This window comes from Pseudoalteromonas citrea (assembly GCF_000238375.3).
GTDB lineage: Bacteria > Pseudomonadota > Gammaproteobacteria > Enterobacterales > Alteromonadaceae > Pseudoalteromonas > Pseudoalteromonas citrea.
Genome location: NZ_AHBZ03000025.1, coordinates 1 through 57,671 on the forward strand (window position 1 = coordinate 1; position 57,671 = coordinate 57,671).

The window sequence follows — 57,671 nt, forward strand, 5'->3', positions numbered from 1 at the left end:
AAAAGGGTTAGAGAAAGCTTAGAATAAAAACCCTATGGACCCTGAAACCAGTTCAGGGAGACGAAAGGTTATACCGAGGGGTCATACAGAAGGATCTATTGAACTCACACCTTTGTCCTCCTGACGCAGGTCAGGATCCAAAACACTCATGCTTGTTGGCTTTTATTATTCTGATATTTTTTAGTGTGCTCCCTGTTTTCTTCCTGACGAAGGTCAGGAGTTATCAGCAATAAACTCCTTAATAAAACACTGCTTCACTAAAATATTTGTATAGCCCTATTTCGCTGAATCATTTGAGCGTTTCCTTATTTCAACATCCTAATCTACTACGTGGGCTTGTCATTAAACCAGTATATTGGGACGATATAAGTGTGCTTCTCAGAGATATTCACGTTATGATATTTTTTAATCTTACTGAAAGGGGTTGGTGTGTCTTACTACATGTTGTTTTTGCTTTTCACCTTCGCTTTATTTGGGGTTTCGGCAACTTATTTTGCGCGTTTTATATATTATTATTGGGTAAAGAGAGAGGTGAGGCCGGTATACATCTGGCGAGCAGGTGGGTGCGCCCTACTAATTGTTCTATTATCATTTGTAGGGCAGTTTTTCGTATAATTATTTGATAGTAAAAGCTTTGCATTGGTTATCAATACAGAGCGCTTGAATAGGCAAAACTTGCTTACAAACATCAACTTGAGTTTGTTGTTGGTTGAGAATTTTTTCTTTCATTGTAACTTGTTCAGCGAGCTTTTCTACCTGTTCTTCATCTACACTTTTAGTTGAGTATACGAGATATTTGCTAGGCCCCCCACATGCCGCGCGTTCGCCCACGCTGAGTACTTTACATTGAAAACTTGCATTACAGGATGTGTCTTCAATTAATTCAGACAAACTTTGAGTCGGTACATTATTGGATGATGTGAGCATGGGTGTACTGATACAGCCACCCAGTAATAAAATAGTAATTGAGCAAATAATGGCTCTCATCATGACTCCTTAGTATGTGGCTTGTGCATTACCCTGTATTTTAACACATTTATTTTCAACACATTGTGTACTGGGCTGTGTTAAATGCTGACAAATGCTAACCATACGGTTTTTAGCATTATACTGGCTTTCTAATACAGTAATAGAGTCAGCTAACTTTTTAACGGTTTGTACATCGGCTGATCGCGTTGAAAAGGTTACGTAGCTGCTTGGTCCACCACACGCACGGCTTCCCACAGCAATTACTTGACACTGCATGCTGGTGTCACATCCTTTGTCCTTGGTCATGTCTTTAAGCTTGTTTCTGGCTGCACTTAGCGTGTTTTTTGGTGCTTGCGGGATAACGTCTACAGGGTTGTGATATTTTGCTTGGATATCAACTTTGACAGGTGCTTGGGTATCAACTTTGACAGGTGCTTGGGTATCAACTTTGACAGGTGCTTGGGTCGCATCTTGTGTAGATAGGGAAGCGCTAGGAGCGCACCCTGCGATCATGATTGGCAGTAGTGCAGAGATAAATAATTGATGCATAGATGAAACGTCCTGAGTTGTTTTTTAACCCAGTGTGCCCGTGTTTGAGCGATGATACAAGCCCATTGGCTCAGCTACCAGCTGAGCCAATGGCTGCTCATGGTTATAAGCCACCTTGGGTGAGTTTATTTGGGTCGAGTAATTGCGTCAGTTCTTCAATTGATAGCTCAGTATGCTCACTGGCTACATCGATAATTGGGCGGCCTTCTTTGTATGCAAGTTTAGCGATTTGTGCGGCTTTTTCATATCCGATCACCGGATTAAGTGCTGTGACCAATATTGGGTTTTTGGCGAGTGCTTTTTGAATGTTTTGTTCAGATACGTTAAAGCTGGCAATGGCTTTATCTGCTAATAATCGACTGACATTGGATAAAATTTCGATGCTTTCTAAAATGTTGTGAGCAATAACAGGTAGCATAACGTTCAGTTCAAAGTTACCAGATTGGCCAGCGACGGTGATCGTTGCATCATTACCGATGACTTGCGCACTGACCATGGCCGTTGCTTCTGGTATCACAGGGTTTACTTTACCCGGCATAATAGAAGACCCTGGTTGCAGCGCTTCAAGCTCAATTTCACCAAGACCAGCCAAGGGACCAGAATTCATCCAGCGTAAATCATTGGCGATTTTCATATTGGCGACGGCTAATGTTTTAAGCTGGCCTGATAAAGTAACAATGGCATCTTGCGAGCCTATGGTATAGAAAAAGTTTTGGCTTGCTGAAAACCTGATCCCCACGTTGCTGCTTAAGAATTGATTAAATAGATTAGCAAATTTAGGGTCAGCATTCACACCAGTACCTACAGCTGTGCCACCCTGTGCAAGCTCAAAGACTTTTTCAACACTGTGTAAGATACCTTGATATGCACTATCAATTTGGTGTTGCCACCCACTGAGACTTTGTGCAAATGTCACCGGCATAGCATCCATTAGGTGAGTTCTACCCGTCTTAACATGATGGCCGACGCTCGCTGACTTTTGTTCGATCGTGTGTGATAAATGTTTTAACGCGGGTAGCAAGTCATAAATGACGGCGATGGCACTGCTCACGTGAATGGCTGTCGGGATAACGTCATTGGAGCTTTGACCCATATTGACGTGATCATTAGGGTGAACTTGCAGACCACTTTGTGCAGAAGCCAGTGTGGCAATGACTTCGTTCGCATTCATGTTTGAGCTGGTACCTGAACCTGTTTGGAATACATCGACAGGGAAATGCTCAAGATGCTCGCCATCAATAATACTTTGTGCAGCACTAATGATTGCTTTGGCAATATTAGCATCTAAATGGCCGAGTTCAGCATTTGCTTCTGCTGCGGCTTGCTTGATATATGCCAATGAACGAATGAATGCCTCAGGCATCGTAAGTTTACTTACAGTGAAGTTGTTCACAGCCCTTTGTGTTTGTGCTTGGTATAATGCTGTTTCAGGTACGTCAAGTGTACCCATGCTATCGGAAGCTTGGCGAAAGGTGGTCATTGGGACTCCTATGAATACGGGTTAAAGGCATGGCTAATGACGCGCGCTTCATACTCTATTTTTAGGAAGCGTGCTTTGCCATGCGGCATTGATTTATAAAAACGTTTCAAGGCTAATAAAGGTTTGTATAACTGATCTTGGCATTGCTGGCGCAACGCATTATGTACTAGCGGGTCTGCGATATTATGCAGCAACTCATCAAAGGTGCGTTTGAGGTAAAACTCTTGTAATAAAGTACATTTATTGCATCCATACCATTTTGCAAGCGTAATGCCAGCATCAATAAATTGAGCAACAACCATGGGAGCTTCTAGCTGCGGACGTTTACAATTTGTCGCGAGTTTTGGTGAGTAAGCACTGACAGCATGATGGGGATGCATAGCAAAACCCTTTTAGTGTAACGATAACTATTATCATTACACTAAAAGGGTTTCTGCGCAATAGCTGCGTGTTGATAGGCATATTTAAATGGCCTTATATGGGTTAGTTATACCCTAATATAAATGTGAAGGCGGTGGTGGGTGCATCTTCTTGTTCTGTCGGCGTGAGCATATCTTGCACTTCTTTACGGTACTCTTCACTAGTTGTGAATAAATTGTCTTCATGAGTGCCTACTAATGCGGTTTCGGTTATTGGCATGTGGGTAATCGTTGAAATAAACATAATGTGTGTCCTGTCGTTTTCTGTTAATAATACATAGTAGATAAAGCAGTGACCGTGCCAATAATAAATAGTTATATAAAACAAGTTCTTATGATTTTTGTGAAGTATGAGCTTGCAATTTGCGAAACAGATTGCATCAATATAAAGCAGTAATGGATTAAATAGGTGCAATGATGATAGTAGATAAACCATTTTCTCAAGCGTGTGAGAATAACAAGGGGCCAATATTAAAGGTGCTGGCTCCCTTGCTACGGGATTATGATCAAGTATTGGAAATCGGTTCTGGTACAGGTCAGCATGGCGTGTATTTTGCGCAAGCTTTGCCTCACGTGCAATGGTTGGCGAGTGATCGTAGTATTAACCATGCAGGGATATTAAGCTGGCAACAAGATGCACAGTTAGAAAACTTGCACCCTCCCATGTTGCTGGACTTAAATGATGCATGGCCAATCGAAAGCGTGCCGGTGATATATAGTGCCAATACATTACATATTGTGAGTAAGGCATTAGTAGAGCGCTTTTTTGCTGGCGTCAAAAAGCACCTAAGAAAAAATGGCCTACTGGTGATCTATGGGCCATTTAATTATGCAGGGCAATTCACCAGTGACAGCAATGCTGCGTTTCATCAGCATTTACAGCAGCGAGATCCGCTGAGTGGGATCCGAGATAGTGAATGGATCAGTGAGTTAGCCCGTCAAAGCGAGCTAAGCTTGCAAGCCGATCACGCAATGCCAGCTAATAACCGACTACTTATTTTTAAACGGTAGTTGCGCCATACATTGTTCAGCATACTGAGCTATATGAATGCGCTCTCTGGCAATAAAGTCGGTGATTGCGTTGGCAAACATCGGATCTGCAATTTGGTGTGCTGAATATGTGGTGACGGGTTCAAACCCCCTCGCTAATTTATGCTCACCTTGCGCGCCGGCATCAAATCGTGCGATCTGATTTTTGATAGCAAAATCAATCCCTCGGTAATAGCACAACTCAAAATGTAAATGTTGGTATTCGGCCAGAGATCCCCAATATCGTCCATAAAGTGTATCGTCGTTGCTCAAATAGAGACTGGCGGCGACGAGGGTATCAGTATCATAGGCGATGCATAAATGTATGCTTTTTTGCATGGTACGCTGTATTTCGTCAAAGAATGCCCAATTAAGATACCCATGGTGACCGGAGCGTTTTAAGTAGGTTTGTTGATAGCAGCTAAAAAACCCGCGCATATGTTCGGTTGTGATCTCATCACCACTTAACCAAATGATACTGAGCGCAGTGGCTGATACTTGGCTACGCTCTTTTTTAATCATTTTTCGTTTGCGTGCGGTCATGGTTGCCAAAAAGTCATCAAAGCAGCGAAAGCTTTTATTTTGCCAATGAAATTGTACAGCATGGCGAACCATCATAGAGTCACTAAAGTGTTCAGCTTGAGTGAGAAAATTAATGTGGGTGCTCGACCATTGCTTACTTAGCATCTCTTGTTGTAATACATGTTGGATATAAGCTGAAAGTTCTGCTGTAAGCGCTTTTGTCAGGATGCGTGTGCCAGTGATGGGGGTGAAAGGGACACCTGATAACCACTTTGGGTAATACGCTAAACGATGGGCTTCATAGGCTTCTGCCCAAGACCAATCAAAGACATATTCGCCATATGAATGAGATTTGATATAGCCTGGTAGTATGGCTATTAAGGTGTCGTGTTGATAAATCGCTAAATGATGAGGCTGCCACCCAGTATCTGTGCTGGCACAAAGACTGTTTTCCAATGCCACCAACCACTCGTATTGGCAAAACAAATTCTGTTGTGCAAGCATGTTCCATTGGTTTTTCCCAATGGTGGTAATTTGACTAATAAATTGATAACTAAACATAATTATAAGCAGTCACAGTGGTTAATTGGCCTTCATTGATATCGTCCTCTATCGTACGCGAGATAGCTTTTAAGTCCAAGAGAACGCATGGGTATGATCAACAATAGAGTGCTAAGCAAGCAGCCAGTTTGTCGCGTTCTAGTGGTTTTGCAAGGTGTTGATTAAACCCTACAGCCAGTGCGTGCGCTTTATCTTGGGGCATCACGTCGGCTGTGAGTGCAATTATGGGTAAGGTTTCGGCATCTTTGTATTGGCGGATCAATGTTGTCGCTTGATAGCCATCCATTACAGGCATCTGACAATCCATCAAAACTAAATCATATTTATCTAGCTCCACAGCATTAACAGCTTGTTGGCCGTTTTCAACAATGGTATGCGTTATGTGAAATGAATCAAGCATCGCCTTAATTACTAACTTATTAACGGCATTGTCCTCAGCGACCAAAATGTGTAGCTGCTTTAATTTCTCGGTATCAATAGTTAATTTTGGTTCCGCTGGAGCGCGGGCTGTATGGCACTGAATTTCAAGTATAAAGCAGCTGCCATTGTGCAATTGACTTTTCAGGGTAAGAGAACCGTGCATGAGTTCAGCGAGCTCTTTGGCAATGGTTAGCCCGAGACCTGTCCCTCCAAACTCTCGCGATGTGGAACTATCAGCTTGGCTGAATGCACTAAAAATAGTGTTATGTTGCGACTCATCAATGCCAATACCGGTATCTGTAATACTGAATCTAAGTTGTACATATGGTGTGGCTTCGTTGACTTCTAATTTTACAGTCACCCCACCATTTTGTGTAAACTTAACTGCATTACTGCAGAGGTTGAGTAGGATTTGCTCAATACGCATCTCATCCCCTTGCAACCAATACTCACTTTGCAAGTCGTGATTGATCTCCCATAAGATCCCTTTGCTACTGGCTGATGCGGAAAACATTGCATCGAGTCGCTTTAATAAAGTGTGCAACTCAAACGTATGGCAGTCCAGTTGTAAACGGTTAGACTCGATTTTAGCAATGTCTAATATGTCATTGACGAGGTTTAAAAGGGTTTTGGAAGCGGTACCAATACGATTGATATAGGTGTGTAGTTGTGTTGTATTTTGATTGTCAGCAGCCAGCGATGCAAACCCTATCACTGCATTGAGTGGGGTGCGTATTTCATGACTCATATTAGCTAAGAAACGACTTTTTGCTTGGTTGGCCTTATCTGATACTTGTTTTGCTTTTGCCAGTGAGCGAGTGCGCTTTGCGACTAATTCATTTAACGCATGATGTTGGTAGTTAAAGAGTAAAACGATAAAAACAATCAGCGCTGTGATAGTAAGCTGCAATATAAGTAAAAGTAATGTTTGTAGCTTGTTTTGATGGGTCGTGTGGATCTCTTTTACTGCAAGCTTCATCTGCCACTTTTGGCCTGAGATGTATAGAGGAACTGTCCAGCGTGCACTGTGATGGGTATTTGTGTGCTCAAAGTTTTGGTAAAAGGGTGTGTCATTCTTATCATCGTAAAATGCAATATCAAAGCGTTGTGCATTTGCTTGCTTGAGCACCTCCCCTAATAATGTATCGACCTGAATGACGCCGGTAGCATAACCGAGTAAGGTTTGCGCTTGACGCCCTGTATCTTGATAAACCGGAGACGCAAGTAAATAAGCGGGAGACGGTCTTGTTTCTTGCACAAGAAATATAATACGACTGGCTTGAGGTTGTAATGAGGTAAGCGCATTATTTAAAGCCGCTTGGCGCTCTTTTGTGGCATATACGTTGAGCCCAAGCGCGCCTAAATTGCTTGGCTGCGGAGAGATATACTTAACCACAACCATTGGGTCATTGGGTGTAAGCGGCTTGCCTTTTATATTGACTTGCGGGCCATAGAGATCTTCAAATTTTTTATTTAACGTAGTGGCTTTTGATTGCTCAATGTAAACATTCCATGAGAGTGCTCGAATAAAAGTATATTCAGCCCTGATAGTATTGCTGAATCCCATAAAGTCATGATGCGTAAAAGCAGGAGTTGATTGTAGTTGGTTTGCTAAGCTTTGGATGGCAAGCATGCTACGGTTTACATACCGGTAGATAATATGCTCGATAATTTTCACTTCTCTCTCTGCAGCAATGTTGGCATTTTTACTGTTATTTTGATTGTACAAGTAGGTGGTCATTGCCACTGAGCAAAATAGTACGGTACATGTTGCTAGTGTCCCCACCGCGTTATGGTTGGGCACCGGGTTTTTCAGAAGCGGATTGATCAAAATAAGGCAGATGGGTGAAAAGATAAGTACGCCAAGAGAATCCCCCAACCACCAAGCTAGCATGTTTTGCCAATGGTTAGAAAAACTATAATCAGGGTGATAAAAGCTCAGTGATAATACGCCAATATTGGCAGAAATCAGGTTGACAGAAATACCTAAAATTAAAACGAAATACAGTATATGTTTACGGCTCATTAAATAGAGCGGGTGGCCCAACCAGTTTCGCAAAATATACCCGCCTAACATAGCTTGAAAAACGGCCCCAGCGCCAATGATCAGTGTTTGGCATACCGTGATAAATGATAGCGTATGTAGCTGCCACCCATAGGCTGTGCTCCAATTAAACGTAAATGACGCGAGTAATAAACCAGGAATGAAGCGCCATCCCCAAATATATGTTGCGACTAAAGCAGCACCAGCAGGCAGCCATATAGGCAAGACTTGGTCTTGAAAGGCAAATGCAGTGAGGGCTTTACCTGAGGTAAAGTAGCCAATCACAAATAGGAGATAGCACAGCCAATTTTGCCAGTGATGCTTAAACGTTAGAGTCATAAAGTATACAAGTTGATGATAGCACTCATGAAGTATAGCTTCGTTCCTGACGGAAGGCACGGATGCAAGCAGATGTTTTTAGGCAGCTTTTAATGTAATTGCATGAATAAAACAGACTCTTAACGATGCTGTCTAAGACTTATTGTGAGAGAAAAAGGGTTGAGGTGAAAAATAGGCATAAAAAAACCGTTCAAAAAGAACGGTTTTTTTATAAGAAATGGCGGAGAAGGAGGGATTCGAACCCTCGATAGGGCTACAAACCCTATACTCCCTTAGCAGGGGAGCGCCTTCAGCCACTCGGCCACCTCTCCGGCGCAAAACTTTAAAATATGGCGGAGAGATAGGGATTTGAACCCTAGAAGGGCTACAAACCCTTGCCGGTTTTCAAGACCGGTGCTTTCGACCACTCAGCCATCTCTCCAGAGCCAACGATAATACTTAGCGAATGTGCTGCTGTAAACCACTTTTGAACTGTTTGGACAAAAATTAAACGTTTTTTGGGGTTTTATTTCAAAAAACAAGAAAAATGTCGTAAATTTATAGGGTTGGAGTAGGTTATTTAATCAGTGCTTAGTATTTTCTGGTCGCAGTATCCTGCTTTAAGAAAGTTATTTATAACGTGAAACAGCACTTAGGGCATACAGCTTGCCAATGCGGTTAAAAAAAGCCATCCAATCAAAAGGTATTTTTGTTGGTGCGGTGGTTTCTGGGTTAGTGTACGCAGTAGCAGAATTAAGCATAGTCAGTTCCTATTAAATCAGTGGTTATTTACAAAACAAGGCTATTTTGCGCGCATGTAGTTTAAATTTAAAGCAATAAAAATTACATGTTTTGACCTAATAAAACTAATGTATATTTATTTGTTGTGGTGGTTGTTTGTTGTGTTTTTGTGGTTTTATTCATTGCTCTGTGTGGTGCTTTTTTATTTTAAATTAGCTATATCAAATGTTTGTGGTATTTTTGTCGATGTTGCTTAGTTTTGTTTTGACTAATTATTCATATTAATTAATTTTATTATTTTTGGTGTTTTATGCTGGTGGTTGTTAAACCGTGTAGTTCTAAGAGTAGCCAATCACATGTGAAGTGGTTAAAAGTACAATTTGCGAAGAAAAATATTGCGAATGAGTGGTTTTTTACCTCAGGTAGGTTTGCAGAAGATGTGGCTCAGATACGCAACCAATGCGTTGGGCAAGCGACTGTTGTGGTCATCGGAGGAGACGGTACGTTGCATTTGGTGATTAATGCAACGATTGGGCAACCATGTAACTTAGCTTTGCTACCAGCAGGTACAGGCAATGACTTTGCGCGTCAGTTTAAGTTGTCGATAACACAGTGGCGAGATTCAGTGTTTAAAGGTACTGAACAAGCCATTGATGTGGGCGTGGTCAATGGACGGTATTTTATAAATATGCTGGGCATAGGTTTTAGTGCGCATGTGGTGAAAACAATGCAAACTCAGCAAAAACGGGGGCAGTTTAGCTATATTTGGGCTGGGTTATTAAATCTATTTAATTACCGTAATGTGCGTCTTGCAACGTCGAGCACACCGTTAAGATCAATGATGATGCTGCTTATCGCCAATGGGCAATACTTTGCTGCGGGCTTAAAGTGCGCACCAACGGCGCAGTATCAGAGCGGTGAACTCGTCAGTATGCACTTTTATGGTGAGTCGTTGCTAGCAAGGTTGAAAATATTTACTTATATGTTGTTTGCTCAGCACATACGTCTATCGAGTGTAGCGAAAACTGGGGGTACGCACTTTATGATACATACCGATGGCTTAGATATTGAGGCCGATGGCGAGATCATAGGTCAAACACCCGCAAAAGTTAGCTGTTGCCCTGGTGCAATACGCTTAAAACAGCCTGCTAATTGTCGTGTTGATATGCACGAAGTAGGTGAAAAATAAATGCCGCCATGTGCTGGCGGCATTTGAGCGAGAGCTTATTAAGTTCTCACTGGGGAAGCGGCTAAATGGGCTTTTAGCTTGTCAAAAGGAGTTAATACAATGGCATTGCCAAGCAAGACCAAACTGAACCCGACAAAGGTGTTGGCTTGCCATGTAAAACCTTCAAAGTAAGTACTCAAAAGTACGGCGACTAAAGGAAATAGTACGATGATGTAACTGGCTCGTTCAGGGCCAATATTTTTTAATAAAGAGAAGTAGCTGGCGAACGCGATAACGGTGCCGAACACAGCTAAATAGATCAGTGAGCTCCAATATTGCCAAGACGCATTGATGACGAATGTTTCTCCATTTAGGAGCGCGAAGACAGCGAGTAATACACTGCTATATAACATGCCCCAAGCATTGCCTTGCAATACACCTATACCTTTATTGGAATTACGAACACTTACCATATTGCCAAATGACGCGATCAGGGTACCCAATAGGGCAAGTCCTAGGCCGGCGATTGCACCGTTGCTCAGGTCAAACTGACTTAAATCATGCCAAAACAGGGCGACAATCCCAGCGACTCCGAATAGCGCGCCGCTATAAATTCTTTTTGCGATAGGCTTCCCAAAAAATAGCCGTGTATTGATGATATTAAATATGAGCAATAGTGAAAACGCGATAGAGGCCATTGCTGAATTTAAATATCCTTGTGCGTAATACAGCATTAAGTAGTTTAAGCCAAAATTACCCATGGCAAGTAAAATGAAAAAACCATGCGTTTTGAGATCAAAGTACATGGGCATACGTTTAAATAATACATACCCCCACATGCATAGAGCGGCTAGAGAAAAGCGCAAGCATAGAGAGACGATCTCATTGACAGTACCTAGCTGAAACTCAATGGCTAACCATGTAGAACCCCAAATTAATACTGTCATGATATAGAGCAACATGCTTTTCATTGTAATGTCCTTGAAGTTTGTAAGTGTAAACTAACTTTTAATTGAGAGCGGAAGATGTATTATTGTAGGTATTTATTCTGTATATGCTATATACAGAATAAATGAAAATTGACCTATACAGATGAATGCATTATGAGTTTTGTTATTTCGAAGCAGCACAAATCGTTTTTGTATGAACAAGTGATCACTCTTATCGATGATATGGTGTGTCAGGACATAATATGCCCGGGTGATAAACTGCCTTCGTTACGAGCAATGGCGGGTAAGCTCAATGTCAGTATTCCGACTGTGAAGCAAGCTTATCAAGTATTAGAAGCGCAAGGGAAAGTGCGAGCGCAAGAGAAATCGGGCTATTTTTTGCAGGCTGTTAATGCCAGTAACTCAATGCCTAAACGAGTCAAATTACCAAGCCAGCCGATTGTGGTAAACAAACAGCAGCTTATTGAACAAGTATATGATGCCATTCATCAGCCGAGCATTACGCCATTTGGCATTGCTAACCCAGTTATGGTTGCCAGCACAGAAAAAATACTGGCCAAGCTGATGCGACGAGTGATGCACAGTATGGGCGACAATATGCTGAGTTATGGTGCTATGGATGGACTAGACCGATTAAAGAAGCAGATAGTACACCGCTATTTGGACTTAGGGTTAGTGGTGAATACTGAAGAATTAGTGATCACAAATGGAGCACAAGAAGCGCTAGCAATTGCATTGCAGTGTGTTACTGAGGTGGGCGATGTAGTCGCTATTGAATCCCCTTGTTACTTTGGTATTGTGGAGTTGGTAGAAAGCCTCGGGCTGAAAGTGATTGAAATTCCAGTGTGTCCAGATGATGGTGTCTGGCTCTGTGACCTTGGCGAAGCATTACTCAAGCATGATATTAAAGCGTGTGTTTTTTCTACAAGTATAAATAACCCGTTAGGCTCGTTTATGCCAGATATACGCCGCAAGGCACTGGTGGAATTACTAGAGCAGCATCAGGTAACGCTTATCGAGGATGATGTATATGGAGACTTACACTTTACAGAACGTCGTGGTAAACCGGCTCAATGTTATACTTCAACGGGTAACGTCATCACCTGTGCGTCTTTTTCGAAAACTGCTGCACCAAGCTATCGTGTTGGCTGGATGGTCGCTGGTCCTTATATTGCTAAAGCGCGACGTTTGAAGCGTGCATTAAGTTGTTCTAGCTCATTGATGAATCAATTGGTACTTGCTGATTATTTGGCCAGTGGAGAATATGACCGCCATTTGAAGCTCATGCGCAAACGTTTATTGTTTAATAAAACACAGATGGTCACGGCATTACGTCGTTACTTTCCAAGCTCCGTTCGGCTGAGTGATCCGCAAGGGGGCTGTGTTATCTGGATTGATTTAGGTAGTGAGTATAGTGGGTCAAAACTGTTTCAATTGGCGATTGAGGAGGGGATCAGTATCACACCAGGCGTATTATTTAGTGCGGGTACGCAATATGAGTCATGCATTCGAATGAGCTATGGGTTAGTGTGGAATAACGATGTGGAGCAGGCGGTTGCTTTATTGGGCCAGCTTTTATCCAATGCAAAAAAATAGCCAGTGCTATACTGGCTATTTCGGTTGGGAGATAATTTTTTGATAGTAACAGAGCGCTAATTTAACTTTGTGTTAAATAAGGCGTAGCCTGAAAATTCAGGAATCGTTTGGCTCAGTTGTTGTTCTGTTTGGGCAATAGTCGCAAATTGCCCACATAATTGATCCGCTTGCGATTCAATAGCACGAGCTTGCATTTCTACTTTTTCTTCTATGGCTTGCCCTATATCTTTCATACGCTGTTCAAAACTACTCATGTCGCCGTTAGAGCTGGTCATTTCTGAGCCAATAGCCATTAATATACTGCCAATAGACTCCATCATAGCGCCTTGAACGGCGGATTCTATTTGCGCTTCAAACTGCTGGTCGAAGTTGCTGCCAAATTGGTCAAATGTTTGTTTACCCATCACAAAGGCACCGTCTTGGTAGAACGTATCATTAATTTCAATATGTAGTTCGTCGAGCACGACGCCGATAGAGTTAAGGCTACTTAACTCAAACGCGTTGCTTACTTCATTGAGTGCGACGCCAGCAATTTTTACACCTTCTAGCGCAATGTTGGCCACTTTGGGTAACTGCACTCTGAGTGAATCTGCATAGTCACGCATTGCATCTTGTTGTGTTGATGTGAGTGAGATCACTTCGCCATCTTTGGATACGTTACCTGAATCATTAATTGTCCATTGGCTTTGTTGTGCTGTGGTGATCTGCAACTGTTCTGGTGTGATCATCACATCGTTTTTAAATTCAACTTGGCATTCATCAGAATTAAATTGCAATGAGTGGTTACTGGTTGCAAATGCGCTTGAGCTTGTAATAAGTGCACTGAGGATAAGTAATTTTTTCATGGCTAAGCCTTTTTTATTTGCTGGGTTAGTATTTACCTATCAAGATAAATGCCAGTTTTATTCCCTTTATTTATCAGAGTTTTACGGTTTTATCTTGTGATATCAATAAAACTTAAATGGTAAAAAAAGCGAAAATTTGGTGAAGTTGACCATCTAAAGTTATAGATAAAAATTTTTTATGAAAACGATAAGAAACTCTCATTTTTCAGAATGACAATTACACGCTAAACAGTAAGAGGTGAACAGTCGTAAGTCACTTTACGAAAGTGCATGTACTGTTTTTGTAACGTGATTGGAGCAGGTTGTGGGTAAGACATATTCATACGATGGGCTTGATGATGATTTCACAAGTAATGAGTTTGATGAGTTAGAACGAAATCAGCATGATAAGCAAAAACGTAAAGTGAAGCGCAAGATTGAAGATTATCTTGAGCAAAAGCGCCTACGTAAAGACGTAGGTGATAGCGACTTTGATTACTTAGATTGAAGGGCGTACTAGTTGGCGATAAATTCAAAGGTAATAAAGCAGTGATGCTTTTTACCTTTGAGCGTTAGCGAGAACTTTTTCAATGTCTGAATTTAGCTTTTCTGGTTTCGTTATAGGTGAATAGCGTTTAATTGGCTGACCCATTCGATTGATTAAAAACTTGCTAAAGTTCCATTTGATCCGCTGTCCAAGTAGTCCCGGCAATTGGGCTTTTAAATAACTGTAGAGAGGATGGGTGTGTTCCCCGTTCACGTCGATTTTTTCCATCATGGTAAAATCAACACCGTAGTTAACCAAGCAGCCCTGCTGAATTTGCTCTGGGCTACCGGGTTCTTGTTTCCCGAATTGATTACAGGGAAAGCCAATGATCACTAGCCCTTGCGCTGCATATTGTTGATGGAGTGTTTGCAGCCCTTCATATTGTGGAGTTAAACCGCATTCGCTGGCTGTATTGACAATTAGCACTGCTTTGCCTTGTAAAGACGAAAAGTCGAATGGCTGGCCTTGTAAAGTAGTGGCAGTAAATTGATAAAAAGTATCCATAAAACACTCTCTTTTGTATTGTGTTATTATCAAACTACTCTAGCATACCCTTAATTAAAGTGTTCGAGTAAAAACTCAATCAATAAGCGTACTCGATATGGCATGAGATCTTTGCGTGGGTAAACCAACCAAGTAGCATTATCTTGAACTTGAAACTCTGGCAATAAGTAAACGAGTCGATTACTAGAGATAGACTCGGCAACAATATCTTGCGCTAAATGTGCAATGCCTAATCCCTGTTTGCACGCACTGAGAATTGCGTGTGGATTATTGCTACGCCAATTACCGGCTACTTTAACCTCTTCAACTTGCTGAGCAATATTAAACCGCCAGCGATTATTGATAGCAACTAAACAATTATGATTAACTAATTCATAGGGGTGGATGGGCTTGGAGGCGCTTTTTATATATTCTGGGCTTGCAACAAGGCTCATAGGGCGGTGACATAGTTTACGCGCGATGAGGTTTGAATCTTGTAGTCTGCCAAAACGAATGGCCAAGTCAAATCCCTCTTCCACTAAGTCAATATTGCGATTGTTAAAATCAAATTCAATGCTGACTTCGGGGTAGCGTTTTAAAAACTCGGCAACCACAGGGGCGATACTATTAGCAACAAAGTCACCGGCACCGCTGATACGAATTAACCCCTTCGGCTGTCTTTGAACGCCTTGAATATGATTCGTTGCATCGACTAATTCTTGCTGTATAACTTTGAGTTTCACGGCATATTCTCGACCACTATCTGTCAGATTTTGCGAACGCGTGGTGCGATGAATTAGTATGGTACCAAGGCGCTGTTCTAATTGCTGGATCTGCCGACTGACATGGGATGTTGATACATCTAGTGTATGTGCTGCTTTACTAAAGCTACCGTGTTCCACAACTGCAAGAAATACATCAAGACCTTGCCACATGCGATTACCCCTCTTAAAGTTTATAATTTAATTATATATGTTTTATTGTTGCTATGTGGCAAAAGTTATTTGTTGTTTTGTGGCTGTTTGTTTCGGGAGGCGGCGATTACACTAACCGCAATTAACCGGTGGCATTGGTCACCTATGGCGATTAGTGGAGTAAGTAAAGTAATGTTGAATTTTAGTTTTGTAAATCCGACTCAAATCCATTTTGGTGATCAACAAATTTTAGAGATCAAACACAGTATACCTAAAGGTGCTAAAGTGCTGGTGGTGTATGGTGGAGGCAGTATTAAAAAAAATGGTGTTTATGATCAGGTAGTTGAAGCCCTGAGTGATTTTGATTGGGGTGAGTTTGCTGGTATAGAACCTAATCCTAGTTATCAAACTTGTATGGAAGCTGTGGAACTTATCCAATCACAAAACTATGACTTCATTTTAGCTGTAGGCGGTGGATCTGTGATTGATGGGTGTAAATTTATTGCGGCTGCTGCGGTATTTGATGATGACCCTTGGGACATTCTTGCCAAGGGAGCACAAGTGAATGATGCACTGCCAATTGGTGTGGTGCTGACGTTGCCTGCTACTGGGTCTGAGTCTAATAGCTTTAGTGTTATCTCAAACGTTGAAACACAAGATAAACTGCCATTTGCCTCTGCTTTGGTACAACCTCAGTTTGCGGTTCTTGACCCAAATGTTATGCAATCTCTCCCGAAGCGTCAGCTTACGAATGGTATCGTCGATGCATTTGTTCATACTATGGAGCAATATTTAACCTACCCAGTAGATGCTAAAGTGCAAGATCGTTTTGCTGAAGGTTTGTTATTAACTTTAATTGAAGAAGGGCCCAAATTACTTGACGATGAAGTTAGCTATCAAACGCGTGCAAATGTTATGTGGTCTGCAACGATGGCGCTCAATGGCCTAATAGGTGCGGGGGTACCACAAGACTGGGCAACGCATATGATTGGGCATGAGATAACTGCGTTATATGGGTTAGATCATGCACAAACTTTAGCCATTGTTTTACCGCGTATGTTGGCACAGCAGCAGCGAGAAAAACGTGAGAAGCTATTACAATACGCGGAACGAGTCTTTGGCTTAGATACTACCGATCCAGAAAAGGCGATTTCAGAAGCTATCTCTTTAACTGAACAGTTCTTTCATCGGGTAAACATGCCTACGCGCTTTAGTGATCACGGTTTGGGTGAAGAAGTAGTACAACAGGTATGCGCTCAATTAGAGCGCCATGGGATGGTTGCATTGGGTGAGCATCAAGCTGTTACCCCTGATAAAAGTAAACATATTTTATTAGCCAGTTTATAATTATACAATTGTGAGCGGTGGCATATTATTGCGATTATTTGTGATATGCCACTTTGTCACTTGTGATCCAACTCGTATGAATGCTTTAGCTGATAAGGTAAGGCTTTTACCGCATATACTGATGCGTTGCTCTACATAGTTTGTCATACTCAAAGCAATTTAAAAATAACCAAATTAAGGCTAAGAGGGGCGTAATGGTTAAAGTTTGGGATGGTTTTATTAGAGGGTTTCATTGGTTGCTGGTGGTTGGCATTGTGGTTTTATATATCAGCGGTGATGAAGGATGGTTAGATTTACACTTTGTCACCGGCTATGTTCTTTTGGCACTGATGCTAACTCGCGTCATATGGGGAGTTTTTGGCAGTAGTACCGCTCGGCTCTCGGCATTGTTTCATTCACCGAAAGCGATTATAAGTGCTTTATTAAAAGACCAACCAGCTACAGGGCACAATCCGGCGGGGAGTGTGATGATATTAGTCTTTTTTACACTCATATTTATTCAGTTATTGAGTGGGTTAATGAGCAGTGACGACATTTTGGTTGAAGGGCCGTTGGTGCAGTATGTGCCATATGCGTGGGTTGAACTCGCAAATGACTTACATCGAGATAACATTGATCTGTTGCTCTTAGCAATTGGATTGCATATTAGTGCGATTATATTTTATAGGATAAAAGGGAAAAAACTGGTTAAGACGCTGATCACAGGGCATACCACAGATTCTGTAAGTAAACCGCATATGCGCTCTGGGAAATTAGCCTATATAGTGTTTATTGTTTTGGCAGCTTCGCTATTGCTTTTATGGGGTCAAGAGCCTCTTTTGGCTTTATGGAGCGTGGATTAATTATTGAATAAACGGTGTATTGGCACCGTTTTATCTTTTCAATCTTGCTAAGTATTAATCTTTAAAAGATTTATGGCAATCTTTACAGCCTTTAGCCCAGTTCCTAAATGCAGGTGTAATGATTTTCTTGTCGCCAGATTGTGCCGCAACGGCTAACGCTTGTGCATATTTTGCAAATTTTTGCGCTTTTTCATCAAATTTAGCGCGCTCACTCCAAACTGCTGCTAATGCGCCGGTATCACCTTTGTCTGAGCCTTTAGTAAATGCTTCCCATGGCATGCTTGACAATGTTGCTGCATTATTTGCGCGTTGTGCAAACTTCTGCGCATCAAAAGGTACCTTACCTTTAAGCATGTCACCCATATCACCAATTTGATAGCGGATCAGCTGGAATGCAGCTTTTCTATATTCAATAGCATCTTCTGGTGCTTCAAAGAGAGAATTTGCCGCTACATTAGCAGAAAGTGCACTCAATACAGCACCTATCATGATTAGTTTTTTCATATTTTGCCCCTTGTTTGGTATGACTTAATGTTTTACGTAAAAGCGTAAGAAAAGGCAAGTTGTATGCGTTAACCGATTGTATGGACCTTTATTAGGGTATTACAGCCCTTGATTTCAATTTAATGACAAGAACATTTACATTTTTTTACAATGGTAAGTCTATTTAAATCAGTTGTTTGGCTTTTATTTTTGCTTTGTTGTAAATGCTGGGTTTCTTTTGTTTGTATTTACTGTTGATTGTGTTGGTACTTTCACACTATATTAATGACCCTTCTCATTGGTCGAATAAAATCAACAAATACGACAATTTGCAATGCGATATTTAACAACAAAGACGCCAACTGTTAAATCAGTTAACAACAAGTCCTAGGGGAAATTATGTCTAATAAGATTAGAGTGTCAGCTATTGCAGCTGCTGTAAGTATGGCCGTATTGAGTTCAAGCGCTATGGCTGCTCCTGAACTAGGTAAGCTAGTTCAACCTGAGGTAGCGGGTGTTACACAATATTCTGTAACAAAAACAGCCGTTTCAAAGACTCGTTATATTATTGAACTAGAAGATGCGCCACTGGCAACTTATCGAGGAGAAATTTCAGGTCTCGCGGCAACATCTGCACTGGCGACCGGTGATAGCAAAATTAATCTGCATTCTAAATCAGCTCGACAATATGGAAGTTACCTGAAAGCTAAGCAACTACAAGTGGCGCAATCCATTGCAAACGCTAGTGGCACAAAAGTAACTCAAACTTTTGATACACTTTTTAATGGCTTAGTTGTAGAAGGTAAAGCGGGTCAACTTGATTCTTTACGGTCTGTGCCTGGCGTTAAAAAGGTATTTTTAGATACTGAGTTTCATGCCTTAATGGATGCTTCCATTGATGTGATAAAAGGTGTCGAGGCGTGGGAATCTTTGGGTGGTCGTTCTGCGGCAGGTAAGGGGATTAAAGTTGCAGTTATTGATTCGGGTATTCGTCCTGAAAACCCAATGTTTTCTGATGAGGGCTTCGTAGCACCAGAATTTACTGATGAGCAGAAAGCTTACTTGTCATCTAATCCAGACTATTGTCGCTCAGACGCTGGCGATGCAAGTTTCTGTAATAACAAACTTATTGTTGCACGTTCATTTACTCCAACGCCATCAGGATTGCACCCAGATGAATATATGACTCCACTGGGATATGATGCTCATGGAACACACGTAGCTGGTACAGCCGTTGGTAACCCTGTTGAAATAACTTATCAAGGGACTGACGTTGCGATTTCAGGGGTAGCTCCTGCAGCTTACCTAATGGCTTATAAAGCGCTATGGCATAGAGAGAATGGTCGTGCTAGCGGTATGACATCAGCTCTAATGGGAGCGCTTGACGCCGCTGTTAAAGATGGTGCTGATGTAATAAATAATTCTTGGGGTGGTGGTGCTGGTGCAAACCCAGCTTCGAGTGCTTATGGTGGTTTATTTAAAGCAGCAGAAGAAGCGGGTGTCGTAGTTGTAACCGCAGCTGGTAATGATGGAAATGGTGCACAAACAATCGGTTGTCCTAGTTGTATTGAGTCAGGAATTACAGTTGCTAATACACAAACAGGTCGCTTTTTCTCGCAAGTTATCGATATTGATGGTGTATCCTATTTAAGTAGCGAAGGTAGCAATAGTTTACTAAAAGAAACGCTAGAACTGCCAATTGTTGCAGCGCATTTTCAAGAGCCTGAAAACTTTGAAGGATGTAATGAATATGCTGAAGGGGTAAGCTTTGCTAACTCTGTAGCGTTAGTCTCTCGGGGAGCTTGCGCATTCTCTGCAAAAGCTAAAAACGCAGCGGCTGCAGGCGCTGAGGCGATTATTATTCATAATAACCGACCTGGTGGCGCCATGGGTATGTCTATGGATGATGCAACTATTCCAGCATCAGCTTTAAGCCAAGAAGATGGTGAAGCTGTTGTCGCACTATTAAAACAAGCTGAAGAATCCATTGTTGCGACACTTGATCCACAGGTAACTAAAACAGTACTCACTAAATTTACAGATGCCGTCAATTCTTCAAGTTCTCGAGGCCCAAATGGCGAACCTAGCTTCTTAAAGCCTGACATCGCTGCACCGGGTACCGATATTCTATCTGCATATTCACCAGATGAAGGTAACGGCATTACATTTAGAGCTATTTCAGGCACGAGTATGGCCAGTCCTCATGTTGCAGGCGCAGCTGCACTTATGAAGCAAGCCCATCCTGAGTGGAACGCAATCGAAATTAAAACCGCCTTAATGAGTACTTCTAAAATGGAAGGCCTCCATAAGGAAGACGGTGAAACTAAAGCCGATGCCTTTGATGTAGGTGCTGGCCGTTTAGATGTGCCAAGTGCATTAGATGCAGCAGTCACATTCAAGCATGGATCTTTTGCGGATCCAAATTGTTTATCAGCATGTAGCTTTACTAATACTTTAAAAAATATGGGTGAAGAAGCGGGTGAATGGACTGCGAAAGTGGTTACCGATATGGATGGCGCAGTAGTTACGGTGTCACCTTCAACATTAGCGCTGGAAGCGGGAGAGGAGGCTGAGTTTAATTTAGACATCGATACCTCATTCAATGCACAGAAAGGCTGGAACTTTGGTCATGTAGTGTGGACTCACACAACAGGTAAAGTGGCGCATTTACCATATGCCATTTACGATAATGAGGCCTCAGATGCTTATGTGCTAAACGCCACCGTTGAGTCCAACTCTGCAAACAGTTATACACCAACAAAAGCGGCAGTTACTTTTGAAAATGCTGTATTTGATAGTGAGTTTAGTGTTGCGGTTAAATTAGAAGAGGGTGCTGAGTTCTTAAAAGGTGCTGATGTTTCTCAGTCAGTTACAGGTGGGGAAGGTCAGGTATCGGTTGACCATGTTAGCAATACTATAAACTGGACAGGAGCCGTTGATAAAGCCTCTTTTGATATCGTTGAAAAAGTAAATCTTGGAAACTTTACATTATCTGATAAAGGCTTAAACCCGTATGCCTGTACTGGTGAGTGTGACGAGTTTGGTGCAACGTTTAATGCTGAATTCACGTTTGCTGGTAAAGAGTATACTTCATTCACGGTATCAGATAATGGTTTCATAGCGGTAGGCTCAGATGCAGACTTAACACTTGGACATACACCAACAGCTTTACCTGATGGCACAGCACCAAACGGTATTATTGCGCCTTTATGGTCTGACTTTGATTTAGAGGGCGGTGCAACGGGTGGTGGTCATTTATACGTGGCGGTTTCTACGAATCAGGATACAGGTCAAAAAACGCATATTGTTGAGTGGAATAAAGTCAAAGTATACGGAGATGATTCTGGGAATGAATATACATTCCAAGCGATTATTGTTGGAGGCACTGATCAAATAAGCTTTAACTACATAGATGTTCCAGCCTTACCGGCAAGTTATAACGCGGGCGTAGAGTCGGTAAATGGGAAAATTGGTTCAGAATTAACCAGTGTGCCTACAGGTCTAGGTATGGGCACGGGTTATAGCATAGAAAGTGTACAAGGCGGCATTGTAGAACTCAATTATCAAATTGTTGCAAACAACCGCAGTAATTATACGGCTGATGATGTTGTAGTCACTGATGAAGAGCAAGCATTAAATATTAATGTACTTGCTAACGATTTAGGTGAATCTCGCTTTAAAATGGAAGCACACGCGAGCTCTTCTGCTGCGACTGAAACAGAAGAGTTCTTGGTGAAAAAAGGTGTTCGTTTAGAAGCTAACCTACAAACCTCTTCGGTCACGGTCGTGTCAGCACCAAGTAATGGTACGGCTACGGTTAAAGACGATGGCACTATTGATTATGTACCATCGAGTGGCTTCGCAGGCGCTGATAGCTTTACGTATACTGTAAGAGATGCATCAGGGCTTAAATCTGATGAAACAACAGTAGAAGTTACGGTTAATGATACTATAGCTGATGTAACACCAGTAACATTACCTGAATCTAACAGTTCATCTTCAGGTTCTTTAGCATGGTTAGCGCTGCTTGCCGCTCCATTTGCTGCGCTACGTCGTCGCAAACAAAAGTAACTTGAAATAGTTTGTAAAAACGCCAGTCATTGACTGGCGTTTTTTTATGCTTGATTAATGTATCTTGATGATATTGTACAGGCGATATTTAATCCCTTTTATTCTAAATCTTTAAAAATCATGCCTCTTCGCATACTCCGGGTTGCCAAAAATATTTCAGCCAGTAGCGCTAAAAAAGCGCCCATCAATAACATCATCGCGGCAATAAAACAGCTTGAAAGTGTAATACCCACTGGGATGGTATAGAGGTGGGAAGTAAAGAGGAGCATGACTACAGCACAGACTAGTAAAGCACTCAACACACTCATGCTAAATGCAATATGAATACAGCGAGAACGCTTGAGCAGTGCACGCATCTCGGTACATAGTGATGTTTTCAAGGCATCATCTTGAGAGCTGTTGACCTTGCGGTCGAGCAATCTGGCTCGGTCGGTTATTCTAGCGAGTCGATTTGACAGTACGCCTAAAGTTGCGGCAATACCGGTAATAAGAAAAACTGGACCCTGTAAATAATTCTGTGTAACTGCTCTTAGTTACAAGTATTCAGTTAGTCGGTCTTCAAACATAATCATAAAACGGTTTAGAGCTTGCTTCCAGTTATGAATAGGCATTGTCCACCTCTTGGAAGCATCCATTATCGCTAAGTACACCACCTTGCTAGCGGATTCATCTGTCGGGAACAGTTTACGTTTCTTGGTCGCTTTTCTGATCACACTGTTCAGAGATTCAATAGCATTTGTCGTGTAGATAGCTTTACGAATATCTTGAGGGTAGCTAAATAGAGTATTGAGATTATCCCAATGAGCCGTCCAGGAGCGGCTGATTTGAGGGTACTTTTCATCCCATTTATCACCAAAGTGCTCTAACGCCAACAGGGCTTCATCTTCCGTTGTTGCTTGATAGATTTCTTTTAAGTCAGCGGTAATTGCCTTGTAGTCTTTCCATGGGACGTATTTCATTGAGTTTCGCACCATGTGTACGATACAGAGCTGAATTTGAGTTTTTGGATAAACAGCGTTGATGGCATCAGGAAAGCCCTTCAGGCCATCTACACACGCGATGAGGATATCATTCACGCCTCGATTTTGAAGTTCGGTGAGCACGCTAAGCCAGAACTTCGCTCCTTCGGTTTCGGACATCCACATCCCAAGAAGTTCTTTCTGACCTTCCATATTTACGCCAAGTGCGAGATAAATGGCTTTGTTGATAACCTGTTTATTCTGGCGTACTTTCACGACGATGCAATCGAGATAAACGATGGGATAGACCGTATCAAGCGGGCGAGATTGCCACTCAACCACTTGTTCTAAAACAGCATCTGTAACTTTAGATATTAGACTGGCGGAGATATCCGCATCGTACATTTCTTTGAATGTTGCGACGATTTCACGGGTGGTCATTCCTTTGGCATATAGGCTTAAGATCTTGTCGTCCATCGATTGAAATCGGGTTTGATGTTTACGAACAAGCTTGGGTTCAAAGGACGCGTCACGGTCACGAGGGACTTCTAACTGGATCTCACCATCGTCTGTAATTAGGCGTTTAGATGAGTAGCCATTTCGACTGTTACTATCGTTAGTTGGTGAGTTTTTTTCGTAACCGAGGTGCTCATTAAGTTCAGCATTTAAGGCTGTCTCAACCGTCACCTTGGTTAACATTTTCCTAAAGTCATCAAGATCAGAAGGAGTCTTAATCGACTTAGCTGCTTCGCGAGCGAAGGCTTCTAGAGCTTTCTTATCCATATTGCTTATCCTCAGCCATTACTGGCTTAATTATAAGCAGATACACAATTTAAATTACAGGCTCAAAAACTGGCGCGACAGCTGTTTGTATTACTTTTGCCATGGTCAATATACTTACAACATCGTTACTCATTACAACCCCTTTTTGTATTGATATCACCAAATTACTTGGTCAATAATATTTTCTTGCTCGCCAATCAGTGTTTTTACTACCGTGTTGGTCTTATCTAATAAAATAAGGCGAGGAATGCCTTTATTTGCATACTGTTGATATATCGTTCTCTCTGAATCCGCAACTAACTCAAACGGCAACGCAAAATCTTGATTAAATTTTTTGAGTGTTTCGCGCGTTTGCTCTCTGCCAATGGCAATAATTTGTACTGTTGGGTCATTGATGATGGCTGAGGCTTTTAGTTCATTTAAGGTACGTAGTGAGTCAGAACACCAAGTCGCAAATAATAGTACTAATTTCTTTTTGTTTGGGTCTAGTGAGACCGGCTTATTATTTATATCAGTAAAGCCAGTGTGTTTGAAAACTTGCCCTTGCTTAATGTACGTTTCATATCCTTTATTACTGGCAACCGGGGGGCTTGTTACGGCACTACAGCCAGTGAACACACCACACAGCAGTGCCCCAATAAGTACATTACTCGCTTTTTTGATCATTCTTGCTCTCCATGATTATTTTAATTATTCATTCTTCGGTACGTACAACTTGTTAATTCAGTATAATGTGAGGTTGCCCACGACGTATACTTGTTTATTGTGACATGCTTTTTTATCACCTTTTCATAAATAAACAGGTCAAGGGCTTAAATATAGGCTTAACAAAAGAGGAAAGAGTGCTGACATATTTAGGGTTGTTTTTCTCGGCTTTTAGCTCTGCGACATTATTACCGGGTACCTCCGAGGTGGTATTATCAGCGTTAGCAATCAACAGTCGTGAAGCACTACTTCAGTTATGGTTAGTGGCGACTTTAGGCAATGTATTGGGAAGTTGTGTGAACTACTGGCTCGGACTTAAAATGATGAGCTACCAACATAAATCATGGTTTCCGATTTCCCCGCAACAAGTCACGAAAGCGCAGCAATTGTTTGAACGATATGGTGTATGGAGCCTTTTTTTGGCATGGGTGCCAATTGTGGGCGATCCACTTACCCTCGTGGCTGGTCTGTGTAAGTTTCGATTTTGGCTTTTTTTGTTATTGGTTAGTATCAGCAAAGGTGCACGCTATGCCTTCATTTTATTCGGGGTAATGGGCGTTGAGCGGCTGATATAAACTCACCGCTCATAGCGCTTAGTTTTTCCAATCAAGCGTTAAAGACACTGAATCGGCAAAGCGTAATGCGTGTGGCTTATCGACTCTTACTTTCGCATAAGTCACAGTGGGGTGGCGATGGCACTCACTTAATATATCAGCGACGAGCTTTTCTAGAAGTAAAAAGTGCCCAGTTTCTACAATACCGATCACCGCTTTTGTTACTACTTTATAATTTAAAGCATGTTCGACTTCGTCACCACTGACACATGCTGTGTCTGCAGGGTAGTGGATCTCTATATTTAGCACGACATCTTGTTTTTTTTCTCGTTCTTCAGGGTTAAAGCCGATAAATGTTCGTAGCCTTAGATTGGTAATGTTGATGATCGCATTTTGCATAAACAGTCCTTAGTTTTTGACGAGTTGTAAAAACTCATTACGTGTTTTTGGGTCTTCTCGGAAGTTGCCGAGCATGACAGAGGTACGCATTTTTGAGTTTTGCTTCTCTACTCCGCGCATCATCATACACATATGTTTTGCTTCAACAATGACCCCGACTCCTTTTGCACCGGTAACTTCTTCAACAGCCTTGGCAATTTGGTGGGTGAGCTGTTCTTGGATTTGAAACCGACGCGCGTACATATCAACAATTCGGGCAAATTTAGATAAACCGAGTACTTTACCATTGGGTATGTAGGCAATGTGGCAACGACCGACAAAAGGCAACAAGTGATGCTCACACATAGAATAAAGCTCAATGTCTTGGATCAGCACCATATCATCAGCGTCAGAGGTGAATACGGCGTTATTCGTTATTTCATCGAGGGTCTCTCGATAGCCTTTAGTAAGATACTCCATGGCTTTGGCGGCTCGTTTTGGCGTATCTAATAACCCTTCTCTATTACTATCTTCACCGACAGCTTCAATGATTTGGTGATAACTGTTTTTGAGTTCTTCGTGCATAACAAATTCTCTATCTATTTTAAGTGGCGTCCGCCATCAATTGGCAGGGTTCGGCCGGTAATGTAATTACTATTGAGCAATAGCTCGACGCTATTGATGATTTCTCTGCACCCAGGCTCAATGGCCATGAGTGATTTTTTTAAAGTTTTTTCTTTATATTCAGACGAGTCGTGATCGTTGAAAATAATTAAACTGGGTGCAATGGCGTTCACTTTGATATGCGGTGCAAATTTGGCAGCGAATGATTTACTTAGGTTATCAAGTGTTGCTTTGCTGGCGGCATACGCAATATGTTTCGCGCTCCCGGTTTCTACGACGTAGTCTGTTAAATGGATGATGTCAGTAATGCCGTCGTGCGCCAGTAGTAGGTCACTTAATGCCATATTGAGCAAATAAGGCACCTTGGCATGAATACGGATCATATTATCAAATAAGGTGTTGTAGTCAGGGTTTTGCCCTTCACAATCCCAACTAGAGGCGTTGTGTATGATGGCTTTTAAGCTGTTTGTATGTTTTTTTATCGTTGCCACAAGTATGTTGACGGCGTCAGGATCGTCGAAGTTACTCTCTATACATACCACACCTTGCTGTTCGAGCTCGTCGATGATGGTGTGCCGAGTACGGTAAGTCATGATGACAGGTTGTTTATTGGTAACAAAGTGTTGAACAAGCGCTAAGCCAATACGCTGTGCGGCACCAGTGATCAAAATTGGAGCGGTCATTAAAGCCATACACCTATAAATAAAAAATGTTAATAGCTTAACTATAACGTAATTTATCCACCTTGTTTTACTTTGTTGATCAGTGAGTTGATGGGTATTATGAAAATATAGAGACAGCGATATGAAATTTTTGCGTTTTATGGCTTTGGAGGTGGCTGTGCGAAGCGTGCAGTCATCAGAAATGACGCTTCGCACAGTGGACTATTTTGCTTTTAAATGGGTGTCAAAAAAGGTTAAAAATGCCGTGAGTGTGGTATGCCGATGTGCTTGGTAGCTTAAATGGTGATTACCTGATTCGAGCTCAATATATTGAACTGCTTTTTTTGCATCGAGTAAGTCATCATACATGCGACGACTATGGCTGACAGGCACGACCTTATCATCTTCCCCATGGATTAATAATATAGGGCGTTTTATTGCTGTAATATTATTGATGGGCGAATTGCTTTCTAATTTGTCATCATCGTCACCAAATTGCTTCTCTACAACCTCTCTATTGGTATAGTAGCGTGCACGTGACACAACGGACTCTAAGTCCATCACGCCTGCAAAACTGGCGGCGCATTTAAATGTTTCAGGATGTTTGACCACCGCCATCACGGCAGCATAACCGCCGTAACTTCCCCCACCGACACAAATCTGATCTTTATTTGCAATTTCCTGTTTGATTAAGTAGTGAGCTGCATCTTGTAAATCATTTTGCATTGCTTCTCCCCACGCTCCCATTGCTGCTTGCGCAAACTCATACCCATAGCCATATGAGCCTCTAAAATTAGGCTGGAACACAGCATAGCCGCGACTTGCAAAGAGCTCCGACCAATAGTCAAAGTCAGCATAATCGCGCGCCATAGGCCCACCATGCGGTAAAATAATTGTGGGGTATGGTGCACTATTGGTGCTAGCACTAGGTGGTAATGTTAGATACCCCTCGATGGTTAGACCATCACGTGCTTTATAACTATGGCGTTGTTTACCTAAATAGGTCGCATCTTGTATGTCTGGGTATTGAGGTGCAAATAAATATAGTGACTGGGCTTTACGCTGCCCTAAATAATAGGTGCCAGAGTCAGCATTTGAACTAGAGTACAAAACATAGGTATCGCCATCTTGGCTTTTATCTAAGATCACATTGTGTGCATTTGGCAATGCACTAGATAAGGCTGTTTGCAGGCTTTTATATTCTTCATCCCAATATATGCGACTCCCCTCAGTATTTGAGTGTGAAAAGCCATTTACCTTGCCGGTTATTTGAGAGTATAAAATGGTGCCATCGACATCATAGTCCGGGTCGGCAAAAATAAGTTCACGGCTTTGAGGTTGACTGACTTTGGTTTTAAATAGTGCTTTCTTTCCTTCATGGTTGGCTTTTATATATAACGTGTCGCCATCCTGTCCAAAGCCTAATATTGTTACTCGCTCTGGTGAAAAAACATCAAATTGATACAGCGGTTTATCATGCAAACTGTTTTTATCACGGTCATAGAGAATATAGGAGATGGTGGTGTCTTTGAGTTTGTAGCCAATACGTACATTGCCTTGTCTATCAGCTATCCAGTCTGAGATATTACGTCTTGGCCTTAAAATTCGTTCTCTGCGTTTGGTATCCACATTGACTTTAAAAACGGTGGGTCTATTCACGGTGTCAAAATCAACAGCCACTAGAATATGCTTAGGATCATTTGGCAGCATACTAATCACATTATCTTGAAATTGTGCTGCATTACTGACATTACGATTACGGGTGGGCAGTAAGTTTTCTAGCTTTTTAGTGCCATTGAGATCAAATTTAAAGAGCTGCGTTGAGTGATACTTTAGTAACCGCTGCCTTTGTGTGTAACCGGCAGCAACAATTAAGGTGTTGTTATTGGCCCAGTCGTACCAATTTAAAGTAACTTCTTTATTGTCTGACTTTAAAACAGGCAGTGTTTCTTGGGTTTTTAAATTGGTTATATTTAAAACCAAGGTACCTTGATAGTTTTGCACAAAGGCTAAGTGAGTACCATTGGGTGATAAATCAACCTGACTCACCAATGGTAAACTTGTATAAGCTGCTATGGGTGCTTGTGATGGTTCAGGTGTTTTGGGTTGTTCAGCAGCCTGTGCGTGTGGTGCTGATGAAATAAACAGGAGTGTGAATATGACGCGTAACATGTTCCCTCTTTTGCTCGCTAAAACGGAAAAAAGAGGGAGATTGTCATGGTTATAAGCACGTCACAAGTATTTTTTATCGCTTAATCATAAATAGTGGGGATGGGTTGACGCTTGTGTTGCGTGCGCTTATAAATGTCTATCAGTTTATTATTTACCTGCTCTGACACCGTTTTACCTTCTAAAAAGTCATCGATTTCTTCATAGCTCAAACCCAGCGCTTCTTCATCGGTTAAGCCTGGACGATCACATTCTAAATCAGCTGTCGGGGCTTTATTGACCAACTCTGCGGGGGCATTTAAGTGCGCAGCGATTGCTCTAACTTGGCGTTTTGATAAGCCAAATAAAGGCGCTAAGTCACATGCACCATCGCCAAATTTAGTATAAAAACCTGTGATATTTTCGGCGCTGTGATCTGTACCAACAACTAACCCTTTGCTTAATCCCGCTATTTCATATTGTGCAACCATACGTTGACGAGCTTTGACGTTGCCTTTAACAAAATCAATGGCAGACTCAGGCGGTAATGAAAGCTCAGATTCGGCCATTGCCGCCATTGCCTGTTCGTGCATAGCGTCAGCAGCAGGTTGAATATTAACCGTGATTCGTTTACTTGGTTGAATAAATGTTAAGGCTAATTGTGCTTCATCTTCATCAGCTTGCACGCCGTAAGGTAAGCGCATTGCAATAAATTGATAGTGAGCACCTTTAGATTGTTCATTAAGTTCATCTATTGCAAGCTGGCATAGCCGACCACAGGTTGAAGAGTCTACTCCTCCGCTGATCCCTAATACGAGGGTGACACAATGCGCATCGACTAAACGTTGTTTAATAAAGTTCACGCGGCGAGTGACTTCAAAAGCAGCGTCTATTTCAGGTTGGACTTTCATTTCTGCCAAAATGGTTTGGCGCATAGCGACTTCCTCAATTACCAATTATTGCAAAGTGTTATTATGTTTTTATCTGGCTTGAAATTAAAGCCCTAAATGTTGTTTTATTGCTGCGAGTTCCTGCTTTAATTGCGAGATTTCATCGACTAGAGAATCTAATTCAGAATTTGAGAGTTGTGGCTTTTCGATAGACGCTTGGATCGGTAAAGAGGAGCCTTCATCCCCAAGTAAATGCTGATAGCGGCTCTCTCGCTTACCAGGTTCTCGTTCGAGTTTGCACACTAACTCTTGTTCTAACATTGCTGTTAAGGTGTTTTCTACGTCACTGACATTACTGAAGTCGGTGAGCCGTGCGGAACGTGTACGCAGTTCGCCTGGTGTTTGCGGGCCGCGTAGAAATAAAATACATAACACAGCACGTTGCTGCTCACTTAACTGTAAGCTACTAAATTCGGTATTACAGAAGCGGTGGCTGTACTTATTGACACGTCCTGATACCCCTTCGTCGAGCAGCACAACGCGTTTTTGTTCTAATTGCGTTAATGTATCTAATACGTCAGATTCACTCAGCGTGAGTACCGGCTCTCTGTTAGACTTTTGATTACATGCATTCGTTAATGCATTAAGTGACAAAGGGTAATGCTCTGGTGTTGTCGTCTGTTTTTCGAGTAGGCATCCGATGACCCGTTGTTCATTTGGCGTGAATTCCATATCGTTGTTCCTATCTTATTGATTTATCAACTTTACGCTATCAGTGGATATTTTACTAACATCTTGTGTCCATTTTCGTAGTGCGGCTTCTAGGTCATTAAACTCGATAGGCTTACTTAAGTAATCATCCATGCCAGCCGCTAAGCATTTTTCACGATCGCCTTGCATTGCATTTGCCGTTAAAGCGATGATTGATGTGGACTGATGTTGTTTCCCAGCGACACCTTGGCGGATTTGCCCTGTGGTCTGATAGCCATCTAATTCTGGCATTTGGCAATCCATAAGGATCACGTCATATGGTGTGGGTTGCTGTTTCAAGTGTTCAATGGCGAGGTGGCCATTATCGATACAGATAGGCGTGATATCTAGCCGTTTTAACAGTGCGAGGGCGACGACTTGATTTACTTTATTATCTTCAACCAAAAGAATTGAGGCATTAATTGCGCCTTTTTGTCTTGATGAGTCAGGCGCTTTTTGTTTGCTTAAAGTGCAGAGTTTCAAGGCATTAGCTGGCGTGAGTGGCCGCAGAAAAATAAGGTCAGGGTTTAGGTATGTCAGTTTTTTGTTATTGCCAAGGCGATTACTTATCAAGGCAAAACGGCTTCCCGGTTGTTTGAGAATGCCTTTCAATTGAGCGCGTTGTGCGTCAGAAGCGTCGACGATTATGGATTCGGCAATAATAATCGCAGGTGATCTGAACCGTGTTTCTTGCAATAAAGATAGCGCTGCGGGTAAATTTTCAAAATGTTCACTGGGTATTCTCCAAGCGTCTAACAAATGATGTGCCGCGAGCTCATGTTGTTGATGCGGGTCTACAATACATAACCCGTCACATTCTGTATCAAGCGGCGCAATTTCTTTGGCGTCATGTAAGTCGATATAGAAAGTAAATGTACTGCCCACACTTAATTTACTATAAGCATTAAGTGCTCCGCCTAGCAGCTCACATAATTGTCGTGCGATTGTAAGCCCAAGACCTGTGCCGCCAAATCGGCGCGTAGTGGATGGATCTGCTTGAGTAAATGAATCAAATATTTTGTCGAGTTGGGTTTTACTTATGCCCACACCGGTATCTTCAACACTGCACCATAAACGCAGGGATTTAGACTGCTGCTCGGTATAGCATGTTAGGGTGACTTTGCCATGTTCGGTGAACTTGATTGCATTGCTCAATAAATTATTGAGTATTTGCTTAAGGCGATGAGGATCGGTTTTAGCAAATTGTGCTTTCATATTGCGACTATCGATGAATAATTCAGTGCTTTGCTCTAGGGCTTTGGGGGCAAAATTGCTGACACTGTCACTGAGAATTTGTATTAAATTACATTCGACCAACTCAATATCAAGCTTGCCAGCTTCAATTTTGGAAAAGTCGAGAATATCATTAATAATAGTTAGCAACGATCCTGCTGAGCTTTGTGCGAGTCCAAGGTGATGGCGTTGAGATTGGTTCAACTCGGTATTGAGCACGATATCAAGCATGCCTAAAATCCCGTTCATGGGTGTACGGATCTCATGGCTCATACTGGCTAGAAAGTCAGCTTTGATTTTGGCAGATTGTTCAGCAATTTCTTTAGCCAGTACTGCTTGTTGTTTTGCTTTTTGCTGTTCTTGGCTTGCAAATAAACTACCGAGCATGGCTGATATAGCACGTATAAAACGCTCGTCACTATGACCCCAGTCAGGGTTAGGCAGGGTATATTCGGCACACAATAACCCAATGATTTGACCTTTATAGGTAATTGCACAGCCAAGCAAAGCATTGACTTCAAAAGGCCCTAAATAATGTTCACTTAGTCCTAAGGTACATTCATGACTATGCGCGAAATTTGCGTTGATTAGCTGATTTTTTTGTACCTGCGAGAATAGCTCCGAAAGGTTGCTTTTGCGCCATGGAGGGAAGTGTTGTAGATTGTCTTGGCGAGTGTTACTGAAGCAGCTAGGGATCAGCAAGGTACTTTCTTCGTTAAATATCCATATACTTGCTCTCGATGCATCAAGCCCTTGGCAAATAGCGTCTACCGCCACATTCTGTGCGCTATCTATGCGATTGTTTAACACCGCATCATGGCTGCTAAGCTGCGCTAATAGCTCATTGTTTCTGGCTATTTTATCATGCTCTATTTCCATGTGCTTTCGGGTTTGAATATTTTGCACTGAGCCAAAAATCTCGTAAGTCCAGTTTTTATACCGATTGGCTTTGCCTTTCATCAAAATCCAGCGCTCTCGGCCTTGTGCTGTAATAATAATAAGCTCTTCTTCAAAGTCGGTACCCTGCTTAATGGCTTGCTCTATCGCCTGTTGAAAGCTTCGTCGATGCTTTCCCTCTTTGAAAAATTCAGTGGAACTCATCCAAGTTGCTTGATAATGATCAGACACTTCAAATATTTGCTTAGTGACCTCTGACCAACTAATATCGCGTGTTTTTAAATCTACGGACCATGCGCCAACCTCTGCAAGGCTACCCATGCTGGTTAAGGTTTGTGAGTTATCATGTAATTGTTTAATGAGTTTGTTAAAGAAGATAAATGCCGCAACAAAAAGCAATATAATAGTCAACAGCGCAAGACGAAAAGGCCAAATTGCAGCTACTTCAGGCTCCCAGCCAAATCGAGGCACTGCATATAGCTGCCACTTTCCTGATGCTACCGAAATACTGAATGAGAGCGGTTGTAAACTTAAAATTCCCTTATCGCCATAGAAGAACTCACCTAATTCTCCTCGTCCATTTTTTCCACGTATCGCAATACGGTAATTGCTGTCTAACAGATCCAAGTTCACTTGCTTAAAAAGCTTTTTCATATCAATGACAACCGAAAGTAAGCCCCAGAATGTGTCATCAGCATAGTATACCGGTACCCGTGCGATTAGAGCTTCACCGCCTTGAATCAGAGTGAGTGGGCCTGCCAGCACAATTTGCTTACTGTCACGGGCCTTTATTGCATCTTTACTCTGTATGGGGTGTGTTAAGTAATTTAGGCCTAAGGCTTTCTCATTGCCTTTAAGGGGGTAAGTCATACTGAGTATCATATTAGGCGCAGCACCGAGGTTACGGAGTATATTGCTCGAGCGAAATAGCGGTTTTGCTATCTGCTCAAACTGCGCTTGATCGAGGTCTTTTTCGTTGGTAAGAGCGATAGCTAGGCCACGTACTAGCTGAATATTAGCCGCGAGTGCTCCTTCAATTTGAGTGCGGTACACATTGACTTCTTCATATGCTCTGTTGCGCTCCACTTCGATGAGGCGGTGGGAGTTGACATTATCAACATACCAGCCAAAACATAGTACTGTGCATAAAACAAACCAGTAGCCTAGCTTTATCGAGCGAGCTTTCCTTGGCGTATGTAATTGAGAATCGAGCATTACCAAACTTATCCTGCTGAGCATCCATTAACTATAGTTTAGCCAATAGAGAAGCAAACGTTAGCGAGTTAATTAAACTCTCTGGTAGTGCTTGATTATTTTGTATTGAGTGAATCTCGACTAAGCCCTAACTTATATCACTTTATTAATCGTATTCGTGCTCCTCATCGGTTATATGAGTCAGTAAATGAACTAGAAATTCCCTAAATAAAAGAAAGAAGTAGCGAAATTTTAGCGTTGTTACTAAGCTATTTTTTTACCACAATATTTGAACAGGTATTGAACGCCATAGATATTACAATTGTTTAGACATATCAACTTCACATTTATGTGGTTATGATGAAAATACACACAGAATAATAAGGACGAAGAGATGCTAATTTGGTTAAAACGGATCATTGCAGGATTAGTTTTATTAGCGCTAGCGACAACTGCAACTCTTTATGGCGTATTGTCATTGAGCTTACCTTCACTTGATGGCACTGGCACAAGTAACGGCATCACTGCGGCAACCACTGTGGAGCGCGATGCTCTGGGGCAAGCGGTAATTACGGCGCAATCTCGAAAAGACGCAGCTTACGGTTTAGGGTTTGCTCATGGCCAAGACCGATTCTTTCAAATGGACTTATTACGTCGTAATGCAGCGGGAGAATTAAGTGAGTTGTTTGGTTCTGCGGCAATAAAATTAGATAAAAACATGCGGTTTCATCAATTACGCAAGCGCAGTCAAGCCATTGTTGCGAGCTTGCCCATGGATCAACAGCAAGTGCTGCAGGCATATACGCAGGGCGTTAATGAAGGGCGGGTGCAAGCTGGCTTTCAGAGCTTTGAGTATTTACTCAGTGGTGCAACCATAAAAGCGTGGCGCAGTGAGGATAGTATACTGACCATCTTTAGCATGTATCTTGATTTACAGTCTGCGAATTTTGAACGTGACAAAGCATTGATTTATTTAGAGCATATTTTTGGCAACGCGATGCGTGAATTTATATTGCAGCCAAGCATTCATCAAGCTGCGCTAGATGGTTCAAGGTTGCCGATACGTCGTGCCTTAATACCAGAACTTCCTACTTTATCTGTGCAAGCTGACATTCACGACATAGGCTCAGTTAATTTATATGGCAGTAATAATTGGGCCGTAACCGGGGCGTTAACTGAGTCAGGCAAAGCCATGCTATCGGATGATATGCATTTAGGGTTAGCTGTGCCTTCTATTTGGTATCGCGCGCAATTAAATTATCAATCTCAAAACTCTCCAGTGACTGTAACTGGCGTGTCGTTACCTGGTGCGCCAGCGATTGTAGTAGGCACGAATGATCATATTGCCTGGGGGTTCACTAATGGATATTTAGATACCGCGGATTGGATTGAGTTATCATCAGACGATGAAACATGGCAAGAAAAAGAGCATATTCAATTACCTAATGATGAAGTGCACACATATTCGTTGTTAATGAGTGAGTATGGTCCTGTGCAGCAGTTTAATGATAAATCGTATGCATTAAGTTGGGTGGGCCATCAACCATATGCCGTGAATTTGAACCTTTTGGCAATGGAAACAGCATTGACAGTAGATGATGCATTGGCGTTGGCACCGACAGTGGGAATTCCAGTGCAAAACATGATCGTCGTTGACCAACATGGAGACGCAGGGTGGGGTCTTATGGGGGCGATTCCGGCAAGAACAAACCCTTCGGATATTGCGATGGAGTCAATAAATTACTCTAAACAGTGGCAGGACAATGACAGTTCAAGAGCTGTGCTAAAAAACCCTGAAAATGGTAAGTTATGGACGGCGAACTCTCGTGTGGTCTCTGCACAGGCACATACGCGTTATGGTGATGGTGGTTATGCTTTGGGGGCTAGAGCAGTACAGATACGCGATCGGCTATTAGCTAAAGAGACGTTTAATGAAGATGACTTTAACCAGTTACAGCACGATAATGATGCACTTTTTTTAACCCCATGGCACCAGCATTTAACGGCTTTACTAAGTCATAATGAGGCATCTAAAGCGCGATTCAAAATTGATTTACAGCACTTAGCTCAGTGGCAGGCGTGTGCTTGTGCAGATTCGGTTGGGTATACTTTAGTTAAACGTTTTCGTACTAGCTTTATCAACAGTGCATTTGCACCGGTTGAAGCACAAATGAAAGAGTCCGGTGTAGGCCTACGATATATAAAACGCTATTTAGAACCTGCGCTATGGCAATTACTTGAGCAACAACCGCAAAGTTGGTTAAATCAGCATGGGAGTTGGCAAATATTACAACTTAGTGCTTATGAAGCTGCTAAGCAAAAGCTGTCAGCAGAATTTGGCCCTAATATGGCAAGTTGGCAATGGGGTGAAGTGAATGCTCTGAAAGTTAAGCATCCATTTAGCAAACAAATACCAATATTAAGTCAGTTTTTGGATATGCCGAAAACCAGTGCATTCGGTGATACCTTTATGCCCTCAGTACAGGGTCGTGATTTTGGAGCGTCACAACGGTTTATTGCACAGCCTGGTGCGTTGAGCAATGCAATTATGACAGTCGCTGGTGGGCAAAGTGGGCATCCATTGTCACCGTTTTACCGTGCAGGGTTTCATGACTATGCACAAGGTAATGCAACGCCGTTGCTGCCTGGTCAAGTCATACACGCATTAACTATTAGGCCTAAAGATCAGCCTGAGTAGGGAATTTCGTACAATGATGAAGCGGCCGTTACTTGATTACGGCCGTTTTTTTTGCTGCTATAAAGTGCGTTGTCGGCATGCTGCAAAACCGTATCGAAGTTACTGCTGGTGGGCCACAGGGCAACACCAAAGCTCATTGTAACGTGTTTGTCGAAGTGTTCGAAGACTTCACAAGTGATAGAGCTTCTGAGCTTTTCAATACGAAACATGGCAGTTTTTGGAGTGCAATTTGGCATGACGAGTAAAAATTCTTCGCCGCCCCAGCGTGCGCAAATATCGACTGGCCTTGTATATTTTTCTATCATGAGCGCGACACGCTTTAATACTTCATCTCCTTGTACGTGCCCATAATCATCATTAATTTGCTTAAAGTGATCGATATCAGCCATGACGATACACAAAGTTTCATTATTCTCATCACAGTGATACTTGGCATGTGTAATAAGCTCAAGCGCATAGCGCCGATTATACATGTGAGTGAGAGGATCTTTTGCAGCAAGTTGTTCAAGAGATTGGCGCTGTTGCATGGTTACTTCTCTAATTAACGAGACGGTAAAAATCATAGGGATTCCGCACACCAGTACATTTGTAAAGTGCACATAGGGTAGTAGGTTGGCGAATGCATAATTGTAAGTGACATCGTCAAACCAAATGTACATAGCGGCAAAGAGTATGATCATTATGGTGGAAGCCGCGACGGCAGGCTTTAATTCCATATTATTATCAAGCAATAATAAACAAGATACCGTCCATAGGTAATATTGAAACCCGAGCTCCATCCCTAATAAGGCGCACACACTCACTGCATGAATAGCCACTTCGATGCTGAACAATCGTAATGCCAAAGAACGATGCTCATGATTAAGCAAATAAATACCGGCCCCCCACGCAATGACGCTAACTATATTCAGGAGTGCTAAAGACGTTATATTTAGTAGCCAAAAAACCATTAATAAAAGTACATGTAAGCCAAGGCAATACCATGCAACACGCTTCAGTAGCGTTAACTTTACCTGTTCGACTATATCTGGCTGGCTATGCGGGTGTTGCACAGTATGACGACCTTTCGAGTGATAACAACAAAAGTATAGATGCTTTTGGATGATTTTTACTCTACTTTAAAAAGGTGGGGTTTAGATACTGCTTATCGTTTATTTTACAGCGGGGTCGCGATGAATTACGTAATAAAGGTTATTATTGTATTCCTAATTTTTGGCTTTAGCGCTAAAGCCGTGGATTTTCGCACTCATAAACTGACTGAGCAGGTGCATGTTTTGTTTGGGCAAGGCGGTAATATTGCGATTCACATTGGCGATGATGGTACTTACATTGTTGATGATCAGTTTGCGAAGTTGTCGGCGCAAATTAAACAGCAAATTAGTGCGTTAAAGCCGGGGTCGCCTGAGTTTGTTATAAACACTCATTTTCATGGTGATCATACCGGTGGTAATGAAGCATTTTCACTTGCTGGCAGTCATGTTATTGCCCACGATAACGTGCATAAGCGTTTGGTTAAAAAGCACGGTAAAGCGTCAGCGTATTTGCCACGTGTGAGCTTTGATAACACATTAACGCTGCATTTTAATAATGAACAAGCACACATTGCGCATTTTGCACATGCGCATACTGATGGGGATGCTGTGGTAACTTTTACAAAAGCCAATATTGTCCATATGGGAGATTTGTATTTTAACCTCGGTGGCTTGCCATTTGTAGATGTGGATAGTGGAGGCTCGGTTGATGGTTTACTCAAAGCTTTACATCATATTGTGACTGCACTTGATGATAACAGTGTGGTTATTCCAGGGCATGGGGCAGTATCTAATAAAGCGGAGCTATTGCAATACATCGCTCGAGTAGAGCAAGCACGCACTTTGATTTTAAATGCAATGACTCAGGCAGCCACCCAAGAGGAAATGGTAAAGTTCGATCCACTGTCCCCCCTTAATTTACCCTACACTAGCTGGTTGCCAAAAGAGCGTGTCACCCAGCTATTTTATCGCTCGTTAAAGAAAGAGTGATGCGTATTATGTCAGCATCACTAAACAGGCTGCTAATGCGATGAGTATTAGGCCAAAGCTGTCGCGTTTTTTAACGGGTTGCTTGAGCCACACAGCCGAAATGAGCATGGTAAAGAAGACTTCTATTTGACCGAGAGTTTTGACATATGCAACGTGTTGCAAACTCATGGCACTAAACCAACCAATAGAACCAATACAACTGGAGAGGCTGATCACACTTACTTTACTGCGATATTGCCATAAGACCTTAAAGCTGTAAGGTTCTTTGATCAATAAGTACAGACTTAACAATATAGATTGGGTACTGATCACCAGTAACAACACCCAGGCTGCGCTATGGGGAAATGGCAATTGGCTTGTGAGTGTTGCCTCTCTGACCCATAAAGAGGTTAATGCAAATGCGCTGCCGCACCCCAAACCAAGCAGGGCGGTGGATAAGTTGAAGTTTTTTATTGTAAAGCCGCTGAGAATGAGTACGGCGACACCGCCAATGACAACACCAAGCCAGCCAAAATATGATAATGCTGAACCAAAGAATAGCATACCAAAAATCGCCGCAACGAGCGCTTCACTTTTAGCCAGTCCGGCACCTATTGCATAGTTATTTTGCTTAAATAGGACCACCATGAGGGCGGTTGCCAGTATTTGCGTGATGCTGGCTGCACCAATATACGTTATAAAAGTGCCACTGAACTGTATGTGTTCTGTGGGGTGAACTTGATATAAACCGAATAAGTACAAGGCGGCGATTGGGCCAGCTAAAATAAAACGAGAGAGCGTCACGGTTGCGATTGAGGCATGGTCGCTTAACTGACTTTGTAAGGCATTACGCCAAGCTTGTGCAAAAGCGGCTAAAAACGTAAACGCGATCCATACCATGTTGTTATTCCTGCTATTGTGTCAACTACAAAGCTTAAATTATCAATTATGTAGAGATTAAGCGAGTGATAATCGCGAATATAAGATGTGATGCGACAACCTGCCCACGAACGTATTTATCTCGTACTAGTTATACTTTATGGCGATGCTACTCAATTAGCCGCCGCTCATGAAATAGGCGGCTTTTTATCATCACAATGTTATGTTAGCGTGGTTAATTATTTCTTATAGATAGAAAGGAGCTAGTATGACAACGTTACTTATCTGCGCACTCGTTGCGGTATTGTTACCTTACTTGGCCAAGTTGCCCGTGGCCATCGAAATGAATAAATTAGGGGGCTACGATAATCGCCACCCTCGAGCTCAACAATCAAAACTAGAAGGCTTTGGCGCTCGGGCACTTGCAGCGCACCAAAATAGCTTTGAATCACTCATTGTGTTTTCAGTGGCGTTAGCCGTGGTGTTAGGCTCAAATAATGTGAATGCGGTGACAGAGTATTTAGCCATTACTCATATTGTTGCACGTATTTTATACTGTGCTTTTTACTATATGAATATAGATAAACTCAGGTCTTTAGTTTGGTTAGTGGGTATTGGCTCTGCGGTGGGCATGATTGGCGTAAGTATTTAAATTAACAAGAAGAGATAGAGCAACGGCGTGTTGCTCTATCTCTATCAGTGTGACACATTAATCCGTTCAAATTGATTATTTCGTGGTGTGTTTGTCGCGTCATCATTAATTTTAAAATCTAGCTGAACGCGATGTATTTCACGAGGGGTGTTTGAAGGGGTGTATTGCCATTGTCGCAATGCTTTAATCGCATTGTTCTCAAAGGTATTTTTTGGGCTAGCGGCAATGACTTTGATGTTGTTAGTGTGGCCGCGTTCATCAATGGTATAAGCCAGCTGTACATACCCTGATAGGCCATCATTTGCGGCTTCAATGGGGTATTTTGGCTCAATTCGCATGATAGGCTTTACTGAGTGAACTGCTTTTACTTTTTCTATCGGACTGTCTTTAGTGATTGCTAAGGCACTTAATGATGCCAGCGCAGAGCTGATCAACAGGGTTTGCGCAACCGTTGAGGGTCGAGCTGTGTTTTTTATATGGTTAAGTCTCTGTAGCATGGTGTTTTTATCTCCATAGTAAGCGTATGCAAAATGCCGTTTGTTATGGTGTTCAACACAGTTAATCAGTGTTTTGGCATAATGCACTTGTTGATGATGCGGTTTATTTTCTAGGACACGCTCGTCGCAAGCGAGTTCTTGGACGCGTCGAAAGCTCTGATACCCAAGCCAAATGAGTGGGTTGAACCACGTTATTGTGGCTAGTGAAAAGAATCCAAGATTCCATAGGTTATCGTGGCGTTTTATGTGCGTATACTCATGTTCTAACATTAATGAAAGAGACTGCGGGTCAAAGCGCTGAATATAATTAGTCGGTAATACAATGTTGGGTTTGATGAGACCAACAATCATTGGGCTGTTTATTTGTGTGCTGACGTAAACTGGGTACTCACGATACGTCGTATCTGTTAATTGTAAGGCGAGGTTGGTGTGGAAACGCTTATGCTGCCAAAACATAGCAAGTAACAGACTGCAAGCGCCAGCTACATATACGACTGTCCAACCTAACAACCATGTATCAACCACAGGGAGCTGAGCTGGGGTGACTGTTACGTAGTACATGGCGTTATTCGATAAGGGCTTTAATTCACTCGGTAAACTTAGCAGTAACAAGGTGCTAGGTATGAGCCACCACATTTTATATAGCAACTGAGCGCCAATTTTACTCGTAAGTGAATGTTCGCAAATTAAGAGTACAACAACACTAACACTTAGCAGCAACTGTATTTTGATAACCCAATCAAGTAGCTCGTTTAACATATTACTTTCCTTGCTTGTCTTCCCATTCTTTTATGACATTCTTTAGTTCATCAATATCGGTTTGTAATAGCGGGTGTGTTTTGGCAAACCCACTGACTAAAGGCGCTATACGGCCTTGGAATACGCGTTGAATAAAGCTGCGGCTCTCTTTTTGGGTATACTCATCGCGTTCAATGGTGGGCGTGTAGATGTACTCTCGACCTTGCTTTTCAAAGGTGACGGCCTGCTTTTTAACTAGGCGGCTGACGAGGGTTTTAATGGTTTTTTCGTGCCACTGAGTGTCGTCGCTTAAACGCTTAATAATGTCACTGGCTTTTGCTGGGTAGCTTTGCCATAGCGCTTCCATTACTGAAAACTCAGCTTTAGATAATTCAATCATTTTTTGCCTACAAATGTAATCTATGCATTTAGATTACACTTGTAGTTATTAAGGTCAAGTTTTATTTTTGTACAATTTTTAATTCGGATTGAGTAATGAGTTGGAATTGACCTTCTTTGAGTTGATCTAGGTTTAGCTTGAAGCCCGCTATTTTTACCCTAAATAAATCAATCACGCGGTAGCCACAGTAATGACTCATTTTGCGTATTTGGCGATTTAACCCTTGCTGTAAGGTTATTTTAAAACGGGTCGGCGTTAATAGCTCGACCTCACATGGTAGTGTTATTTGGCCATTGATGGGTATGCCAGAGGCCATCTTTTGACAGAATGAATCGTCAATGGGTCGGTCGACCTCGACCCAATACTGTTTCTTTTGATGATGTTCTGGATGCAACATGTATTGGCACAAGGTGCCATCATTGGTAAGCAATAATAATCCACGAGAGTCCTTATCTAAGCGGCCAATAGGGTAAACACGTGTTGTCTTCGGTAGGTAATGAATAAGACTTGTGGGATCGTCGATATTAAGTTTACAGTCTATGCCAACAGGTTTGTGATAAGCGTAAAGTTGCTTTTCGGGTAAGGCACTAATCGTTTTACCTTGCACAATAATGATATCTTGTGTGGTGACATGGTCAATATGGTTCGCCAATTTCCCGTTGACGCAGACTTCTCCTGCATCAATTAATCGTGATGCTTGGCGGCGAGAGCACACCCCAGCATGACCTAAAAATTTGGCTAAGCGTATTGGACTAAGCATTCCTTACCTTGTTTTTTATGATGCTAATAGGGACTTGCCTCATCAGTATTTTAATAAATAGAATGATATTTAATAATACGGTAAAGCAATGTTGGGCGCCATCTTCTCGTGTTAACTAATTCGACCTTATCAGACATGCAAGCAGAGGGAGTAGTTGAAGTTAGGGCTATTAGAGGTGGCTTTTTATGAAAAATATTTATCATGGTTTCTGAATGGGTTTACACATCGAAGTGCAACTTACTATTATGTTATACTTTTTCTTTATTTGTGTGTTTCCTATTTAGCGTCAGTAGGTAGTTATTGTTCTAAATAGTATAGAAGAGGAAGTGGTTATATTATGATAGAAAAAGGATTTGCTTATGTTGTGTATGGTACTCAATTACGGCACTACAATGAATTGGTTGGTAGTATTTCATCACTCCTTTTACACAATCCAAGCGCAAAAGTTGTTGTTTTGGCTGAAATGGCTGACTTTTTCAGTGAAACGGAACAAGTAAAGGTTGTTAAGTTAGATGATACGCTAAAATCTGAGTGGTTAGGTGAGTCTAATTATCATTTTCGACTTAAATTGAGTGGTTTGAGGCACATACTGGAAAAATATGTTAAAACTGCGATTTTTTTAGACACGGACACTTTAGTTAAAAAAAGCATCATGCATTACTTTGATGAGATTTCAACCAATCAAAGTGTATTGCATAAACTAGAAGGCCACTTAAGTAAAAAGCGATTTTCACGTCAATATGAAAATGTATTAGAGCAGACTTTTAGTCACCCTGTACATGGCACTTATCACATCTCAAAAGTAGACCCTATGTATAACTCTGGCTTTATTGGAGTAGAACAGTCTCATTTAGAAATGTTCGAGCCTGTACTTTGGTTGATGGAAGAGATTAGTCAAAGAATTACATTTCATACTGCGGAACAATTTGCGCTGGGCTTATTTTTGCAGAAAAAAGGGAATGTGCTTACTGTGGGTGATAGTACTGTCTACCACTATTGGCATAAGAAGCCGAGAATTTTTATTCATGAAGAGTTAAAGCGAGTAATTACTCGTTATTCTGTACAAGAGTTATTAGAGTCCCCTCACCTTTCGAAACACATTAAAGCTCGTAGGCCCTTTTCTAGGTGGCTTAAAGATAAAACTCAGTAGTAACTATAAATATTTATATAAGAAGTTATTTGCACAATACACTATCATTTTAATTTCTCTTAGGCCCTAATTCACAGGAGCTTCTAGGTTAATTAAATTGTACGTAATATCAATTATAAGGTTTTTATAGGCTTATGAGATTGTGTTTTGTTTGTGGCCTTGTTTTTAATATGGTATTTGTCATTTATAATGGTTAATAATGTAAGAAATATCTTCCTGGTGATGTGGTTAACTGAAAGTTGCAAGCCTAAATCAATTGGTTGTTAACTGCATTGTTTGATTTTTTACATTTATTTTCTTTGGAATTAATATTTAAGTTTTCTATTTGATTTACTATTTTTAAAATGGGGTTGTGCTGACGTTTAATGTGATTAATTATATTGCCTTTCAATAAAGTTATTAAAAGGAATTTTGTGAGAAAAGCGATATTTACACTTGCGATTGGTGATAATCCTATGTACCAAGCAGCCATTGCTAGCTTTCAGCATTACGCCAACAAGGTTGGAGCTGATTTAATTGTTTCAAATCAAATTACTTATCAGGTGAAAATTGACAACCCTAAGTTTCATGCCAGTCCTGCTTGGGCTGAAAAGTTAAGCATTGGTTCTCTATTGCAAACATATGAACGGGTTTTGTATTTAGATGCAGATGTACTTATTCACCCGTTAGCTGAAAATATTTTTGATATTTATACAGACTTGGAAGTCGTCTATATGTTGAATGAAGGTCGAAACTGTCATAGGAGCGATGAAAGGAAATCAGTTGAGGATTATTTAGGGAAGGCCAATTGGCCTACAATTGAAGGGAAGCCTGTTTACTATAATGCTGGTGTTATATTAATATCTAAAGCCTGTGAATTGTTTTCTCATATTCATATTGGTGATTTACAAAAGCTATGTAATAAAATTCGTTTTTACGAACAAACATGCTTTAATTATACACTGCATAAATACGACATTAAGCATGAAGAGCTATCTATAAGATTTAATCGTATGGATATGTTTGGTCAAGAAGGCTATTTAGATGCAGACTTTATCCATTATGCTGGTAAGGGCTATGCAAGAAATAGCCGTCGCCGAGATGTTCAGTTTTTGAAAGACTTCGCAGCGCTTTATCAGAATATTTTGCCAAAAGATCACATGGACGCGCTTAAAGCACAGGCATGGCACGATTACTTAGCTGTGGTATGTAAAAAGTATCCGTTGCCAAATTGGCTGATCAAACAATGCAGTAATTGGTTTGTGCCGCACTAAAAATGCGGCACCGTTTTAAAGCTAGGTGTTAGTTAAGCAGCTCGCTATAACGAACACTTTCACCAATTTTCAGTATTTTTAACGTCATATCTGGTTTTATATCGTCGAATGCTTTTTGCAAGCGGCGCAGTGGTTCATTGACGTGTTCATAACCGAGCAACCAAGTTCCATAGCCCCATGGAATAAACACTTTACACGCTAGATCTTGTGCGGCTTTGACCGCATCCTCTGGCGCGAAATGAATGCTACGGTAAGTATAATCATACGCAATAATCGGCATCAAGCAGACATCAAAACCGTTAAACTTGGCATACATATCCTTATAAATGGGGCTATATCCGGTATCGCCTGCGAAGAAGATGGTATGTTCACCATCATCAAATAGCCATGCACCCCATAATGTTTCATTCCAGTCGCTTAAACCGCGGCGAGAGAAATGATGAGCGGGTAAAAAATGGACATTAGTTTGGCCGACAGTCGTTTGCGTATACCAGTCCATCTCTGTGATCGGACCTTGTGTGTAATTAAGGTTATCGCTGACAGACAGTGGTAGCAATAACTCAGTGCCTTGTGCAAGCGTATTGAGGGTATCGCTACTTAGGTGGTCATAATGATTGTGTGAAATGACTGCGCCATCTACAAATTGCACGTCATCACTCTGAAATGGAGCTGGGCCTAAGCGTGCCATTTCGTCGTTGATTTTTCGGGCTAACCAGCCAACCGCGCCATCAAATTCACCTAAGACTGGGTCAGTTAGAAATGCATCGTCATGGCGTTGTTGTATCAAGAAACTGGCATGTCCCAACCATGTGAGCGTTTGACGTGCGTGTTCATCGATACGAGGTGTGGGGTAGAGCAAATCTTGATAATTAAAACCTGCGCTTTTACTGAGTCCAGTAAATGAACCAACATTAATAAAACTCGGCTCTACAGGCTGAATTTCTTCTTTTGTGAGGAACTCAATGTCATCATAAGGGTGATGTGGGCCTTTACCTTGGTAGGTGCTAGGGTATTGATTGGTATATTCACCTTGCGCATTTTTAGCAAATTCGGGGTTATCTAGGGTTTTAATCGGTGTTTGCTGACATCCTGTTAATGTAATCGTGATAATGCTGATAAATAGGGTGCTATACGCTGCCGCTTTAGTGGTTCGCATGGTTATCCTTATCACAAGTGACCCAGTTTTGAGGCCACTATAATATACTCAGAAATAAAATGTTACTGGCTACTAAGAATGTGTTTAATCGCAGTACTAAAATCTCGTTGATGCTTAATACCAAGCTTAGTGAGGCGAGTGTCTTTGAGCGCGCAATTATATGGCCTTTGTGCTGTTTGGGATGGGGTTGGGAGCGCCGTTAATAAAGAGCGTGGGTAATTACGGTGATCGGCAATGATGCAGGCCATGTCATATTTACTCATGGCTTGGTGATTAGAAATATGAAATATGCCGCCTAAATTATCTGGTTGTTTAAGCAAATCTCTGAGTGTTAAAGCGATGTCTTCTACATGAGTGGGATAACGAATAGCCCAATGATCATGTTCTGAGGGCTGCGTCTCGCTAATTTGCTCCGCAATGACAGTGACAGCTGATTCAGCTAAATGGGTGACATCACCATATAGCACTGGCACACGGATCACGGAGTGCAATTCACTGTTTGCTAATACAGCTTGTTCTGCTTGTTGTTTACTTTGGCCATAAAAATTGAGTGGATTAGTTGCTGAATTCTCAATATAGGGTGCTTGTGTTCCATCGAATACATAGTCGGTACTGATAAAAATAAGGCGAATGTTTCTGAGTTTACATTGCTGCGCTAAAAACTGTGTTGCTTGTACGTTAAGCGCTAAGGTTTGTTCTGGTGATTGCTCACAGACATCGGGTTTTCTTTCTGCTGCCGCATGAATCAGTACGTCAGGCTGATGTGTGTCTAAAAATTGACAAATAGCTTCTTGGTCATTGAGATCAAGTTTTGCGATATTGTCACTTGCGCGGCTGAAACCTGTGCCAATGACTTCAAAAATTGGCTTAAGTGTATTTAGAAGCGCTCTACCTAACATACCTGTCGCACCTGTTATCATCACTTTCTTCATCTGGTTTCCTTAAATCGAGGCCATGTGGGTTTTGCATACTTGCCAGAAATTAACATCTGACTGATTGAATTCTAACTCCACCTAGTTTAACGAAAGTTTTAAAACAAATTAAGAGGTTTCAGATGTGGTTTAAGTAGGCACTTGATGTAAAAAAGATGGGGAGCATCTCTGCCCCCCCATATATTAAGTTAAGCTAGCTTTTGTTGCCCTTCCCAAACTTTAGATTTGATGCTCAGCAAGGCGATAATAATACCGATGCCGATACAGAAAAGACTGATTTGTAGGTAAAGGTTTGGCATTTCATCTACTTTATTCGGGTCAAAGTTGCCAGCCAATAGCCCTGAAATAATATTACCAATCGAATAAGTTAAAACAAAGACGCCCATCATTTGGCCTGCGAAACGTTTAGGCGAGAGCTTACTCACTGCACTGAGTGCGACTGGGCTTAGACATAGTTCACCTACTGTGTGTAAGAAGTAAGTGGTGATAAGCCAATAAGGCGCCACTTTTAGGCCTTGTGCTGCATACTGCGATGCCATAAACATAACCAAAAAGCCGCTGGCCATAATGATCAAACCAACCGCACATTTTAAATTATAGGAAGGCGATATCATACGTTTTGATAAGTTGATCCAAAGCGCGGCAAAGAAAGGCGATAAGATGATGATAAATAGTGCATTGGCTGATTGGAACCATGCGGTAGGAATGGAAAAGGTGCCGATCATACGGTCCGTATAATCGCGGGCAAATAGGTTCAATGACGACCCCGCTTGCTCAAAGCCAGACCAAAAACATGCTGATGCAATACAGACTAAAAACAGTGCCCACATCTTTTTCTGCTCATCTTCATTCAAGTTGCCTTTAAAATAAATTAGGCCGTAGTAAACAAAAAAGACTAAGGTAAAGACCACTGCGACATATTTTGCTAGCTGTACAGGCTCAAGTACTATCACGCCAAAATACGTTAACGTTGTCACGCCGGCAATAACACCAAGCGTCGCAATGATGGCCAGCCAAGCTTGTTTGGCGTGTTTGGGTGCGAGTGGGTTGGCTGGCTTTTCACCGACAGTGGCAATGTTTCCGAGCGTACGTTGGTATTGAACTAGGCCAATGGCCATGCCCACAGCGGCTGCGCCAAATGCATAATGCCAGCCGACATGCTCCATAAAATAACCACAGACATAATAACCAATCACGGAGCCTAAGTTGATCCCCATATAATAAATGGCATAACCGCTGTCTCGGCGCTCATCATCAGACTTGTATAGCTGTCCGACCATAGCACTGATATTCGGTTTGAGTAACCCAGTACCGAGGGCAACAAAAATAAGCCCAATAAAGAAGGAGTGCGTGGAAGGAATAGCCAAAATGATATGGCCGATCATGATAATGATACCGCCATACCACACGGTTTTTTGGCCACCGAGTAAACGGTCGGCTATCCAGCCGCCAGGTAACCCTAAGAAGTAGACTGCACCCGTGTATAAGCCATAAATTGCTGCTGCTGAGGCGACAGTAAAGCCCAAGCCTTGCTCTTGTAAGCTGGCAGTCATGAAAAGTACCAATAAAGCGCGCATTCCGTAGTAACTCATGCGCTCCCACATTTCAGTGAAAAATAGGGTCGAGAGGCCTTTTGGGTGGCCAAAAAAGCCCGTATCTTGTGCAGACATAGCTAGGGTCCCGTTATTATCGTTGTAATTATTTGGAACCATTAGTACGTTAAACACACAGCAAATGCAACTAAAGGCGTTATTTTAACCTAAAAGCCTGTTATTCAACCAATTGATATAATTCATAAATATTTTTTATTTCCACATGGGCTAAACCTTTGTAGGCGTATTGGCATGATTGATCATTTAGCCATACACTGTGACATCCTGCATCATTTGCTCCTTGAACGTCACTGTCTAAGCTATCACCAATATGTAAAATCTCAGATTTATTAACATTCAGTAATGCTGCTGCTTTATCGAATAGTGCACTATGGGGCTTGGCTGCTCCATCAGGTCCTGCTTTTAATACAACATCAAACTCACCCGCTAGATTAAACTTTTCGACCTCAACGTTGCCGTTAGTGATGGCGATAAGGCGGTATTTTTTACGCAGTGTATGTAAGAGTTCAAGCACGGATTGCTCTACAGTGATATTACTTCTGGCATGACTAAACGCGCTATACGCTTCTTGTGCATATTGCTCAGCTTGGGGCGCTGTGAACCCTAATTGTGCCATACCGTATTGCAGAGCCACGTGACGCCACTTGGTCACATCGTCGATAAGCTTAGGGTACTGTTTTGCAGTTTCATTACGACAATGCGACCAAAAATCAGGGCCTTGTTCAGTCCATTGCTTGATACTCGCTAAGTAAGTTAACTGCGCTTGTACAGCGGCTTTAATAATTGGGTGATTGTTATATAAGGTGTCGTCGAGATCAAAACTGAGTACGCTGACGTTACTAAGGGCTTTATTAAATCGCATGGTGGTATTTTAAAAAGAAGGAATGACTTTATTATACTGAAACTCTTTTAATTCGGATCGTTATTTTGTTTTTTCGAGCGCGGGTGCGCTTGGTCGTAAACTTTTGCTAAGTGCTGAAAATCAACATGGGTATAAACCTGTGTAGCAGATAAACTCGTGTGACCGAGCATCTCTTGCACTGCCCGCAGATCACCGCTTGATTCTAGTAGGTGGCTGGCAAACGAATGGCGTAATTTATGCGGATGAATAGGGGTGCTAACCCCTTGCTTAATACCCCACTCTTTCATTCTTTCGCGCACATGGCGAATAGAGATCCGTTGTTTTCGCTTGCTGACAAATACGGCTTGCTCTTCAGGCACCGCCATTTGTTCTCGAATTATTAGCCATTGTGACAGTGCATCGAGCGCTTTGTTACCGACGGGGATCACGCGTTCTTTATTGCCTTTACCCATGACACGAATCTCCCCTTCGCGAATATCCCCTATATTGACATTCACCAGTTCACTAATACGTAAGCCACTGGAATACATCAGTTCCATCATGGCTTTATCGCGCAGTGCTAAGGCGTCATCCTCTTGAATATTGAGCAGCTGCCCCATTTGATCAACATCTAAATTTTTCGGCAGTGGGCGCTGAAATTTAGGACCCTTTATTCCCTCACCAGGGTTGGCAATAGTAGCGTGTTGAATATGCTTTACTTTCAAAAATTTATATAGGCTGCGGATACAACTTAATTTTAGGTTGATGGTGCGAGGATTATATTGCTTGGCTCGTAAATGCATGCTGTAGCGACGTATTTGCTCAGCAGATACCTGTAGCCAATGAGGGCTATAAGGTTGAAAGTAATGGGCTGCTTGGCGCAATTGAGTACTGTACTGGGTTAGGGTATGTGGTGAATACTGTCGTTCATGCTTCAAATAAGCCATAAAATCACCTATGGGTGCTAACCACGCTTCAGACAATTCAGTCGCAGCCTCAGACATGCTTTACGCCAAATCAGTCAAGCGAAGCTCAAGGGACGTGATAAATTCGTTGATGAACAAATTGTCATTGTCAGAGCTAAAATGCGCAGCTTCATCGCTGGCAAATGCTAAAATAGCTTCAGGCTGTGCTACGTTACCAATAAGATACAAGGCGACTGAGCGTGCGTGAGGAACAGAATCTTTGTCCCAAAGTAGCAGGTGCTCTTGCCCAGATAGGCGACCTAGGTAGCTATTTTTTTGTGATAAACGTGCATCAATCATAGCCCTTAAGCTTTCCCTATACGGCAGTAATTCACAGGCAATAATATGGGGACTTTGACAGAGTGTATCAGCAAGTTGTTTAGACAGCTCTGAGAAACTATTACAGCGCCAAAGCTGACGTTGGCATTGGCTGAATAAGCGAAACACCCTTTCATTCTCTAGGGCTAATCGAGCAGTGGTGGCCAACTGTGTTTTAAGTTGGGTGTTTTGCTCTCTCAATAAGCGCTGCTGTTGTAGTGCTAAATTAGGTAAGCCTTGGCTTTGCGCGTGTAATTCGAGTTCAAGCAATACATATTGATGATGCCTAAAAAAATCAGGGTGGCGTGTTAAATACTCACAGATCTGTTGTTCATCAATAGGTAATTGCTGTTTGCTCATTGTGTTATCTCATTGGTTATTCACAGTGCGATTTGGCCGTCAAAAACATGCTCTGCCGGGCCGGTCATTTTTACGGCATGGCCTTCACCTTGCCAGCGGATCTGTAAACTGCCACCAGGTAAATCAACTTGAACTGTACTGGCTAGCTTTTTTTGTGCAATGCCGACCGCAACGGCCGCACATGCGCCGCTTCCACAGGCTAGCGTCTCTTGTGCGCCGCGCTCCCATACGCGCAGCTTTATGTGTTCATTATTAATTATTTGCATAAATCCAATGTTAGCGCGTTCAGGAAAACGTTCGTGGTGCTCAAGTAATGGCCCGAGCGTGCTTACATCGGCAGTTTCAATATCATCTACTTCCACTACACAGTGCGGGTTACCCATAGAAACCACGCCACAAAATACCGTTTGATCATCCGCACGCATAATGTAAGTCAGCTCTGGCTTAGTGGCTTTAAACGGAATACTGCTTGGTGCAAAGTGTGGGTTACCCATATTAACGGTTACTTGACCATCTTTTTCTATGTATAACGTAATATTACCCGACTTAGTTGAGACTGATATTTTGTGTTTATTGGTCAGGCCTTTCATTCTTACAAAACGAGCGAAGCATCGAGCGCCATTACCACATTGTTCAACTTCAGAGCCGTCAGCATTGAAAATTCGGTAGTGAAAGTCTAACTCTGGCGAATAGGGCGCTTCAACCAACAACAATTGATCAAAACCCACCCCAAAATGTCGATTGGCGAGTTTCTTAATTTGATCGCGAGATAAAAATACGTTTTGAGTGACGTTATCAACCACCATAAAGTCATTACCCAAGCCGTGCATTTTTGAAAAATTTACAAACATAATGTCTTAAAACTACTCCTGCTAAGGCTGCCTTGCCATGATTTTTCTGTCATTGCGATATACAAATTATGGTAGTAATTGCTCACCTTGCCACAATGATTGTAATGTCTCTCTTTGTCTTACCACATAGCATTGGTCGCCATCTACCATTAGTTCAGCGGCACGAGGGCGTGAATTATAGTTAGAGCTCATTGTAAAGCCATATGCACCGGCGCTGCGCTGGGCGAGTAAATCCCCCGCTTGAATGGCAAGCGGCCGATCTTTTCCTAAAAAGTCGCCTGTCTCACAGACTGGGCCTACCACATCATAGTTATGTGTTGGTGTACCATCATCTCTTGGTGCGACTGCAATAATGTTCTGCCATGCCTGGTAGAGAGAAGGGCGTAGCATGTCATTCATGCCAGCATCGACAATGGCAAAGTGCTTTTCTTGGCTAGGTTTTAAGTACTCAACTTGCGTTACGAGTATGCCGGCATTAGCAGCAATGGCCCGGCCAGGCTCAAACACCAGTTCTAGATGAGGGTAGTTGGTTAGTTTTGCTTTTACTTCAGCGGCATAAGCACTGGGATGAGGCGGCTTTTCACTGTCATATGGCACACCTAATCCACCACCAATATCTAGGTGATGTAACTCGATACCTGCGGATTTTAGCTGTTCAATCAAAGCTAGTACTTTATCTAATGCAGCGAGAAATGGTTCAACGTCGGTCAATTGTGAGCCGATATGAAAGTCTACACCAACTACATCTAACGCTGGCAGTGCGTATGCAAGTTGATAGACATCAAAGGCCTGTTTAATATCAATACCAAACTTATTTTCTTTTAAACCCGTAGAAATATAAGGATGTGTATTGGCGTCTATATCAGGGTTAACACGAATTGAGATGCGTGCTATTTTATTCACTCTATGGGCGACTTGGCTGATACGCTTGAGTTCGGCAACCGATTCAACATTGAAGCACTTTATATTATGTGCCAGCGCAAATTCAATTTCATCTGAGGTTTTGGCGACCCCAGAGAACACCACTTTGCTGGTATCTCCACCGGCTTCGATAACTCTTGCTAATTCACCTTTTGAGACAATATCAAAACCAGCGCCAAGCTTTGCCAACACATTGAGTACCGCAATGTTAGAGTTCGCTTTTACCGCGTAACACACAAGGCGTGGATGTCCGTCAGCGGCATCTGTAAATGCATGATAATGACGTTCAAATGTTTTTCTTGAATAGACATAACAGGGCGTGCCGTATTGTTTGGCAATATCGGCGACGGCAACTTCTTCAGCAAACAGCTGTTGATCTTTATAATGGAAAAAGTCCATGCTATTGCTCCTTGTCATGTATTGGCTCAACATCTTTCAAGTTGTTGGGCTGTGCTGATTGATTTTTGGCCTCAGAGGTATTGATATCGGGGTTAGGTTGGTGTTCAGGGAGATATAACACACCACTTTGCCCGCACCCAGCTAAGGTCAGAACGCTTAATAAGACTAAAATAAACATGCTTGCTTGAGAGAGTATCGCTTTCATTAGATTAATGATGTCAGTGCCTTTATAATCGCAGAGTAACAGAATTCGTAAAAAAAGCAGCTATTGCGACTAGGTATTTTAGCTGCATCGTAAATAAATTGTGCTGAAAAAGGAAAGTGCTATGACAGATCACGAGTACCATGAACTAGCAGAAGCTTTAATGTTTACCATTGAAGATCAAATTGATGATTGTGACGCGGACTTAGATTACGAGTCTGCGTCAGGCATTTTAGAGATTTTGTTTGCCGATAAAAGTAAAATTATCATCAACAAGCAAGCGCCTCTACATCAGGTTTGGGTAGCGACGAAGTTTAATGGACACCATTTTGAATTACATGGTGATAAGTGGATTGATAATCGCTCTGGCGCTGAATTTTGGCAATTTATGTGTGACGCAGCGACGCGTCAGGCGGGCACAGAAATTAAATGGAAGCACGATTAATGTTACCTTTTGTAGAATATGCAGCTCGTGGTGAGCATAAAGCCAGTATTATTTGGTTACATGGTCTGGGTGATTCGGGTGACGGGTTTTTACCGATTGCACCGGAGTTAAAGCTACCCGATGAATTGGGCGTCAGGTTCATTTTCCCACACGCGCCTGAACAACCGGTCACCATTAATGGTGGGATGGTTATGCGTTCTTGGTACGACATTAAATCAATGGATGCAGAAAGCCGCGCTGATGAGCAGGGTGTTAGAGAGTCAGCCGAGAAAGTTCAGCAGCTCATTGATGCTGAAATCGCAAAAGGGATAGCGCCTGAAAAAATTATTTTAGCCGGTTTCTCGCAAGGTGGCGTTATCTCTTTACATTTAGCACCAAGATTACCGGTAAAATTAGCCGGTGTTATGGCGTTATCGACTTATATGTGCGCGCCTGTTAAGTTAGCTACTGAGGCCGTACAAAATGAATTAAATATTTTCATGGCTCATGGTAATCAAGATCCGGTAGTGCCTATGGCGTTAGGCCGTTTGGCTTACGACACATTACGTGAGCAAGGGTATGATATTAGTTGGCAGGATTACCCGATGGCGCATCAAGTATGCCATGAAGAGTTAACGGCGATCCGTAAATGGTTAATCGCCACATTATCTTAATAGAGGAACTGCAGCAATGACACAACGGATAGTCATCAAAACGGCCGTGACTAAAACGGCACCTACCGTTCAAACGGTAAGTTATCAATGGCATTGGCGGCGTATTTTTGCGGTTTCTGGTGTTGTGTTGTTGTCTGCGGCAGGTGTGACTTATGGTTTAACCAATGCTGTAAACGCTGATGAAATAAAACCTCAGATACCCGTAAATACAATCGATGAGGTGACTGTTGCATCACAATCAGCAGATGAAACTATGTCTGTTGAGGTATTAACATTGCCAGTGAAGCAAAATAGAGTTGATCAAGATGATGACGTGGCGGCTGTTGTTGCCACTGAAGACAGTGATAACTCTGTTGCTGCCGGTGATTTGGCGCTTGCTATCGAAGTAGTTACCGAGGCCGGCACTGCTCAAGATTTAGAGAGCATGACTGTCGAGACGGTTGAAGATATTGGGACTAAAGGGATTCAAGACGTTGATCAAGAAAGCACCTCAAGTGTAAGTGAAACGGTTTTCTCAGAATCAGCACAAGTCGCTAATGTCGCACTTGGTGCAAAAATAGATACCAATGTGGTCAGTCGGGCGGTGTTGACGACCGGCATTGCACAGCGCGAGCCGATTGATGTTTTAAAAGATAATTTAAAGCGTACGCAATTTTCAGAAAAGCTATATTTTTTTACTGAAATAAAAAATCTACAAGGTAAAACAATTCATCATCTATGGTTTCATCAAGACCAGTTAATGGCCGAAATTCCTTTGACGGTAGGTGCGGTCAGATATCGTACTTATTCAAGTAAAAATATTATGCCAAGCCAAACTGGGCAATGGCGTGTTGAAGTTGTTACTCAGCAAGGGCAACTCTTAGCCCAAAAATCTTTTCGTATTATTCCAGATGCTCAATAAGAGCAGAGTTAAGGCAAATCATGACTGAACAAACAAATATCCTGCGTATTGCAACCAGAAAAAGTGCATTGGCTATGTGGCAAGCTGAGTTTGTAAAAGCACGGTTAGAGCATTTTCATCCTAGCTTAACCGTTGAGCTGGTACCTATGTCGACGCAAGGCGATATTATTTTAGATACCCCTTTGGCAAAAATTGGTGGCAAAGGCTTGTTTGTGAAAGAGCTTGAGCAAGCTATGATGGATGGTCGTGCAGATATTGCTGTGCACTCTATGAAAGATGTTCCTGTCGAGTTCCCTGACGGCCTAGCATTGCACACTATTTGTGAACGTGAAGACCCACGAGATGCCTTTGTGTCTAATCAATACAAAACATTAGATGCGCTTCCTGAGGGGGCAGTCGTTGGCACTTCTAGTTTGCGCCGCCAGTGTCAAATTCGCGCCTTACGCCCAGACTTACAAATAAAAGATCTCCGCGGTAACGTGAATACTCGTTTAGCTAAACTTGATAACGGTGAGTACGATGCCATTATTTTAGCCGCTGCTGGGTTATTACGACTGGAAATGCCAGAGCGTATTGCGGCATATATTGAACCCGAAATGTCTTTACCTGCCAATGGTCAAGGTGCAGTTGGCATTGAGTGTCGCATCGATGATGAGCGTGTCCAAGCGTTACTCGCGCCGCTAGAGCACACAACAACCCGTATTCGCGTTAATGCCGAGCGAGCTATGAACCGTCGCTTAGAAGGGGGGTGCCAGGTTCCTATTGGCGCATATGCAGAGGTTGAGGGCGACACGGTGCATTTACGCGGGTTGGTTGGTGCGGTTGATGGCAGTGAAATTTTGCATGCCCAGTCAAGCGGCCCCGTAGCGCAAGCAGAGCAAATTGGTGTTGAGTTGGCGGAGCAATTATTAGCGCAAGGCGCTGATAAAATTTTAGCTGAGGTTTACAGAGACGCATAATATGCCTATCGCAATTACTCGACCTGAAGGAAAAGGCGAGCAGCTAGCTGAGTTACTGACAGCTCAAAAAGTTGATATTGTTAAAACGCCAGCACTTCAACTTGAGATGCTACCGGTAAATAGCAGTCAGTTGTCGCCAATAACTGATGCTGATGTGATCTTATTTATCTCGCAAGATGCAGTCACTGGACTGGCTGCACATCTCCCGCAATTACCACCGACAGCGCTTATCGTTGCTGTTGGTGCACAAACAGCAAAAGTCATTGATACCGTCTATCGACGTAAAGCCATCATACCTGAGCAGCAAGACTCTGAAGGTGTGCTGGCGCTTACTCAGTTGCATGCTATTGCCGATAAACAGGTGGTGATAATCAAAGGCCAAGGGGGCCGAACGTTATTGGCACACACCTTAAAAGAGCGTGGTGCAATATTAAATCAATGTAATGTTTATATGCGCAGCCCAATAAAGGCAACATCAGATGCCTGGTTAGACCACTGGCGAGAAGCCAAGATTGACGGTATAGTCATAACCAGTAACGCGGCAATCGATGCTATATTTAATACCACCAATGAAGTGTCTTTGAATTGGTTAAGGCAATGTCATTTCTATTTGGTGAGTCAGCGTAGTGCCGATCATTTGATGCAGCAATATCAACTCGCATCTTCTAGTATTACAGTTGCTTCAGGGCCCAGCGATGAGGCCATATTTAACAGTATTATGCCTGAAAAAACACAGCAAGGTAGCCTAATGAGTGAACAGCAAGATCCGCAAAATGAAACACATTCAATAGAGAAAGTCGTGAAGCAAAAAGTCAGTAAAGTGGGTGTACTTGCTTTGTTGGTTGCTTTAGTTGGTGGCACAGCCACGGCTGGTTTAATTATTCATGGTCAACAAATCAGTGATAAAACTTACCTTGCGCTTGAACAATTACAGCAACAAAATAGCCAACTTAGCGAGCAATTGAACACCACTCGCGAGCAACTAGTTCAATTGCAAAGTCAGCAAAAACAAGTTGATATGCAAATTGAGTCACGCTTAGCAGCACAGACTCAGCAATTTGATACACAACTGCA

General features: G+C 42.1%; 54 protein-coding genes, 2 tRNA genes and 2 pseudogenes (1 of these 58 running past the window's edge). 18 read left to right on the forward strand and 40 right to left on the reverse strand.

The annotated features are described in order from the left end of the window. Positions 1 to 615 precede the first annotated feature (615 nt). From PCIT_RS17725 to PCIT_RS17745, 5 genes are all read right to left on the reverse strand, one after another. Positions 616 to 987 (reverse strand): hypothetical protein, encoded by a 372-nt coding sequence (locus tag PCIT_RS17725; RefSeq protein WP_010367879.1) that lies wholly within the window; start codon positions 985 to 987, stop codon positions 616 to 618. 9 nt (positions 988 to 996) lie between these two features. Next, positions 997 to 1,518, reverse strand: a complete 522-nt coding sequence (locus PCIT_RS17730; protein ID WP_010367878.1) for a hypothetical protein — start codon at positions 1,516 to 1,518, stop codon at positions 997 to 999. A 103-nt stretch (positions 1,519 to 1,621) separates the two neighbouring features. Beyond that, complete coding sequence (locus tag PCIT_RS17735; RefSeq protein WP_010367877.1) at positions 1,622 to 2,998, reverse strand: class II fumarate hydratase; 1,377 nt, start codon at positions 2,996 to 2,998, stop codon at positions 1,622 to 1,624. 8 nt (positions 2,999 to 3,006) lie between these two features. After that, positions 3,007 to 3,378: a hypothetical protein gene (locus PCIT_RS17740; protein ID WP_010367876.1), complete on the reverse strand. Its 372-nt coding sequence runs from the start codon at positions 3,376 to 3,378 to the stop codon at positions 3,007 to 3,009. A 103-nt stretch (positions 3,379 to 3,481) separates the two neighbouring features. Continuing rightward, the gene (locus PCIT_RS17745; RefSeq protein WP_040698507.1) at positions 3,482 to 3,661 is read right to left on the reverse strand and encodes a hypothetical protein; all 180 of its coding nucleotides are present in this window, start codon (positions 3,659 to 3,661) and stop codon (positions 3,482 to 3,484) included. 173 nt (positions 3,662 to 3,834) lie between these two features. Between PCIT_RS17745 and PCIT_RS17750 the strand changes: the two genes are divergently transcribed. Continuing rightward, complete coding sequence (locus PCIT_RS17750; RefSeq protein ID WP_010367875.1) at positions 3,835 to 4,428, forward strand: DUF938 domain-containing protein; 594 nt, start codon at positions 3,835 to 3,837, stop codon at positions 4,426 to 4,428. Here the strand turns inward: PCIT_RS17750 and PCIT_RS17755 are convergent. The 5 genes from PCIT_RS17755 to PCIT_RS23250 all read right to left on the reverse strand — a co-directional run bounded on the left by PCIT_RS17755 (position 4,408) and on the right by PCIT_RS23250 (position 9,072). Continuing rightward, the gene (locus PCIT_RS17755; RefSeq protein WP_157592919.1) at positions 4,408 to 5,535 is read right to left on the reverse strand and encodes a GNAT family N-acetyltransferase; all 1,128 of its coding nucleotides are present in this window, start codon (positions 5,533 to 5,535) and stop codon (positions 4,408 to 4,410) included. The genes PCIT_RS17750 and PCIT_RS17755 overlap by 21 nt on opposite strands. A gap of 91 nt (positions 5,536 to 5,626) precedes the next feature. Next, a complete protein-coding gene (locus PCIT_RS17760) occupies positions 5,627 to 8,332 on the reverse strand; it encodes an ATP-binding protein (RefSeq protein WP_010367873.1) in 2,706 nt (901 codons plus the stop codon). A 218-nt stretch (positions 8,333 to 8,550) separates the two neighbouring features. Next, a tRNA-Ser gene (locus PCIT_RS17765) sits at positions 8,551 to 8,643 on the reverse strand. Between the two features lie 19 nt (positions 8,644 to 8,662). After that, a tRNA-Ser gene (locus PCIT_RS17770) sits at positions 8,663 to 8,753 on the reverse strand. Positions 8,754 to 8,940: 187 nt separating this feature from the next. Further along, a complete protein-coding gene (locus PCIT_RS23250; protein ID WP_259386171.1) occupies positions 8,941 to 9,072 on the reverse strand; it encodes a hypothetical protein in 132 nt (43 codons plus the stop codon). Between the two features lie 290 nt (positions 9,073 to 9,362). On the opposite strand from PCIT_RS23250, the gene PCIT_RS17775 reads away from it, so the two are divergent. Next, positions 9,363 to 10,241 (forward strand): diacylglycerol/lipid kinase family protein, encoded by an 879-nt coding sequence (locus PCIT_RS17775; RefSeq protein ID WP_010367872.1) that lies wholly within the window; start codon positions 9,363 to 9,365, stop codon positions 10,239 to 10,241. A gap of 38 nt (positions 10,242 to 10,279) precedes the next feature. Here PCIT_RS17775 and PCIT_RS17780 read toward each other — a convergent pair whose 3' ends face one another. After that, entirely contained in the window at positions 10,280 to 11,191 is a 912-nt protein-coding gene (locus PCIT_RS17780) for a DMT family transporter (RefSeq protein ID WP_010367871.1), read from the reverse strand. 132 nt (positions 11,192 to 11,323) lie between these two features. Here PCIT_RS17780 and PCIT_RS17785 point away from each other — a divergent pair, with 132 nt between their 5' ends. After that, positions 11,324 to 12,766, forward strand: coding sequence for an aminotransferase-like domain-containing protein (locus PCIT_RS17785; RefSeq protein ID WP_010367870.1), 1,443 nt, complete (start codon positions 11,324 to 11,326; stop codon positions 12,764 to 12,766). 56 nt (positions 12,767 to 12,822) lie between these two features. Here the strand turns inward: PCIT_RS17785 and PCIT_RS17790 are convergent, their stop codons facing one another. Next, the gene (locus PCIT_RS17790; RefSeq protein ID WP_010367869.1) at positions 12,823 to 13,611 is read right to left on the reverse strand and encodes a DUF2884 family protein; all 789 of its coding nucleotides are present in this window, start codon (positions 13,609 to 13,611) and stop codon (positions 12,823 to 12,825) included. Between the two features lie 304 nt (positions 13,612 to 13,915). On the opposite strand from PCIT_RS17790, the gene PCIT_RS17795 reads away from it, so the two are divergent. Continuing rightward, on the forward strand, positions 13,916 to 14,098 hold the full coding sequence (locus PCIT_RS17795) for a PA3496 family putative envelope integrity protein (RefSeq protein ID WP_010367868.1): 183 nt from the start codon (positions 13,916 to 13,918) through the stop codon (positions 14,096 to 14,098). A 51-nt stretch (positions 14,099 to 14,149) separates the two neighbouring features. Here PCIT_RS17795 and PCIT_RS17800 read toward each other — a convergent pair whose 3' ends face one another. Then, a complete protein-coding gene (locus tag PCIT_RS17800; RefSeq protein WP_010367867.1) occupies positions 14,150 to 14,641 on the reverse strand; it encodes a glutathione peroxidase in 492 nt (163 codons plus the stop codon). Positions 14,642 to 14,691: 50 nt separating this feature from the next. Beyond that, a complete protein-coding gene (locus tag PCIT_RS17805) occupies positions 14,692 to 15,555 on the reverse strand; it encodes a LysR family transcriptional regulator (protein ID WP_010367866.1) in 864 nt (287 codons plus the stop codon). Positions 15,556 to 15,726: 171 nt separating this feature from the next. Between PCIT_RS17805 and PCIT_RS17810 the strand changes: the two genes are divergently transcribed. Further along, positions 15,727 to 16,881 carry an iron-containing alcohol dehydrogenase gene (locus tag PCIT_RS17810; protein WP_010367865.1) on the forward strand — a complete coding sequence of 385 codons (1,155 nt, stop codon included), beginning with the start codon at positions 15,727 to 15,729 and terminating at the stop codon, positions 16,879 to 16,881. A 194-nt stretch (positions 16,882 to 17,075) separates the two neighbouring features. Beyond that, positions 17,076 to 17,723: a cytochrome b/b6 domain-containing protein gene (locus tag PCIT_RS17815; RefSeq protein WP_010367864.1), complete on the forward strand. Its 648-nt coding sequence runs from the start codon at positions 17,076 to 17,078 to the stop codon at positions 17,721 to 17,723. Between the two features lie 54 nt (positions 17,724 to 17,777). Here PCIT_RS17815 and PCIT_RS17820 read toward each other — a convergent pair whose 3' ends face one another. Beyond that, a complete protein-coding gene (locus PCIT_RS17820; RefSeq protein WP_010367863.1) occupies positions 17,778 to 18,227 on the reverse strand; it encodes a c-type cytochrome in 450 nt (149 codons plus the stop codon). Positions 18,228 to 18,605: 378 nt separating this feature from the next. On the opposite strand from PCIT_RS17820, the gene PCIT_RS17825 reads away from it, so the two are divergent. Next, positions 18,606 to 22,277, forward strand: coding sequence for a S8 family serine peptidase (locus PCIT_RS17825; protein WP_010367862.1), 3,672 nt, complete (start codon positions 18,606 to 18,608; stop codon positions 22,275 to 22,277). 98 nt (positions 22,278 to 22,375) lie between these two features. Here PCIT_RS17825 and PCIT_RS17830 read toward each other — a convergent pair. From PCIT_RS17830 to PCIT_RS17840, 4 genes and pseudogenes are all read right to left on the reverse strand, one after another. Next, positions 22,376 to 22,777: pseudogene (locus PCIT_RS17830) on the reverse strand (DUF2721 domain-containing protein); the annotation flags it as partial. A 33-nt stretch (positions 22,778 to 22,810) separates the two neighbouring features. Continuing rightward, on the reverse strand, positions 22,811 to 24,019 hold the full coding sequence (locus PCIT_RS17835) for an IS256 family transposase (RefSeq protein WP_192992771.1): 1,209 nt from the start codon (positions 24,017 to 24,019) through the stop codon (positions 22,811 to 22,813). A 64-nt stretch (positions 24,020 to 24,083) separates the two neighbouring features. Further along, positions 24,084 to 24,152 (reverse strand): annotated as a pseudogene (locus PCIT_RS23310) (DUF2721 domain-containing protein); the annotation flags it as partial. Positions 24,153 to 24,175: 23 nt separating this feature from the next. After that, the gene (locus tag PCIT_RS17840) at positions 24,176 to 24,685 is read right to left on the reverse strand and encodes a TlpA family protein disulfide reductase (RefSeq protein ID WP_010367022.1); all 510 of its coding nucleotides are present in this window, start codon (positions 24,683 to 24,685) and stop codon (positions 24,176 to 24,178) included. A gap of 179 nt (positions 24,686 to 24,864) precedes the next feature. Between PCIT_RS17840 and PCIT_RS17845 the strand changes: the two genes are divergently transcribed. Then, positions 24,865 to 25,299: a YqaA family protein gene (locus PCIT_RS17845; protein ID WP_040698218.1), complete on the forward strand. Its 435-nt coding sequence runs from the start codon at positions 24,865 to 24,867 to the stop codon at positions 25,297 to 25,299. 18 nt (positions 25,300 to 25,317) lie between these two features. Here PCIT_RS17845 and folX read toward each other — a convergent pair whose 3' ends face one another. The 7 genes from folX to PCIT_RS17880 all read right to left on the reverse strand — a co-directional run bounded on the left by folX (position 25,318) and on the right by PCIT_RS17880 (position 34,075). Beyond that, a complete protein-coding gene (gene folX / locus PCIT_RS17850) occupies positions 25,318 to 25,677 on the reverse strand; it encodes a dihydroneopterin triphosphate 2'-epimerase (protein ID WP_010367019.1) in 360 nt (119 codons plus the stop codon). A 9-nt stretch (positions 25,678 to 25,686) separates the two neighbouring features. Beyond that, on the reverse strand, positions 25,687 to 26,241 hold the full coding sequence (folE, locus tag PCIT_RS17855; RefSeq protein ID WP_010367017.1) for a GTP cyclohydrolase I FolE: 555 nt from the start codon (positions 26,239 to 26,241) through the stop codon (positions 25,687 to 25,689). A gap of 14 nt (positions 26,242 to 26,255) precedes the next feature. Next, positions 26,256 to 26,963 carry a dihydromonapterin reductase gene (gene folM, locus PCIT_RS17860; protein ID WP_040698214.1) on the reverse strand — a complete coding sequence of 236 codons (708 nt, stop codon included), beginning with the start codon at positions 26,961 to 26,963 and terminating at the stop codon, positions 26,256 to 26,258. A 201-nt stretch (positions 26,964 to 27,164) separates the two neighbouring features. After that, entirely contained in the window at positions 27,165 to 29,114 is a 1,950-nt protein-coding gene (locus tag PCIT_RS17865; RefSeq protein WP_010367013.1) for an alpha/beta hydrolase family protein, read from the reverse strand. A gap of 80 nt (positions 29,115 to 29,194) precedes the next feature. Continuing rightward, a complete protein-coding gene (gene nadE / locus PCIT_RS17870; RefSeq protein WP_010367011.1) occupies positions 29,195 to 30,025 on the reverse strand; it encodes an ammonia-dependent NAD(+) synthetase in 831 nt (276 codons plus the stop codon). Positions 30,026 to 30,085: 60 nt separating this feature from the next. After that, positions 30,086 to 30,712: a YceH family protein gene (locus PCIT_RS17875; RefSeq protein ID WP_010367009.1), complete on the reverse strand. Its 627-nt coding sequence runs from the start codon at positions 30,710 to 30,712 to the stop codon at positions 30,086 to 30,088. Positions 30,713 to 30,727: 15 nt separating this feature from the next. Beyond that, the gene (locus tag PCIT_RS17880) at positions 30,728 to 34,075 is read right to left on the reverse strand and encodes an ATP-binding protein (protein ID WP_010367007.1); all 3,348 of its coding nucleotides are present in this window, start codon (positions 34,073 to 34,075) and stop codon (positions 30,728 to 30,730) included. Between the two features lie 373 nt (positions 34,076 to 34,448). On the opposite strand from PCIT_RS17880, the gene PCIT_RS17885 reads away from it, so the two are divergent. Further along, positions 34,449 to 36,752 carry a penicillin acylase family protein gene (locus tag PCIT_RS17885; protein ID WP_010367004.1) on the forward strand — a complete coding sequence of 768 codons (2,304 nt, stop codon included), beginning with the start codon at positions 34,449 to 34,451 and terminating at the stop codon, positions 36,750 to 36,752. Here PCIT_RS17885 and PCIT_RS17890 read toward each other — a convergent pair. Further along, complete coding sequence (locus PCIT_RS17890; RefSeq protein WP_010367002.1) at positions 36,740 to 37,804, reverse strand: GGDEF domain-containing protein; 1,065 nt, start codon at positions 37,802 to 37,804, stop codon at positions 36,740 to 36,742. The two genes, PCIT_RS17885 and PCIT_RS17890, sit on opposite strands and share 13 nt — an antisense overlap. 120 nt (positions 37,805 to 37,924) lie before the next feature. Between PCIT_RS17890 and PCIT_RS17895 the strand changes: the two genes are divergently transcribed. After that, positions 37,925 to 38,773, forward strand: coding sequence for an MBL fold metallo-hydrolase (locus tag PCIT_RS17895; RefSeq protein ID WP_040698223.1), 849 nt, complete (start codon positions 37,925 to 37,927; stop codon positions 38,771 to 38,773). Positions 38,774 to 38,779: 6 nt separating this feature from the next. Here PCIT_RS17895 and PCIT_RS17900 read toward each other — a convergent pair whose 3' ends face one another. Further along, the gene (locus PCIT_RS17900) at positions 38,780 to 39,652 is read right to left on the reverse strand and encodes a DMT family transporter (protein WP_010366998.1); all 873 of its coding nucleotides are present in this window, start codon (positions 39,650 to 39,652) and stop codon (positions 38,780 to 38,782) included. A gap of 247 nt (positions 39,653 to 39,899) precedes the next feature. On the opposite strand from PCIT_RS17900, the gene PCIT_RS17905 reads away from it, so the two are divergent. Further along, positions 39,900 to 40,283, forward strand: a complete 384-nt coding sequence (locus PCIT_RS17905; RefSeq protein ID WP_010366996.1) for an MAPEG family protein — start codon at positions 39,900 to 39,902, stop codon at positions 40,281 to 40,283. 44 nt (positions 40,284 to 40,327) lie between these two features. Here the strand turns inward: PCIT_RS17905 and PCIT_RS17910 are convergent, their stop codons facing one another. The 3 genes from PCIT_RS17910 to PCIT_RS17920 form a co-directional block, all read right to left on the reverse strand. Next, a complete protein-coding gene (locus tag PCIT_RS17910) occupies positions 40,328 to 41,539 on the reverse strand; it encodes a M56 family metallopeptidase (protein WP_010366994.1) in 1,212 nt (403 codons plus the stop codon). A gap of 1 nt (position 41,540) precedes the next feature. Beyond that, positions 41,541 to 41,918 (reverse strand): BlaI/MecI/CopY family transcriptional regulator, encoded by a 378-nt coding sequence (locus PCIT_RS17915; RefSeq protein ID WP_010366992.1) that lies wholly within the window; start codon positions 41,916 to 41,918, stop codon positions 41,541 to 41,543. Positions 41,919 to 41,979: 61 nt separating this feature from the next. Continuing rightward, positions 41,980 to 42,678 carry a pseudouridine synthase gene (locus tag PCIT_RS17920; protein ID WP_010366990.1) on the reverse strand — a complete coding sequence of 233 codons (699 nt, stop codon included), beginning with the start codon at positions 42,676 to 42,678 and terminating at the stop codon, positions 41,980 to 41,982. Between the two features lie 337 nt (positions 42,679 to 43,015). Here PCIT_RS17920 and PCIT_RS17925 point away from each other — a divergent pair, with 337 nt between their 5' ends. Beyond that, entirely contained in the window at positions 43,016 to 43,828 is an 813-nt protein-coding gene (locus PCIT_RS17925) for a hypothetical protein (RefSeq protein ID WP_010366988.1), read from the forward strand. Positions 43,829 to 44,241: 413 nt separating this feature from the next. Further along, positions 44,242 to 45,081, forward strand: coding sequence for a glycosyltransferase (locus tag PCIT_RS17930; RefSeq protein WP_010366986.1), 840 nt, complete (start codon positions 44,242 to 44,244; stop codon positions 45,079 to 45,081). Positions 45,082 to 45,109: 28 nt separating this feature from the next. Here PCIT_RS17930 and PCIT_RS17935 read toward each other — a convergent pair whose 3' ends face one another. The 9 genes from PCIT_RS17935 to lptM all read right to left on the reverse strand — a co-directional run bounded on the left by PCIT_RS17935 (position 45,110) and on the right by lptM (position 53,642). After that, on the reverse strand, positions 45,110 to 46,237 hold the full coding sequence (locus tag PCIT_RS17935) for an MBL fold metallo-hydrolase (RefSeq protein WP_010366984.1): 1,128 nt from the start codon (positions 46,235 to 46,237) through the stop codon (positions 45,110 to 45,112). Positions 46,238 to 46,299: 62 nt separating this feature from the next. Beyond that, entirely contained in the window at positions 46,300 to 47,169 is an 870-nt protein-coding gene (locus PCIT_RS17940; protein ID WP_010366982.1) for a dTDP-4-dehydrorhamnose reductase family protein, read from the reverse strand. Positions 47,170 to 47,357: 188 nt separating this feature from the next. Then, positions 47,358 to 48,839 (reverse strand): peptide MFS transporter, encoded by a 1,482-nt coding sequence (locus PCIT_RS17945; protein WP_010366980.1) that lies wholly within the window; start codon positions 48,837 to 48,839, stop codon positions 47,358 to 47,360. A gap of 100 nt (positions 48,840 to 48,939) precedes the next feature. Next, positions 48,940 to 49,644, reverse strand: coding sequence for an HAD-IA family hydrolase (locus tag PCIT_RS17950; protein WP_010366978.1), 705 nt, complete (start codon positions 49,642 to 49,644; stop codon positions 48,940 to 48,942). A 47-nt stretch (positions 49,645 to 49,691) separates the two neighbouring features. After that, entirely contained in the window at positions 49,692 to 50,627 is a 936-nt protein-coding gene (xerC, locus tag PCIT_RS17955) for a tyrosine recombinase XerC (protein ID WP_010366976.1), read from the reverse strand. Between the two features lie 3 nt (positions 50,628 to 50,630). Further along, positions 50,631 to 51,266, reverse strand: a complete 636-nt coding sequence (locus PCIT_RS17960) for a DUF484 family protein (RefSeq protein ID WP_010366974.1) — start codon at positions 51,264 to 51,266, stop codon at positions 50,631 to 50,633. A gap of 20 nt (positions 51,267 to 51,286) precedes the next feature. Beyond that, on the reverse strand, positions 51,287 to 52,117 hold the full coding sequence (gene dapF, locus PCIT_RS17965; protein WP_010366973.1) for a diaminopimelate epimerase: 831 nt from the start codon (positions 52,115 to 52,117) through the stop codon (positions 51,287 to 51,289). Positions 52,118 to 52,183: 66 nt separating this feature from the next. Further along, the gene (gene lysA / locus PCIT_RS17970; RefSeq protein WP_010366972.1) at positions 52,184 to 53,437 is read right to left on the reverse strand and encodes a diaminopimelate decarboxylase; all 1,254 of its coding nucleotides are present in this window, start codon (positions 53,435 to 53,437) and stop codon (positions 52,184 to 52,186) included. Position 53,438: 1 nt separating this feature from the next. Then, entirely contained in the window at positions 53,439 to 53,642 is a 204-nt protein-coding gene (gene lptM / locus PCIT_RS23355) for an LPS translocon maturation chaperone LptM (RefSeq protein ID WP_010366971.1), read from the reverse strand. Positions 53,643 to 53,763: 121 nt separating this feature from the next. Here lptM and cyaY point away from each other — a divergent pair, with 121 nt between their 5' ends. The 5 genes in view from cyaY to PCIT_RS18000 are tightly spaced (at most 20 nt apart) and all read left to right on the forward strand, a layout consistent with a single transcriptional unit that may run on beyond the window. After that, the gene (cyaY, locus tag PCIT_RS17980; RefSeq protein ID WP_010366970.1) at positions 53,764 to 54,084 is read left to right on the forward strand and encodes an iron donor protein CyaY; all 321 of its coding nucleotides are present in this window, start codon (positions 53,764 to 53,766) and stop codon (positions 54,082 to 54,084) included. Next, entirely contained in the window at positions 54,084 to 54,737 is a 654-nt protein-coding gene (locus PCIT_RS17985; protein WP_010366969.1) for an alpha/beta hydrolase, read from the forward strand. The genes cyaY and PCIT_RS17985 overlap by 1 nt, the downstream gene beginning before the upstream one ends. A 16-nt stretch (positions 54,738 to 54,753) precedes the next feature. After that, on the forward strand, positions 54,754 to 55,638 hold the full coding sequence (locus tag PCIT_RS17990) for a DUF2914 domain-containing protein (protein WP_010366968.1): 885 nt from the start codon (positions 54,754 to 54,756) through the stop codon (positions 55,636 to 55,638). A 20-nt stretch (positions 55,639 to 55,658) separates the two neighbouring features. After that, the gene (gene hemC / locus PCIT_RS17995; RefSeq protein ID WP_010366967.1) at positions 55,659 to 56,597 is read left to right on the forward strand and encodes a hydroxymethylbilane synthase; all 939 of its coding nucleotides are present in this window, start codon (positions 55,659 to 55,661) and stop codon (positions 56,595 to 56,597) included. A 1-nt stretch (position 56,598) separates the two neighbouring features. Then, a protein-coding gene (locus PCIT_RS18000; protein WP_010366966.1) for a uroporphyrinogen-III C-methyltransferase crosses the window boundary here: on the forward strand, positions 56,599 to 57,671 show its 5' portion. The gene runs 712 nt beyond the window's last position; only the first 1,073 of its 1,785 coding nucleotides appear in the window; the start codon lies at positions 56,599 to 56,601; the stop codon falls past the right edge of the window.

What these genes read in the sequence shown, in the direction of transcription:
- PCIT_RS17725 (WP_010367879.1), bottom strand. Translation starts at nt 987, where the DNA reads ATGAGAGCCATTATTTGCTCAATTACTATTTTATTACTGGGTGGCTGT.
- PCIT_RS17730 (WP_010367878.1), bottom strand. Translation starts at nt 1,518, where the DNA reads ATGCATCAATTATTTATCTCTGCACTACTGCCAATCATGATCGCAGGG.
- PCIT_RS17735 (WP_010367877.1), bottom strand. Translation starts at nt 2,998, where the DNA reads ATGACCACCTTTCGCCAAGCTTCCGATAGCATGGGTACACTTGACGTA.
- PCIT_RS17740 (WP_010367876.1), bottom strand. Translation starts at nt 3,378, where the DNA reads ATGCATCCCCATCATGCTGTCAGTGCTTACTCACCAAAACTCGCGACA.
- PCIT_RS17745 (WP_040698507.1), bottom strand. Translation starts at nt 3,661, where the DNA reads ATGTTTATTTCAACGATTACCCACATGCCAATAACCGAAACCGCATTA.
- PCIT_RS17750 (WP_010367875.1), top strand. Translation starts at nt 3,835, where the DNA reads ATGATAGTAGATAAACCATTTTCTCAAGCGTGTGAGAATAACAAGGGG.
- PCIT_RS17760 (WP_010367873.1), bottom strand. Translation starts at nt 8,332, where the DNA reads ATGACTCTAACGTTTAAGCATCACTGGCAAAATTGGCTGTGCTATCTC.
- PCIT_RS23250 (WP_259386171.1), bottom strand. Translation starts at nt 9,072, where the DNA reads ATGCTTAATTCTGCTACTGCGTACACTAACCCAGAAACCACCGCACCA.
- PCIT_RS17775 (WP_010367872.1), top strand. Translation starts at nt 9,363, where the DNA reads ATGCTGGTGGTTGTTAAACCGTGTAGTTCTAAGAGTAGCCAATCACAT.
- PCIT_RS17780 (WP_010367871.1), bottom strand. Translation starts at nt 11,191, where the DNA reads ATGAAAAGCATGTTGCTCTATATCATGACAGTATTAATTTGGGGTTCT.
- PCIT_RS17785 (WP_010367870.1), top strand. Translation starts at nt 11,324, where the DNA reads ATGAGTTTTGTTATTTCGAAGCAGCACAAATCGTTTTTGTATGAACAA.
- PCIT_RS17790 (WP_010367869.1), bottom strand. Translation starts at nt 13,611, where the DNA reads ATGAAAAAATTACTTATCCTCAGTGCACTTATTACAAGCTCAAGCGCA.
- PCIT_RS17800 (WP_010367867.1), bottom strand. Translation starts at nt 14,641, where the DNA reads ATGGATACTTTTTATCAATTTACTGCCACTACTTTACAAGGCCAGCCA.
- PCIT_RS17805 (WP_010367866.1), bottom strand. Translation starts at nt 15,555, where the DNA reads ATGTGGCAAGGTCTTGATGTATTTCTTGCAGTTGTGGAACACGGTAGC.
- PCIT_RS17810 (WP_010367865.1), top strand. Translation starts at nt 15,727, where the DNA reads ATGTTGAATTTTAGTTTTGTAAATCCGACTCAAATCCATTTTGGTGAT.
- PCIT_RS17815 (WP_010367864.1), top strand. Translation starts at nt 17,076, where the DNA reads ATGGTTAAAGTTTGGGATGGTTTTATTAGAGGGTTTCATTGGTTGCTG.
- PCIT_RS17820 (WP_010367863.1), bottom strand. Translation starts at nt 18,227, where the DNA reads ATGAAAAAACTAATCATGATAGGTGCTGTATTGAGTGCACTTTCTGCT.
- PCIT_RS17825 (WP_010367862.1), top strand. Translation starts at nt 18,606, where the DNA reads ATGTCTAATAAGATTAGAGTGTCAGCTATTGCAGCTGCTGTAAGTATG.
- PCIT_RS17835 (WP_192992771.1), bottom strand. Translation starts at nt 24,019, where the DNA reads ATGGATAAGAAAGCTCTAGAAGCCTTCGCTCGCGAAGCAGCTAAGTCG.
- PCIT_RS17840 (WP_010367022.1), bottom strand. Translation starts at nt 24,685, where the DNA reads ATGATCAAAAAAGCGAGTAATGTACTTATTGGGGCACTGCTGTGTGGT.
- folX (WP_010367019.1), bottom strand. Translation starts at nt 25,677, where the DNA reads ATGCAAAATGCGATCATCAACATTACCAATCTAAGGCTACGAACATTT.
- folE (WP_010367017.1), bottom strand. Translation starts at nt 26,241, where the DNA reads ATGCACGAAGAACTCAAAAACAGTTATCACCAAATCATTGAAGCTGTC.
- folM (WP_040698214.1), bottom strand. Translation starts at nt 26,963, where the DNA reads ATGACCGCTCCAATTTTGATCACTGGTGCCGCACAGCGTATTGGCTTA.
- PCIT_RS17865 (WP_010367013.1), bottom strand. Translation starts at nt 29,114, where the DNA reads ATGTTACGCGTCATATTCACACTCCTGTTTATTTCATCAGCACCACAC.
- nadE (WP_010367011.1), bottom strand. Translation starts at nt 30,025, where the DNA reads ATGCGCCAAACCATTTTGGCAGAAATGAAAGTCCAACCTGAAATAGAC.
- PCIT_RS17875 (WP_010367009.1), bottom strand. Translation starts at nt 30,712, where the DNA reads ATGGAATTCACGCCAAATGAACAACGGGTCATCGGATGCCTACTCGAA.
- PCIT_RS17880 (WP_010367007.1), bottom strand. Translation starts at nt 34,075, where the DNA reads ATGCTCGATTCTCAATTACATACGCCAAGGAAAGCTCGCTCGATAAAG.
- PCIT_RS17885 (WP_010367004.1), top strand. Translation starts at nt 34,449, where the DNA reads ATGCTAATTTGGTTAAAACGGATCATTGCAGGATTAGTTTTATTAGCG.
- PCIT_RS17895 (WP_040698223.1), top strand. Translation starts at nt 37,925, where the DNA reads ATGAATTACGTAATAAAGGTTATTATTGTATTCCTAATTTTTGGCTTT.
- PCIT_RS17900 (WP_010366998.1), bottom strand. Translation starts at nt 39,652, where the DNA reads ATGGTATGGATCGCGTTTACGTTTTTAGCCGCTTTTGCACAAGCTTGG.
- PCIT_RS17905 (WP_010366996.1), top strand. Translation starts at nt 39,900, where the DNA reads ATGACAACGTTACTTATCTGCGCACTCGTTGCGGTATTGTTACCTTAC.
- PCIT_RS17910 (WP_010366994.1), bottom strand. Translation starts at nt 41,539, where the DNA reads ATGTTAAACGAGCTACTTGATTGGGTTATCAAAATACAGTTGCTGCTA.
- PCIT_RS17915 (WP_010366992.1), bottom strand. Translation starts at nt 41,918, where the DNA reads ATGATTGAATTATCTAAAGCTGAGTTTTCAGTAATGGAAGCGCTATGG.
- PCIT_RS17920 (WP_010366990.1), bottom strand. Translation starts at nt 42,678, where the DNA reads ATGCTTAGTCCAATACGCTTAGCCAAATTTTTAGGTCATGCTGGGGTG.
- PCIT_RS17925 (WP_010366988.1), top strand. Translation starts at nt 43,016, where the DNA reads ATGATAGAAAAAGGATTTGCTTATGTTGTGTATGGTACTCAATTACGG.
- PCIT_RS17935 (WP_010366984.1), bottom strand. Translation starts at nt 46,237, where the DNA reads ATGCGAACCACTAAAGCGGCAGCGTATAGCACCCTATTTATCAGCATT.
- PCIT_RS17940 (WP_010366982.1), bottom strand. Translation starts at nt 47,169, where the DNA reads ATGAAGAAAGTGATGATAACAGGTGCGACAGGTATGTTAGGTAGAGCG.
- PCIT_RS17945 (WP_010366980.1), bottom strand. Translation starts at nt 48,839, where the DNA reads ATGTCTGCACAAGATACGGGCTTTTTTGGCCACCCAAAAGGCCTCTCG.
- PCIT_RS17950 (WP_010366978.1), bottom strand. Translation starts at nt 49,644, where the DNA reads ATGCGATTTAATAAAGCCCTTAGTAACGTCAGCGTACTCAGTTTTGAT.
- xerC (WP_010366976.1), bottom strand. Translation starts at nt 50,627, where the DNA reads ATGTCTGAGGCTGCGACTGAATTGTCTGAAGCGTGGTTAGCACCCATA.
- PCIT_RS17960 (WP_010366974.1), bottom strand. Translation starts at nt 51,266, where the DNA reads ATGAGCAAACAGCAATTACCTATTGATGAACAACAGATCTGTGAGTAT.
- dapF (WP_010366973.1), bottom strand. Translation starts at nt 52,117, where the DNA reads ATGTTTGTAAATTTTTCAAAAATGCACGGCTTGGGTAATGACTTTATG.
- lysA (WP_010366972.1), bottom strand. Translation starts at nt 53,437, where the DNA reads ATGGACTTTTTCCATTATAAAGATCAACAGCTGTTTGCTGAAGAAGTT.
- lptM (WP_010366971.1), bottom strand. Translation starts at nt 53,642, where the DNA reads ATGAAAGCGATACTCTCTCAAGCAAGCATGTTTATTTTAGTCTTATTA.
- cyaY (WP_010366970.1), top strand. Translation starts at nt 53,764, where the DNA reads ATGACAGATCACGAGTACCATGAACTAGCAGAAGCTTTAATGTTTACC.
- PCIT_RS17985 (WP_010366969.1), top strand. Translation starts at nt 54,084, where the DNA reads ATGTTACCTTTTGTAGAATATGCAGCTCGTGGTGAGCATAAAGCCAGT.
- PCIT_RS17990 (WP_010366968.1), top strand. Translation starts at nt 54,754, where the DNA reads ATGACACAACGGATAGTCATCAAAACGGCCGTGACTAAAACGGCACCT.
- hemC (WP_010366967.1), top strand. Translation starts at nt 55,659, where the DNA reads ATGACTGAACAAACAAATATCCTGCGTATTGCAACCAGAAAAAGTGCA.